The sequence below is a fragment of the Rhodococcus sp. FH8 genome (assembly GCF_019266085.1).
GTDB lineage: Bacteria > Actinomycetota > Actinomycetes > Mycobacteriales > Mycobacteriaceae > Rhodococcus_F > Rhodococcus_F qingshengii.
In genome coordinates this window covers 1537352-1595022 of the sequence record NZ_LPNQ01000057.1, presented here as the reverse complement: position 1 = coordinate 1595022, position 57671 = coordinate 1537352, and the positions used below count along the sequence as shown (strand labels likewise).

At 61.7% G+C, this 57671-nt stretch carries 52 protein-coding genes and 2 pseudogenes (2 of these 54 running past the window's edge); 28 read left to right on the top strand and 26 right to left on the bottom strand.

Annotated elements, in window-relative coordinates; all coding sequences use genetic code 11:
- A protein-coding gene (locus ATN38_RS10405) for an alpha/beta fold hydrolase (RefSeq protein ID WP_007730412.1) crosses the window boundary here: on the top strand, positions 1-257 show its final stretch. It extends 550 nt beyond the left edge of the window; 257 of the gene's 807 nt are visible here — the last part of the coding sequence; its start codon lies beyond the left edge, outside the window; its stop codon occupies positions 255-257.
- Between the two features lie 30 nt (positions 258-287).
- On the opposite strand, the gene ATN38_RS10400 is transcribed toward ATN38_RS10405, so the two are convergent.
- The 4 genes from ATN38_RS10400 to ATN38_RS10385 all read right to left on the bottom strand — a co-directional run bounded on the left by ATN38_RS10400 (position 288) and on the right by ATN38_RS10385 (position 4930).
- The gene (locus ATN38_RS10400; protein WP_030536146.1) at positions 288-1478 is read right to left on the bottom strand and encodes a lipid-transfer protein; all 1191 of its coding nucleotides are present in this window, start codon (positions 1476-1478) and stop codon (positions 288-290) included.
- Positions 1475-1951, bottom strand: a complete 477-nt coding sequence (locus ATN38_RS10395) for a Zn-ribbon domain-containing OB-fold protein (RefSeq protein WP_037126255.1) — start codon at positions 1949-1951, stop codon at positions 1475-1477. Before ATN38_RS10395 ends, ATN38_RS10400 begins: the two co-directional genes overlap by 4 nt.
- 210 nt (positions 1952-2161) lie before the next feature.
- Positions 2162-3889, bottom strand: a complete 1728-nt coding sequence (locus tag ATN38_RS10390) for an FAD-dependent oxidoreductase (protein ID WP_116057719.1) — start codon at positions 3887-3889, stop codon at positions 2162-2164.
- A gap of 33 nt (positions 3890-3922) precedes the next feature.
- Positions 3923-4930 (bottom strand): diiron oxygenase, encoded by a 1008-nt coding sequence (locus tag ATN38_RS10385; protein ID WP_003943163.1) that lies wholly within the window; start codon positions 4928-4930, stop codon positions 3923-3925.
- A gap of 277 nt (positions 4931-5207) precedes the next feature.
- Between ATN38_RS10385 and ATN38_RS10380 the strand changes: the two genes are divergently transcribed.
- A complete protein-coding gene (locus tag ATN38_RS10380) occupies positions 5208-6050 on the top strand; it encodes an SDR family oxidoreductase (RefSeq protein WP_374104615.1) in 843 nt (280 codons plus the stop codon).
- A 96-nt stretch (positions 6051-6146) separates the two neighbouring features.
- On the opposite strand, the gene ATN38_RS10375 is transcribed toward ATN38_RS10380, so the two are convergent.
- Complete coding sequence (locus ATN38_RS10375; RefSeq protein WP_058038477.1) at positions 6147-7385, bottom strand: HNH endonuclease signature motif containing protein; 1239 nt, start codon at positions 7383-7385, stop codon at positions 6147-6149.
- Between the two features lie 1103 nt (positions 7386-8488).
- Here ATN38_RS10375 and ATN38_RS10370 point away from each other — a divergent pair.
- Complete coding sequence (locus tag ATN38_RS10370; RefSeq protein ID WP_054186991.1) at positions 8489-9112, top strand: hypothetical protein; 624 nt, start codon at positions 8489-8491, stop codon at positions 9110-9112.
- 669 nt (positions 9113-9781) lie between these two features.
- Here the strand turns inward: ATN38_RS10370 and lanKC are convergent.
- Positions 9782-12364 carry a class III lanthionine synthetase LanKC gene (gene lanKC / locus ATN38_RS10365; protein ID WP_218747931.1) on the bottom strand — a complete coding sequence of 861 codons (2583 nt, stop codon included), beginning with the start codon at positions 12362-12364 and terminating at the stop codon, positions 9782-9784.
- Positions 12365-12732: 368 nt separating this feature from the next.
- On the opposite strand from lanKC, the gene ATN38_RS10360 reads away from it, so the two are divergent.
- Genes ATN38_RS10360 through ATN38_RS10350 form a run of 3 tightly spaced genes read left to right on the top strand, consistent with a single transcriptional unit; the run spans position 12733 to position 15356 of the window.
- A complete protein-coding gene (locus tag ATN38_RS10360; protein WP_030536138.1) occupies positions 12733-13926 on the top strand; it encodes an acetyl-CoA C-acyltransferase in 1194 nt (397 codons plus the stop codon).
- Positions 13927-13954: 28 nt separating this feature from the next.
- A complete protein-coding gene (locus ATN38_RS10355; RefSeq protein ID WP_218747930.1) occupies positions 13955-14716 on the top strand; it encodes a 3-hydroxyacyl-CoA dehydrogenase in 762 nt (253 codons plus the stop codon).
- A gap of 13 nt (positions 14717-14729) precedes the next feature.
- Positions 14730-15356: a TetR/AcrR family transcriptional regulator gene (locus tag ATN38_RS10350; RefSeq protein WP_218747929.1), complete on the top strand. Its 627-nt coding sequence runs from the start codon at positions 14730-14732 to the stop codon at positions 15354-15356.
- Between the two features lie 86 nt (positions 15357-15442).
- Here the strand turns inward: ATN38_RS10350 and ATN38_RS10345 are convergent, their stop codons facing one another.
- Positions 15443-17065, bottom strand: coding sequence for a long-chain fatty acid--CoA ligase (locus ATN38_RS10345; RefSeq protein ID WP_003943212.1), 1623 nt, complete (start codon positions 17063-17065; stop codon positions 15443-15445).
- Positions 17066-17166: 101 nt separating this feature from the next.
- Positions 17167-18852, bottom strand: coding sequence for a dihydroxyacetone kinase family protein (locus ATN38_RS10340; RefSeq protein WP_218747928.1), 1686 nt, complete (start codon positions 18850-18852; stop codon positions 17167-17169).
- 54 nt (positions 18853-18906) lie between these two features.
- On the opposite strand from ATN38_RS10340, the gene ATN38_RS10335 reads away from it, so the two are divergent.
- Both ATN38_RS10335 and ATN38_RS10330 read left to right on the top strand, forming a co-directional pair.
- Entirely contained in the window at positions 18907-19770 is an 864-nt protein-coding gene (locus ATN38_RS10335) for a patatin-like phospholipase family protein (protein WP_047269365.1), read from the top strand.
- On the top strand, positions 19767-20621 hold the full coding sequence (locus ATN38_RS10330) for an LLM class flavin-dependent oxidoreductase (RefSeq protein ID WP_218747927.1): 855 nt from the start codon (positions 19767-19769) through the stop codon (positions 20619-20621). The genes ATN38_RS10335 and ATN38_RS10330 overlap by 4 nt, the downstream gene beginning before the upstream one ends.
- A gap of 1 nt (position 20622) precedes the next feature.
- Here ATN38_RS10330 and ATN38_RS10325 read toward each other — a convergent pair whose 3' ends face one another.
- Positions 20623-21633, bottom strand: coding sequence for a low specificity L-threonine aldolase (locus ATN38_RS10325; protein ID WP_218747926.1), 1011 nt, complete (start codon positions 21631-21633; stop codon positions 20623-20625).
- A 335-nt stretch (positions 21634-21968) separates the two neighbouring features.
- Here ATN38_RS10325 and ATN38_RS10320 point away from each other — a divergent pair, with 335 nt between their 5' ends.
- Positions 21969-22499: an HNH endonuclease gene (locus ATN38_RS10320; RefSeq protein ID WP_168421998.1), complete on the top strand. Its 531-nt coding sequence runs from the start codon at positions 21969-21971 to the stop codon at positions 22497-22499.
- A 19-nt stretch (positions 22500-22518) separates the two neighbouring features.
- On the top strand, positions 22519-22776 hold the full coding sequence (locus ATN38_RS10315) for a WhiB family transcriptional regulator (protein ID WP_007730463.1): 258 nt from the start codon (positions 22519-22521) through the stop codon (positions 22774-22776).
- A gap of 4 nt (positions 22777-22780) precedes the next feature.
- On the opposite strand, the gene ATN38_RS10310 is transcribed toward ATN38_RS10315, so the two are convergent.
- The 7 genes from ATN38_RS10310 to ATN38_RS10280 form a co-directional block, all read right to left on the bottom strand.
- A complete protein-coding gene (locus tag ATN38_RS10310; RefSeq protein WP_218747925.1) occupies positions 22781-24202 on the bottom strand; it encodes a DUF2252 domain-containing protein in 1422 nt (473 codons plus the stop codon).
- An 80-nt stretch (positions 24203-24282) separates the two neighbouring features.
- Complete coding sequence (locus ATN38_RS10305; protein WP_003942947.1) at positions 24283-24606, bottom strand: DUF6292 family protein; 324 nt, start codon at positions 24604-24606, stop codon at positions 24283-24285.
- 69 nt (positions 24607-24675) lie between these two features.
- Complete coding sequence (locus tag ATN38_RS10300) at positions 24676-25956, bottom strand: NAD(P)/FAD-dependent oxidoreductase (protein WP_308256019.1); 1281 nt, start codon at positions 25954-25956, stop codon at positions 24676-24678.
- 45 nt (positions 25957-26001) lie between these two features.
- A complete protein-coding gene (locus tag ATN38_RS10295; RefSeq protein ID WP_030536130.1) occupies positions 26002-26484 on the bottom strand; it encodes an acyl-CoA thioesterase in 483 nt (160 codons plus the stop codon).
- A 125-nt stretch (positions 26485-26609) separates the two neighbouring features.
- Positions 26610-27413: a class I SAM-dependent methyltransferase gene (locus tag ATN38_RS10290; protein ID WP_218747924.1), complete on the bottom strand. Its 804-nt coding sequence runs from the start codon at positions 27411-27413 to the stop codon at positions 26610-26612.
- Positions 27410-28066 (bottom strand): FadR/GntR family transcriptional regulator, encoded by a 657-nt coding sequence (locus ATN38_RS10285; protein WP_218747922.1) that lies wholly within the window; start codon positions 28064-28066, stop codon positions 27410-27412. The genes ATN38_RS10290 and ATN38_RS10285 overlap by 4 nt, the downstream gene beginning before the upstream one ends.
- A 78-nt stretch (positions 28067-28144) precedes the next feature.
- Positions 28145-29047 carry an Lrp/AsnC family transcriptional regulator gene (locus ATN38_RS10280; protein ID WP_218747920.1) on the bottom strand — a complete coding sequence of 301 codons (903 nt, stop codon included), beginning with the start codon at positions 29045-29047 and terminating at the stop codon, positions 28145-28147.
- Positions 29048-29271: 224 nt separating this feature from the next.
- Between ATN38_RS10280 and ATN38_RS10275 the strand changes: the two genes are divergently transcribed.
- Both ATN38_RS10275 and ATN38_RS10270 read left to right on the top strand, forming a co-directional pair.
- Positions 29272-30987 (top strand): amidohydrolase, encoded by a 1716-nt coding sequence (locus ATN38_RS10275; protein ID WP_003942831.1) that lies wholly within the window; start codon positions 29272-29274, stop codon positions 30985-30987.
- Positions 30987-32321 (top strand): MFS transporter, encoded by a 1335-nt coding sequence (locus ATN38_RS10270; protein ID WP_003942898.1) that lies wholly within the window; start codon positions 30987-30989, stop codon positions 32319-32321. The genes ATN38_RS10275 and ATN38_RS10270 overlap by 1 nt, the downstream gene beginning before the upstream one ends.
- A gap of 112 nt (positions 32322-32433) precedes the next feature.
- Here the strand turns inward: ATN38_RS10270 and ATN38_RS10265 are convergent, their stop codons facing one another.
- The 3 genes from ATN38_RS10265 to ATN38_RS33190 all read right to left on the bottom strand — a co-directional run bounded on the left by ATN38_RS10265 (position 32434) and on the right by ATN38_RS33190 (position 35139).
- Positions 32434-32967: an ANTAR domain-containing protein gene (locus ATN38_RS10265; protein WP_232508961.1), complete on the bottom strand. Its 534-nt coding sequence runs from the start codon at positions 32965-32967 to the stop codon at positions 32434-32436.
- A gap of 168 nt (positions 32968-33135) precedes the next feature.
- Positions 33136-34002 (bottom strand): S9 family peptidase, encoded by an 867-nt coding sequence (locus ATN38_RS10260; protein WP_230359195.1) that lies wholly within the window; start codon positions 34000-34002, stop codon positions 33136-33138.
- A gap of 90 nt (positions 34003-34092) precedes the next feature.
- Positions 34093-35139 carry a LacI family DNA-binding transcriptional regulator gene (locus ATN38_RS33190; RefSeq protein WP_007730477.1) on the bottom strand — a complete coding sequence of 349 codons (1047 nt, stop codon included), beginning with the start codon at positions 35137-35139 and terminating at the stop codon, positions 34093-34095.
- A gap of 248 nt (positions 35140-35387) precedes the next feature.
- Here ATN38_RS33190 and ATN38_RS10250 point away from each other — a divergent pair, with 248 nt between their 5' ends.
- From ATN38_RS10250 to ATN38_RS32660, 6 genes and pseudogenes are all read left to right on the top strand, one after another.
- Positions 35388-36842, top strand: coding sequence for an APC family permease (locus tag ATN38_RS10250; RefSeq protein WP_218747918.1), 1455 nt, complete (start codon positions 35388-35390; stop codon positions 36840-36842).
- Entirely contained in the window at positions 36839-38443 is a 1605-nt protein-coding gene (locus ATN38_RS10245; protein ID WP_007730498.1) for a N,N-dimethylformamidase beta subunit family domain-containing protein, read from the top strand. Before ATN38_RS10250 ends, ATN38_RS10245 begins: the two co-directional genes overlap by 4 nt.
- Before the next feature lies 1 nt (position 38444).
- Positions 38445-38807: a cupin domain-containing protein gene (locus ATN38_RS10240; protein WP_007730501.1), complete on the top strand. Its 363-nt coding sequence runs from the start codon at positions 38445-38447 to the stop codon at positions 38805-38807.
- A pseudogene (locus ATN38_RS32675) lies at positions 38804-39250 on the top strand (aldehyde dehydrogenase family protein); the annotation flags it as partial. The gene ATN38_RS10240 and the pseudogene ATN38_RS32675, both read left to right, overlap by 4 nt.
- Positions 39251-39287: 37 nt before the next feature.
- A pseudogene (locus ATN38_RS33365) lies at positions 39288-40249 on the top strand (aldehyde dehydrogenase family protein).
- A 227-nt stretch (positions 40250-40476) separates the two neighbouring features.
- On the top strand, positions 40477-40611 hold the full coding sequence (locus tag ATN38_RS32660; protein WP_003942853.1) for a hypothetical protein: 135 nt from the start codon (positions 40477-40479) through the stop codon (positions 40609-40611).
- Between the two features lie 14 nt (positions 40612-40625).
- Here the strand turns inward: ATN38_RS32660 and ATN38_RS10230 are convergent, their stop codons facing one another.
- Positions 40626-41279, bottom strand: coding sequence for a nucleoside/nucleotide kinase family protein (locus ATN38_RS10230; RefSeq protein ID WP_007730507.1), 654 nt, complete (start codon positions 41277-41279; stop codon positions 40626-40628).
- A gap of 124 nt (positions 41280-41403) precedes the next feature.
- Between ATN38_RS10230 and ATN38_RS10225 the strand changes: the two genes are divergently transcribed.
- From ATN38_RS10225 to ATN38_RS10205, 5 genes are all read left to right on the top strand, one after another.
- Positions 41404-41997, top strand: coding sequence for a TetR/AcrR family transcriptional regulator (locus ATN38_RS10225; protein WP_204855274.1), 594 nt, complete (start codon positions 41404-41406; stop codon positions 41995-41997).
- 45 nt (positions 41998-42042) lie between these two features.
- Positions 42043-42921, top strand: coding sequence for a crotonase/enoyl-CoA hydratase family protein (locus ATN38_RS10220; RefSeq protein ID WP_223304467.1), 879 nt, complete (start codon positions 42043-42045; stop codon positions 42919-42921).
- Between the two features lie 14 nt (positions 42922-42935).
- Positions 42936-44579, top strand: coding sequence for an AMP-binding protein (locus ATN38_RS10215; RefSeq protein ID WP_042451563.1), 1644 nt, complete (start codon positions 42936-42938; stop codon positions 44577-44579).
- An 82-nt stretch (positions 44580-44661) separates the two neighbouring features.
- Complete coding sequence (locus ATN38_RS10210) at positions 44662-46215, top strand: acetyl-CoA hydrolase/transferase family protein (RefSeq protein WP_218747916.1); 1554 nt, start codon at positions 44662-44664, stop codon at positions 46213-46215.
- 37 nt (positions 46216-46252) lie between these two features.
- Positions 46253-47464 carry a CdaR family transcriptional regulator gene (locus ATN38_RS10205; RefSeq protein ID WP_042921490.1) on the top strand — a complete coding sequence of 404 codons (1212 nt, stop codon included), beginning with the start codon at positions 46253-46255 and terminating at the stop codon, positions 47462-47464.
- On the opposite strand, the gene ATN38_RS10200 is transcribed toward ATN38_RS10205, so the two are convergent.
- On the bottom strand, positions 47465-48292 hold the full coding sequence (locus tag ATN38_RS10200; RefSeq protein ID WP_003942902.1) for an SDR family oxidoreductase: 828 nt from the start codon (positions 48290-48292) through the stop codon (positions 47465-47467).
- A 162-nt stretch (positions 48293-48454) separates the two neighbouring features.
- Here ATN38_RS10200 and ATN38_RS10195 point away from each other — a divergent pair, with 162 nt between their 5' ends.
- A complete protein-coding gene (locus ATN38_RS10195; RefSeq protein WP_042451555.1) occupies positions 48455-49687 on the top strand; it encodes a CdaR family transcriptional regulator in 1233 nt (410 codons plus the stop codon).
- 4 nt (positions 49688-49691) lie between these two features.
- Here the strand turns inward: ATN38_RS10195 and ATN38_RS10190 are convergent, their stop codons facing one another.
- Positions 49692-50039 (bottom strand): hypothetical protein, encoded by a 348-nt coding sequence (locus tag ATN38_RS10190; RefSeq protein ID WP_030536118.1) that lies wholly within the window; start codon positions 50037-50039, stop codon positions 49692-49694.
- A 225-nt stretch (positions 50040-50264) separates the two neighbouring features.
- Between ATN38_RS10190 and ATN38_RS10185 the strand changes: the two genes are divergently transcribed.
- On the top strand, positions 50265-51350 hold the full coding sequence (locus ATN38_RS10185) for a TerC family protein (RefSeq protein WP_003942925.1): 1086 nt from the start codon (positions 50265-50267) through the stop codon (positions 51348-51350).
- A 61-nt stretch (positions 51351-51411) separates the two neighbouring features.
- Here ATN38_RS10185 and ATN38_RS10180 read toward each other — a convergent pair whose 3' ends face one another.
- Positions 51412-52458, bottom strand: coding sequence for an NADP-dependent oxidoreductase (locus ATN38_RS10180; RefSeq protein ID WP_047269440.1), 1047 nt, complete (start codon positions 52456-52458; stop codon positions 51412-51414).
- Positions 52459-52826: 368 nt separating this feature from the next.
- On the opposite strand from ATN38_RS10180, the gene ATN38_RS10175 reads away from it, so the two are divergent.
- Both ATN38_RS10175 and ATN38_RS10170 read left to right on the top strand, forming a co-directional pair.
- Entirely contained in the window at positions 52827-54092 is a 1266-nt protein-coding gene (locus tag ATN38_RS10175; protein ID WP_007730518.1) for a cytochrome P450, read from the top strand.
- Between the two features lie 138 nt (positions 54093-54230).
- On the top strand, positions 54231-54812 hold the full coding sequence (locus ATN38_RS10170) for a PadR family transcriptional regulator (RefSeq protein ID WP_256931737.1): 582 nt from the start codon (positions 54231-54233) through the stop codon (positions 54810-54812).
- 82 nt (positions 54813-54894) lie between these two features.
- Here ATN38_RS10170 and ATN38_RS10165 read toward each other — a convergent pair whose 3' ends face one another.
- The gene (locus ATN38_RS10165; RefSeq protein WP_007730520.1) at positions 54895-55617 is read right to left on the bottom strand and encodes an IclR family transcriptional regulator; all 723 of its coding nucleotides are present in this window, start codon (positions 55615-55617) and stop codon (positions 54895-54897) included.
- Positions 55618-55897: 280 nt separating this feature from the next.
- Between ATN38_RS10165 and ATN38_RS10160 the strand changes: the two genes are divergently transcribed.
- Positions 55898-56824, top strand: a complete 927-nt coding sequence (locus tag ATN38_RS10160) for an alpha/beta hydrolase (RefSeq protein WP_007730522.1) — start codon at positions 55898-55900, stop codon at positions 56822-56824.
- Between the two features lie 5 nt (positions 56825-56829).
- On the opposite strand, the gene ATN38_RS10155 is transcribed toward ATN38_RS10160, so the two are convergent.
- Positions 56830-57480, bottom strand: a complete 651-nt coding sequence (locus ATN38_RS10155) for a Dabb family protein (RefSeq protein ID WP_030536113.1) — start codon at positions 57478-57480, stop codon at positions 56830-56832.
- Positions 57473-57671: the 3' portion of a hypothetical protein gene (locus tag ATN38_RS10150; protein WP_007730530.1), read on the bottom strand. The gene runs 149 nt beyond the window's last position; 199 of the gene's 348 nt are visible here — the last part of the coding sequence; its start codon lies beyond the right edge, outside the window; the stop codon is at positions 57473-57475. The genes ATN38_RS10155 and ATN38_RS10150 overlap by 8 nt, the downstream gene beginning before the upstream one ends.

Genomic DNA, 57671 nt, shown 5'->3' with positions numbered 1-57671 from the left:
CAGCGGCAACGATGTTGGCGCATCAGAAGTCTGCGGCTTTGTGGGCGAACCTCGAGCTCGGCGGGCCACCGTCGTGGGCGAACACACCGAGCTGGTATCTGGTTGCCGGTGAGGATCGCGTGATCCCCGCATCGGCGCAGCGGTTCATGGCAAACCGGATGGGCGCGAACACCAGCGAACTCCCGACCTCCCATGCCTCGCTGGTCTCACAGCCAGGGGCAGTGGCAGACGTGATCGTGGCGGCCGCTCACGGGTGAGTGTGCGACCGCCACGAAAGTAGAACAGGGTCAGGCGGAAACGATTACCGAGGAGCCGTGTCCGAACAGACCTTGGTTGGCGGTGATACCGATGCGGGCGCCTTCGACCTGACGGCCTTCGGCCTGTCCGCGAAGCTGCCAAGTGAGCTCGCACACCTGCGCAAGTGCCTGTGCGGGAACGGCTTCGCCGAAGCACGCGAGACCGCCGGACGGATTGACCGGGATGCGGCCTCCGATACTGGTGTCACCCGCACGCAGGAGGTGCTCGGCCTCGCCCCGCTTGCAGAGGGCAAGGTCTTCGATCCAGTCCAGTTCCACGGAGGTAGCGAGGTCGTAGACTTCGGCGACGTCGACGTCCTCGGGAGAGATCCCGGCTTCTTCGTATGCGGCGTAGCCGATGGATTCCTTGAACGTGCGCTCCGGAGCGGGAACGGCGGAGCTGGAATCGGTGGAGAAGTTCGGCATGTCCATGATCGTCTGGGGGAACGTCGGCGTGACCGTCGAAATAGCCTTGATGCGAACAGGTTCCGCGATGCCCATCTTGCGGGCGTATTCCATCGACGTCAGCAAGATTGCGGCGCCGCCGTCGGACGTCGCGCAGATGTCGAGCAGGTGAAGGGGATTGGACACCACGGGGGAGGCCAACACGTTCTCGACGGTGACTTCCTTGCGGTAGCGCGCATTCGGATTGCTCAGCCCGTGCCTGGCGTTCTTGACCTTCACGTTGGCGAAATCCTCCGCGGTGGCGCCGTAGAGGTCGATGCGACGACGCGCGTTGAGCGCGAAGTACGCCGGGTTGGTCATACCCATGAGGCGGAAGCGCAGCCAGTCCGGGTCGTCCCAACGCTCACCGGCGACGGGAGCGAGGAAGCCCTTCGGCGTGGTGTCGGCGCCGACGACCAGGGCAACTTCGCTGAGGCCGGCCAGGATTCGTGCGCGAGCGGTGTCGAGTGCCTGGGCTCCCGTCGCACACGCGGCGTACGACGTGGCGACGCGAGCGCCGTTCCAGCCGAGTGCCTGCGCGAAGGTGGCTCCGGCGACGTATCCGCCGTACCCGTTGCGGACGGTCTCGCCGCCGACGATGAAGTCGACATCCTGCCAATTCACACCCGAATCGGCGAGCGCGGCGCGAGCGGCCGCAACGCCGTATTTCACGAACGACTGCCCCCACTTGCCCCAGGGGTGCATACCGACACCGAGTACTGCGACGTCCTTGCTCATGACTGCAACTCCTGATCAGCTGCGGCGACAGGCTTCCATCGCCACGTCGTACGTACTCCGGTTTCGTCGGTGTACAGCGGCTCGACAACCAATTCGACGGTATTGCCGACCTTGAGATCGTCGACGCCGAATCCGTCGGCCACCTGGCCGAGGATGACGATGCCCTCGGGCAGTTCGACTGCTGCGAGAGCAAAAGGCTCGTACGGATCCGAGCGCGGGATGTACGGCGGCGGGGGCTGGTACTGCGCGTCGGTGTACGACCAGACAGTGCCGCTACGGGAGAGTTCCACGTCGTCGAACTCCTCGCTGAAGCAGCTCGGGTTCTTGCAGAACGTCGCCTCACGAGGGAAGGAAATGGTGCCGCAGGATTGGCACTTCGTGCCGATCAGAGCAGGTTCGTCGCCGGTGGTGAACCAACCCTCTACTGCAGGTGTCACACTCCCGTTCGGCGCCGGCGTTGCAGTCTCGCTCATGCAATCCTCATCTGGTTGGCGAGCGTGATCCGGGGATCGTGGCTCGCTGTGCCGCTTACTGGAACAGGTTGCAGTATTACACGATTTCGGCCGCTGACGGGCATAAATTTTCGCTGAGTGGGACGTTGCCGGAACGCAGACGGCCCCGCCGGGCAGACGAGTCTGCAGGCGGGGCGGTGTGCGTGAAAGTAGCTGTTTACCTGTAGTGGATCAGCGAACGCGTACGGGTCGACCGAATCGACGCGTCGGTTTCACTCGGGCCGCAGCGTCGAGGATGGAGGTGATCTCGACCTGATCCAGAACCTTTTCGCGGGCACGATCGTGCGCAGCGCCGCGTTCCAGTTCCGCCTTGTCGATGGCGTGCCAGCCCTCGCGGTCGACGACGTCGGACTGTCGCGCCCGGACCAGACGATCGACTGCGGAGTCGTCTGCGACCGGGTTGGTCAGGCGTCCGTCGTTGAAGTCGTCGACGAGCATCCTGATCGTTTCCTGCGCGCAGGACTTGTTGGTGCCGATGAACCCACTCGGTCCGCGCTTGATCCAACCGGTCGCGTAGACCCCGGTGGCGGGATCACCGTTCGGAGCTTCGAGGACTCGGCCGTTCTCGTTCGGAATGACCGACGCACGCTCGTCGAACGGGACGCCGGGGATGGGCACTCCGCGGTAGCCGATCGAGGTGAGGACCAAGCCGGTATCGATGGTCTCGGTATCGCCGGTTGCTTCGATCTGCACGGTTCCGTTGGCGTCGACAAGAGCGTTGCGAGCGAACTCGATTCCGCTGACCTGATCGTCGCCGGTGATCGAGGTCGGTGTGAGCAGGTAGCGCAACGTGATGCGCTTGTTGCCGACGTCGACGTGATCGCGGTTCTTCAGTGCTTCGAGGAGACGCAACTTCTGCTCGACGGCATGCGGAAGCTCGCCGCGTTTTGCCAGTTCTTCGGTGGCCGAGTCGAGAACCATGTCGTCGGGTCCGACAGAGAGTTCGATGTCCGGCAGTGCCATCAGGCCGGTGAACTCGGGGACCGTGAACGCGGACTGCGCGATTCCGCGTCGACCCACGATGACAACTTCTTCGACGCGACTCTTCCGCAGAGCGGCGAGTGCGTGAGCGGAGATGTCGGTACCGGCCAACTTCTCGGGATCGGCCGTCAGAATGCGAGCGACGTCGAGCGCGACATTTCCGTTTCCGATGATGACCGCGCGGCGATGTGAGAGGTCGAAGACGTCGTCGGCGTGATCGGGGTGGCCGTTGTACCAGGCTACGAAGTCGGTGGCCGAGGCCGTGCCAGGCAGATCAGCGCCCGGAATGCCGAGACCACGGTCGGACGAAGCGCCGACTGCGTAGAGCACCGCATGGTGATTTTCGAGCAGTTCGCTGTGCGAGATGTGCTTGCCGATCTCGACGTTGAGGTAGAACTCGAAACCCTTTTGTGCGGCGATCTTGTCGAACAAGCGAGTGACCTGCTTGGTCTTCTGATGGTCCGGAGCAACGCCGGCGCGAACCAAGCCGTAAGGCACAGGAAGGCGATCGAAGACGTTGACCTGCACGTCAGGCTGAGTCAGTAACTCGTCCGCGGCGTACATCGCCGACGGTCCGGAACCGACGATGGCAACGCGCAACGGCGGTCGGCCCTTGTCGACGTGGGCTGCCGGGATGACCTTGGCGAGAAGCGGCCTGGGCCGCTCTTCCTTGTAGAAGTCCGAATTGATGGACAGGAAGACTCGCTGCGGGTCGGTCAGCTTCGACTCGGGGACGATGGCGTCGACCGGGCAGGCCGAGACGCATGCGCCGCAGTCGACGCAGGCCTGCGGATCGATGTGCAGCATCTCGGCGGTGAGGAAGTCCGGCTCGTCCGGCGTCGGATGGATGCAGTTGACCGGGCAGGCGTAGACGCACGAGGCGTCGCTGCAACAGGACTGCGTGACTACGTGTGGCATGGCGCTATGAGTCCGATCTCGACTGTCCGGGAGCTACGCGGCGGCGTTGTGCGAGCTGCGGTGAGGTTCGCTACGGAAGCGTGATGCGCGGCCGTCCATCTTGCAGGCCTTCCACACCAGGCGCGAGGCACGGTTCATCAGGCCGGTGTCGGTGGCCAGCATGCGGACGTCACCGAAGTAGTTGCGCAGGGTCTGGCGCGACTCGGGCAGATCCCAGAACAGGTCCTTCTTCACGGACTTCGGGATGTCGAACTGCTTCCAGAAGGACTTCGGCGGGATGACGATGGCGTCACAGAGAATGCGCATGACGATCGGGAACAGCAGCGAGAGGACGAACCGGTTCGGGCGTGACATCAGCGGGATGCGGCGGCTCAGAAGCTTGTGCGCGAACGAGATATGACGCGCTTCCTCGGCTACGTGGATGGCCATGACCGACTGCATGATCGGGTGGATCTGGCCGCCGGCGCGCAGGATGCTCTTCTGAATGTGGTCGATCGGCTCTTCACCGGCGAGGACACCGACGAAGAACAGTTCGGGGAACGGACCCGCAGCGAGGGGAATGAAGGGCGCAAGCATCTTCATCGGACGGCTCATCCCGGGAGCGTCGGCACCGATGCGGTTGACCATCTCCTGGAACATCATCGTGTGGTTGCACTCTTCGACCGACTCGTGCGTGCAGTAGCGCGCCTCGGCCGAATCGTTGGGCAGTGAGAAGACGTACTGCATCATGCCGCGGATCAGAATGTTCTCGAACTGGAGACCGACCTTCGCGACATTGGCCTGGCGCCACATGCCGATTTCGATCTGCCTGGCCTCGGACTGCGACTGGTACCACGGGTGTGCACCCAGCGGGTCAGTCTCGGCCGGGAGGATCCAGCGGCGATCGTTCGGGACGACGGCAAACTCGGGGGAGTCCCAGTCGATGTCGAGGTACGGGTCGAAGTGCTTGTGCACCGAGCCCTCGGACAGGAGTCGAAGCGTCTCGTTGTACGAGTCGTCGGATGCTTCTCCGCGCTTGTCGAGCGGCGATGTGAGCGTCATGGCGTCTCCTCTTCGTTTCGGTCACCGCTGGTATTTCTCGCGGTGTTCGGTGGAATCGAGGGCCGGTTGTGTGATCGCTGGCACTCGGTCTGGATTTAATGTAACCCGAGGTATCAGGAAAAGCTAGTGGCAGATACTCCTGAATCCCGACGAATTCTTGACACGGCCGAAACGGCGCCATAACTTACTTTTGAGTAATTTCCGCGGTGCGTCCGAAGTGGGCTGTTCAGGGACGGGTTCGCACCGAATCGCACGCGAAGATCGAACCGAGGCCGACGTGATCAGATCGATTCTCAGCAATCTTGCATTGAGTCCGCCGACGCGTCTGCGCTCCCTTGTTCCGTCACGCGGCGTCACGCTCTCCGACAAGACGATCGTTCTGACAGGAGCTTCCTCGGGGATAGGTGAGGCGACAGCTCATCTCTTGGCTCGTCGGGGAGCCGAGATGATCCTGGTCGCGCGCGGTGAGGAAAACCTCGAACACGTACGGGACGAGATTCACCGCAGGGGAGGATGGGCACACATCGTGCCTGCGGACCTCTCCCGCGGTGAAGCCGTCGACGAACTCGCGGAGACGATCGCGGATCGATTCGGGTCGGTCGATATCCTCGTCAACAATGCGGGTCGCTCGATCCGGCGTACCGCGTTGGATTCGGTCGACCGATTCCACGACTACGAGCGCACCATGGCGCTGAACTACTTCGGGCCGACAAGACTGACGTTGCGGCTACTGCCCGCGATGCTCGAGGCGAAGTCCGGACACATCATCAACGTCGGAACCTGGGGAGTCACTGCGGGCGTGATGCCCAGGTTCAGCGCCTATCACGCGTCGAAGTCTGCTCTCAGTGCATTCGGCCGAAGCCTCGGCGCGGAATGTCACGGCACCGGTGTCGATGTCACCACAGTGCAATTCCCACTCATACGAACACCGATGATCGCGCCGACGGCGGATTACGTGAGCCAGCCGGCGCTGACGGCCGATCAAGCTGCATCGTGGATCTTGAGGGCGATCAGTACGCGTCCCGTCGAGCTGTATCCGCGGTACGCGGGGCTGTTACGAGCGATTGACGTTGTATCCCCTTCTGCCACTGACGCTCTCGTGCGAAGGGCCGGGATCTGAGGGGCTGGGATTTGAGGGGTTGGGATCTGACCAGAAACGTGCACCAGCACCGGGGCATGGTTCGTCCCCGGTGCTGATGTATTCGATTGTCGCGGTTCAGGCTGCTGTGGGTGGGCTGTTCCCGCCGATCGGCTGTTGATACGGATCGATCGACATGGGTGGGTAGAACACCGTCTTCCGATCCGGGCCGATCTCGACACGCCACTCGGTGTGGTGCATCGTCCGGTGGTGATGACCGCACAACAGAACCAGGTTGTCGAGATCTGTTGGGCCACCATCGTTCCAGTGAACAATATGATGGGCATCGCACCACCCCGACGAAGTCCCGCACCCCGGAAACGCGCACCCGCCATCCCGGACGGCCAGTGCTCGCCTTTGCGGAACCGTCGCTGTTCTCGCTTCCTTGCCGCAGTCGAGCGGAACACCGTTCTCATCCAACAAAATTCGCGTCACGGTGCAGTCGCACGCCAACATCCGCGCGGTATCGATACTGATGGGGCCCACCCAATCCGTCCACGCGAAACCCAGTTCCTGAGTCGACGGCAAGAGGTCTTTCAACGCTTGCAGGTCCGTCATGTCTTTTGCCGACGCGGTCACCGTGATGTGCGGTTTCACTCCGCCTTCGATCGGACCCAACCCCGCCCGCTCGTACCGGCGCAACAATTCGCAGAACCCGTCCGCCCGTCGTAATGCAGGCGTGCGTGTGTCCTTCACGCCGTCTTTTTCCGGTGTCGGCGCAGACAGGCTCGACAACAACGTGATCAACCGGGCCCCGTTCACCGCATCCAGATCACCCTTCACCGACACCCGCCCGTACAAGCCTTTCGAGGCGTAGAACTCGTTACGCTCCGAATCCTCACCCACCGGAACGCCGTCCTCGCGTTTGCCGTACTGCTTCTCGATCCGCCGGATCGCCGCCCGCACCGCATCACAATCAGCAATGTTCTTCGACGCCAGGCCAAGCAGGATCCCGCGGGCCTTGTCCACATCCGCCGGCGTCATGTTCTTCGGTGGATGCTGACAGAACGACGCCACCTGCCGCGCTTTCAACGCATCCACGTCACCGCGGTGAAACGCATCGCCCACAACGGGTTCGAGCATCAACAACCGCGCCAACCCGACCAGCAGACTGCACTCACCGATCTCCAGATTCGTCGAACCGTGCAACCACTGCGCGATCGCCCGAAAACCCTTTCCACCGAGAACGTCCCGGGAAAACATCTCCACGATCAGCAACACCATCCGCGACTGCAACTCGTGTCGGGCGCGCACCAGATCCAGAACCTCCCCCTTGAGGTCCTCGCCATCCAGCTGCCACGCATCCCGACTGTCCATGCCGAAAGCATAATCGAACAAAGTTTCGAACACAAGAGAATGTGGATCGAAAATTGCTGCTATCAAATCGATTTCGACATTTCGGACAGTCGGTTATAGGCGGGTCGCCGACGTAGTCCACGTGCGCCGACGAGTGCGAGCGCCACCATCAACCCGGAGCGCAACAGCATCACGTCGGAATTGTCTGAGCCCCAGCACATTTTGCAATCGGCGTCGATCATGTTGCCGCCTGTCCCCGGCAAGCGCATGGGTCCAGCCGAGCACCAGGCCCAGGAGTGTCATCGCCAGCGTGATGGGAACGAAGACCACCAGGACCCGCAAGAAATGCCCTCGAACAAGGCTGGTGGATTCGCGAAGATCGACGAGTGGTGGAAGCGCCGGACACGACGGACACCGATTTATTACTCATCGGTCTGGTGTCGAGTGCGCATCTGCAGTCCCGAGCCAAAACCAATCTTCAGCGCTTCCGGCGGCCGAACAATACGCCGACAGTCGAGATCATGATCAGCGCCACAAGAACGACGACGATGTACGACCTGTCCGCGGCCGGTGCCACCGTTTCGCTTTCTTTGGTCACTGCATCAGTGAATGTACAGCTTATGCCTGGAGGGAACCATCCCCAGAAGTCTGTAATTCCTGCCGCTACCCTCTCCGCCCGGCCGGGAAGGAGATAATTGAATCGTGATGGGATTCCATAGTGATCAATGCACCAGCTGGGCTGATGTTGGAGGCGCAAAGAAAATGCGTCCAACAAATAGACCAAGGTTAGTGCGATCAGCGATGTTGCTAAAGACGCTTGGCTTGCTCGTAATAATCGAATCTTCACGACTCGCCCGCAACAGTCACGTCATCATGGGGTGACGATGGTATTGGTTGCTGCGATCCACCGAATCCAGCCGTGCTCAAAATTGACCTGTCGACTTTGGGAGTCGCCGAGCTCTCCTGACATCGGTAGTTCAAATCGACCATCCTCGCAGCCCTGCCTCCCATAGCCAGCAAAGATAGCACCGTGGACACTTTCTCCGTGCCGAGAAACAATCGATCGTGAGATCGGGGAAGTGGTTACTGCTAGTCCGCGACAAACAGCTCGCTATTCTCATCGAATGGATCAGGCAGTGTCGAACTCGCAGGCAACGAGAAGGTCCGGTGCTCTTCGTTGGGTTGTTTTGGTAAACGCACTTATCGCAGCGTCGGCGTCGGCGATGTATGTCGCAGCGAAATGCCATCTCACCTGGCCCGAACCTGCGGATAGTGCACTCTCGATCGCCGGTGCGGTCGTTCTCTGGGTCCTCACGGCGAGTGTTGCAATCGTGCTGCTCGGAGTGTGCTGGTGGCAGCGACGCCGATGGTTGTGGTCCGATGTCGCTGTTCCGGTTCTCGTGGTGATCGCACTCGGGATCGCGGCCGCGGGGCAGCCACATTTCGATCAGTATCGGGCAGACTTCGAAACCGTTGCACAGCAACTACTTCAAGAACCTGACGATCCCTATTCCGATGGGTATCATCGTGATCTACGAATCGGCAGATTCGATATCTCCTATGCCAACGTCAGCAGTGAAGGCCACGTCTATTTCTATGACGCACGAGATGGATTGGACATCTTGGACAATCCCGGCTGGGTGTACGCACCCGATGGTGTGTCCGACAAGACCTTCAATCAGCTCCGGCTGGAAGACATCGGGGGCGGATGGTACCGATTCCCTCATCTTGTCGTTGACAGCTATTGAAACTCAAACCACCAGACCCTCCGCTCGAAGTCTCGGGCGAATGTGGTGACGCCGACCAGCATTCCTGAGGCGAACGGTAGTAGGAGTACGAGAAGCGTCGTCAAGGTGAGAGCGGTGTTGGCACGGCAACCGCCACCCCCGTCGTACCAGCGTGAGCAGATGTCGCCGAAGTCCCAACTCTCGCCCCAACGCTGAACGAACCAACCCGAAAGTGCGGCTGTCAGGATCAGTAGGAATATCGTCGCCAGTGACCATGCGATCTACCCTCGGCATTGCCGCCAGGTCGCACACATCATCGGCGAATACAGCTCGGTGAAGTGCGGATGCGTCTCATGATGAAACAATATTGTTCGTCTGATGATCCGCACGGATTCCGAAAGCCGATACCCCGGACCTGCTCCGAGGTATCGGCCTGAGGTCAGAGGCAGAAGAAACTGAGCGAACTGATTGCCGCGTTCTGCTCGAGCTGGCCTGCATCTCCGACGTTGCCGGCGGCGACTGACAGATCTTGAAGGGAGAGAATAGCGTCCATTGTCATTTCCTTTGTTGATCGGCATGTTTACCGATGGATTTGATCGATCGAATTGTCTTGCGGTGCTGATTCCATTTCAGGTTTTTGGCCTGATGCTTCTGTGCTCCAATCTTCCGGGGTGATAACTTTCCGAACAACTAGGAGATGTGGCAGTTCGACGCGCACATCAGTGGAAACGACTGTCGGGCAGTTGCCGATCCGGTATATCGGAGCAACGCCAGTATTCCTGCAGATCCGGTTGCCCAGTCTGTCGAGAGTCTCAGGTTCTGTTCACCTGGAAAGTGCAGTCCTCCTGCGTGATTGAGGCTGTGCAAGCCCAGAAGCTGGAACTGCTGGGCAAGCGTCTGCTCACAATCGGCGCCGGCATATGGACTCTTGGAGAGTTCGCCGAGAAAGAGAATCAGCCCGGCTCGCCCGTTGAGTAGTCCGGCTTGGGCAGTGAATTCGACTGTGGCGGCGCGGGATATCGCACGCACCGCAGCTGCGTAACGCGGTTCGTCGATATGGCGCAGAAGTTGTAGAAGTACCAGGCCCACACCGACAGACCCGGATCCGAGATACGGCATCGTCCGGCGCTCCTCTCTCAGCTGCATCGACCCGTCAGGGCACATCGACATCACAGACAGATCGATGTCGACGAGCTCGCGTGCGTGTTCCAGCGATCGAGGATCACCACTCAGTTCGTAGTGGCGAGTCCAGAACAGTGCTTGTCCGCTCGGTCCCCGCATCAGCCCACCTCGGCCGGCCACTGCCCAAGGTGTTCCGCCGGCGTCGCGGACATGCAAGCGAGCAGCTGAAATTCGTTCGCGCAGAGTCTCGGTCACGACAGCGAGAGTGGGTGACACAGTCGGTCGTGAAACCGATTCCTCGAGTAGGAGGCAACCGATTCCGGAAAGGCCGCTGAAAAGGCTGGAGTCGATGTCGTCGAGTGGGGCTCGACGCAAAATCTCGACCCACCTGTCGGCTGTCGAATGTCGCCCGTGATGCCGAAAGGTATGCACCGCACCCGCGAGCCCGTCGAAGAAGCCGAACTTTGGTTGAGTATCCGAATCAACTTGATGTTCAGTCCATTCCAGAACTGACTCCAAGGTGTCTGCGGGAAGTACATCGGCGAGCAGGTTTCCGCACGAGCCGTGAGCAATGCAGTAGCCGTTCACTTCGAACTGGGCGATGTCACCGGGAAAGAGTCGATCAGGGCGGGAGAGATCAAGCGAGGCGAGGATGCCGCAGCGCAATAGAGCGGCCGCCCGTTGCAGGTTTTCCCCGGGCGACGTGTCCCAACGATGCGGGCGATTCTCCGGTTCCGGCGCCTGTACGTCGAGCATCGAATAGAGCGAGGCACCGAAGGCACGAGGAAGATCGAAGCGAGACACCGCATAGTCGATGAGTTCGGGAATCTTGTTGCAATCGAGAGGGAACAATGTAGTAAGTGGGACAAAGAGTCCCAGCTCGATGCATCCCAACGAGTATCGATCCGCCGCGATTCCTGTCAACTGTCGAGGTGCTGTGTATCCGGGGGCTCCGGTGGACCGGGGCGGATGCTCGTCGATGTTGTGGGCCATCTCGAAGTCGATGATCCGAATACCGGACGGTGAGCACATGACGTTGCCAGGGTGAAGATCGGCATGAACGATTCCGGCGTTGTGGAAGCTCTCGACTGCGGTAGTCAACTGTTGTGCAATGTCGAGTGCCCAGGTTCTGTATTCCGTTCGGGAACTGAGTGTCTGGTCGGCGCGTATCAGTGGGTGGCGGAGCGCAACTTCCTGATTCAGTGGAGTGCCGGCAGCGCGCTCGGTGACAAGGAAGTGGTGTCCCTCGCGCTCGAACAAGCTGATGGCAGAAGGTGTGTACGGGTTGTCGGCAAGGTGAGTCAACTTGTCGTACTCGTTACGGATGCGGTCGATTGCGTACCGGCCGTTTGCGTCCGGGGCGGTAAAGGGACGGCCTTCTTTGATGACCAGATCGATGCCGGCGTCGTCGAACGCGGAGTAGATCCCCCCGCTGTTGCTGAAGTGCAGGGCTTCATTGATCGAATAGGGGAATTCGTCGTGTGATTTCAGCTTGTCTTGCTGCGCGCGAACGAAGTCCGGGATTTGTACCCAGTCCGGAGTTCTGAAGGAAGTGCCGCGCACATCGGGTTCGAGCGATCCGTCAGGACGCCGAATTGCGGGGACGCGATCGCCGAATGAATCGTAGGTCTGCATGGGCAGATACGCGCCGTACCGTAAGTAGAGCGGTCCCCGGTTCCATCGCACATCGCTGAGGATGTACGGCCCGTCGGCACCGGTGACAAGCTTGTCCAGTTCGGTGATGACACGTTGTGTGGCAACACCATCCGCCGGATAGATCGTGATGAATTTTCCGCTGGAAGTTCGATTGGCCTGCTTGCTGTTGGACAACATGAGGTCTGCTGCCGTCCGAAGAAATTTGAACGGCACATGATTGTGACCGCAATACACGGAAACGGTATCGAGCAGCTCCTGCGCGTTGGCTCGGGTAGCGGAGCAGTGAATCTTCCATCCTTGTTCTGGCAGCAGACCGTCGGGCGGTTGGAAGTAGTTCCACGGTCCACTTTGGGGACCGCGCCGCCAGAGCGACCAATCCACCGACTCCGCGGGGATAAAGTGCTGGTCAGTTGATGTATCTGGTCGGGTGACCGTTCTGATTCGGTCGTAGAAATGCGGGTCGGCACGCGTGAAGGCAACGTATCGCAGGTCCACGCCAAACCTCCCGGTCAGTCCCCCTGCGGTTGTCATCGATTGGTGCCACGCCCCGAATCCCCTGTGGCTTGGATTGCTTGTGGCGGAAGGTTATCCGATTCCGGACATTTCGGGCGAAGATTGAAAACCTATCATTCGAAAGTACTAATGAAGGGTGTGGGCCAGGCGAGGTCACTGATCGCTTAGCTTTTAGTCGGCCGCATTTGTTTCGAGTTCGGAGGCCCCCTGTTGACGAGAGGATCAAGTCGGTGGTAGTTCTTTAGCGAGCGCTAAGTCAGGGTGCTCCCTCGATCTCGGTCCGGTACCCGGCGCCACGAAACACGGGTGCCGGACCGCCCCAGCAATGCACGTCCTCGAAGGGAACGAAGATGACCAAGGCAGTGATCGTCGATGTAGTCCGGATCGCGTCCGGCAAGGGAAAGCCGGGCGGAGCACTGTCCGGGACGCACCCTGTCGAACTGATGGCCCACGTTCTGCGTTCCATCACCTCGCGAAACGGCCTCGACCCCGCCCTGGTGGACGACGTGATCGGCGGTTGCGTCGGACAGGCCGGTGAGCAGGCACTCAACATCACCCGCAGCGCGGTCCTCTCGGCCGGATTCCCCGAGTCGGTACCCGCCACCACGATCGATCGCCAGTGCGGATCAAGTCAGCAAGCTGCGCACTTTGCGGCGCAGGGCGTGATCGCCGGGGCCTACGACATCGTGATCGCGGCAGGCGTCGAATCCATGAGTCGTGTCCCGATGGGTACCACGACGATGGGGAAGGACGCTTCCGGTCCGGGCGTCGCTGCTCGCTACCCCGAAGGCCTGGTCAACCAGGGCATCTCCGCAGAATTGATCGCCGCCAAGTGGAAGCTTGACCGCGACGCTCTCGACGCATTCTCCGCGCAGTCCCACCAGCGGGCAGCAGAGGCAGCGGCGAAGGGGCTCTTCGACAAGGAGATTCTGCCGATCTCGGTGACCAACGCCGCCGGTGAGACCGTCTCGCATATCGTCGACGAGACGGTTCGCGCGTCTACTACCGCCGAGGGACTCGCCGGTTTGAAGCCGTCGTTCTACTCGGAGAAGTACGCGCAGCGCTTCCCCGAGGCGCAGTGGTCGATCACTCCCGGTAACTCGTCGCCGCTCACCGACGGCGCGTCCGCAGCACTGATCATGAGCGAAGAAATGGCGTCGAAGCTGGGGCTGACGCCGCGAGCTCGTTTCCATTCCTTCTCCGTTGCGGGCGATGACCCGATCTTCATGCTCACCGCACCCATCCCAGCCACCCACAAGGTGCTCGCTCGCGCGGGTCTGAGCATCGACGACATCGACACCTACGAGGTCAACGAAGCCTTCGCTCCCGTACCGCTCGCCTGGGCTCACGAGTTCGGCGCCGACCCGGCAAAGCTCAACCCGTGGGGCGGCGCGATTGCACTCGGCCATGCCCTGGGGTCCTCGGGTACTCGCCTGCTGACCACGATGGTCAACCACCTCGAGGCCACCGGCGGACGCTACGGATTGCAGACCATGTGCGAGGGCGCCGGCATGGCCAACGCCACAATCATCGAACGCATCTGAAACACATAACCTTTCGAAAGGAACTCTCATGATCGTCAACGACAGCGTCGCCGTCGTCACCGGTGGAGCATCCGGCCTCGGCCTGGCCACCACCAAAGCCCTTCTTGCCGACGGCGCCAGCGTCGTCATCATCGACCTTCCGTCGTCCAACGGTGAAGCCATCGCCAAGGAACTTGGCGACCGGGTCCGCTTCGCGGCTGCAGACGTCACCGACGAGGCTGCGGTCACCGCGGCACTCGACGTGGCCGAATCCCTCGGACCCCTGCGCGTGGCAGTCAACTGCGCCGGAATCGGCAACGCAGTCAAGACGGTCAGCAAGAACGGCGCTTTCCCGCTCGACGCGTTCAAGAAGGTCATCGACGTCAATCTGATCGGCACCTTCAACGTCCTTCGTCTTGCTGCGGAACGTATTTCGAAGACCGAGCCGATCGACGGTGAACGCGGCGTCATCATCAACACCGCTTCGGTCGCCGCGTATGACGGCCAGATCGGGCAGGCTGCGTACTCCGCGTCGAAGGGCGGTGTCGTCGGTATGACGCTTCCCATCGCCCGTGACCTCGCGTCGCTGCTGATCCGCGTCAACACCATTGCACCAGGCTTGTTCAAGACCCCGTTGCTGGCCGGACTGCCCGAAGCAGCCCAGGCGTCGTTGGGTCAGCAGGTGCCTCACCCCTCTCGCCTGGGTGATCCCAGCGAGTACGGCGCGCTTGCTGCGCACATCGTTTCCAACCCCATGCTCAATGGTGAGACGATCCGCCTCGACGGTGCAATCCGTATGGCACCGCGGTAATTTCGGCTATCACATGACTGGCGAGGTGGAGTCGGTGAGCTCGGTGGCAGTGGACTGGAGGTCCTTCCCGCCGCTGGTGATGACCGACATCCTGACGGCTTCGCTCGAACTGTTCGACGAGAACGGTTACCACGGCACGACGGTGCGCCAGATTGCCAATCGTGTCGGGGTAACCGTTCCCGCGCTCTACTATCACCACGCGAACAAAGAGGCAGTTCTCGTCGCTTTGTTCGAGGTCTCGATGAGTGAGCTGAATACCAGAACCGAAGCGGCAGAAGCGGAGGCCGGCGAAAATCCGGTACGACGCTTCGCCTTGGTGGTGGAGGCGATTGTTCTCTATATGACCCACCGGTCGCGGCATGCTGCGTTGGACACCGAGATCCGGCATGTCTCACCGGAAAGTCGAAGTCGGTACGCCGCCAGTCGTAAGCGGCTCGAGTTGCTGATGCGCAGGATCGTCGACGACGGTGTGGCATCGGGAGATTTCGCGGTCACCGATACCGAAGAGACCGTCCGGGCAATACTCGGTATGGCGCAGTCACTGCCGCGTTGGTTCCAGACCGGCGGTCCGATGTCACCGTCGCAATTGGCGGAGAAGTACGTCGATATCGCTTTTCACACGGTCGGCTATCGGCCGTAAAGTGCATCGCTCGTGAACGAAGGTGGGCAACAGGTCGAAAACCTGTTGCCCACCTTCAGTATTCATACTTCGGCATTCACTCGGTGTCAGAGTCGCGTAACTTCGAGTCCGCCCTCGTGGTAGTCGGCGCGAAGGCGTTTCTTGTCGAACTTGCCGACGCTCGTCTTCGGGACTTCCTGGACCACGGCCCAGTTCTCGGGCAGCTGCCACTTGGCAACCTTGTCCGAAAGGTACTGTTGCAGTTCGGACATGGTGGTTTCGGAACCAGCGCGAAGAACAACCGCAACCAACGGGCGCTCGTCCCACTTCTCGTCCGGCACGCCGATGACGGCAGCTTCGGTGACGTCAGGGTGACCCATGACGGCGTTCTCGAGGTCGACCGAGGAGATCCATTCGCCGCCGGACTTGATGATGTCCTTGGAGCGGTCGGACAGGCTCAGGAAGCCGTCGGCCGTGATGGATCCGACGTCGCCGGTCTTGAGCCAGCCGTCGTTGAACTTGTCTTCCGCATCGACGCCGTAGTACGACCCGGTGATCCAGGGGCCGCGCACTTCGAGCTCGCCGACGGAAACGCCGTCGTGTGCAACAACTTTGCCGTCGTCGTCGATGAGACGTGCCTCGACGGATGCCGGGAATCGCCCCTGGGAGTAGCGGTACTTCCACATTGCGTCGCCGGTGACGCCGGCCGGCGGGCGGGCAACGGATCCGAGCGGGGAGGTTTCGGTCATGCCCCAGGCATGCAGGACCGAGACGTTGTGATCGGCTTCGAATGCGTGCATGAGGGCCGGCGGTACCGCGGACCCACCGATCAGAACCTCGCGCATCGAGGAGATGTCCTGCGGGTTCTGCTCGAGGTAGAGGTGCAGGCCCTGCCAGATGGTGGGGACGGCTGCGGCGAACGTCGGCTTCTCGCTGGCGATGATCGCAGCCAACGGGGCAGGCTGGAGGAAGCGGTCGGGCATGATCAGCGAAGCACCGATCATGAATGCGGCGTAGGGAAGTCCCCACGACATGGCGTGGAACTGAGGCACCACGGCGAGTGCACGATCGCCCTGCGCGAGGTTGGGGCCGTCGCTCATGCAGACCTGCATGGAGTGCAGGTAGATCGAACGGTGGGAGTAGACGACGCCCTTGGGGTCACCCGTGGTGCCGGACGTGTAACACATTGCGGCAGCGCTCAGTTCGTCGACCTCGGGCCAGTCGAACTCGGTGGGCTGATCGGCGATCAAGCCCTCGTAGGTGTGAACCTGCACTCCCTCGGGAGCTTCGAGTCCTGCAGTGGAGGAGCCGGTGACGACGATGTGTTTGACGGTGGTCAGCGACGGAAGCTGCGGAGAGAGAAGCGGAATCAGGGACGGGTCGACGATGATCACGCGGTCCTCGGCGTGATTGGCGACATGGATCAACTGCTCGGGGAACAGACGAATGTTCAGGGTGTGGAGCACAGCGCCCATCGAGGGGATCGCCAGGTACGCCTCGAGGTGCTCGGAGTTGTTCCACATGAACGTGGCGACTCGCTCGTCGCCCTCGACGCCGAGCCCGCGCAGGGCGTGCGCAAGCTGAGCACAGCGCTTGCCGACGTCAGCGTAGGACACACGGCGCGGGCCGGACTCGGTCCACGTGACAACCTCGGAGGCGCCGTGAACGGAGGCACCGTGGCGGAGAAGTTGAGCAATGGAGAGGGGGGCGTCTTGCATGGTGCTCAGCATGGGCTGCTCCTGTGTGGTGTGTGAGACCGGTGCTTTTGCCCACGGGTCGTCACAAACGATGTGCTGTGGCTGCCAGATTAGTCACAGCCCCGAAGTGCTCGCTAGTGACCCACTGCACTGGCGAAGAACCACGCTATGAGTAGCGCTCCCGGATCGACTACTCCGCGAGCGGCTTCGCCCACATAACTTGCACGTCCGCGGTTCGCGAGCATGGTTTCGGTCGACTCCGCCCCGGCCTCTGCGGCTTCCGCTGCGCTCGCCAGCGCAGCATCTCGATCGGCTTCCGAGCTCACGGATCGCTCCAACGACTCGACCGCCGGAACTATCGCGTCGACCATCGTCTTGTCGCCGACGCGTGCGCCGCCGAGCGAGGTGATGTTGTCGAGTCCCGCTCGCGCTGCAGCCGCGATCGCGCCGAGGTCGAGTTCGGAGTCCGCCGAGTCTGCGGCAACGCGGAAGAAATGCCGGAACCAGATGCCGAACAATGCGCCGGAGGTGCCACCGGCGTGGCCGAGGTACGCCTGTGAGACTGCATCGAATATCGTTGCGGTGGAGTACGTGTCACGGATCGCCGAGATGTCGAGTTGATCCAGTGCGGCCACCATGTTGGTCCCGAAATCGCCGTCGCCCGCTCGTCGGTCGAGATCGGTCAGTGCCGGTTCCTGATCCAGTACCTTCTCGGCCCAGTCCGCAATCCAGCTTCCGACGAAGCTGCTTTCGGCGGTGCGTGAGGTGTCGGGTGTGAATGTGGGACCGAAAGATTCGCGCGTGCCCATGCCGGTGTACTCACGCGCTATAGCATTCGGCCAGGCGGGCGCTTTTGTTGGTGCGTCCCATAATTCGAGGATTTCTTTGTCTGTGCGAACAAGGGTGATGGACGCGCCTGCCATGTTCAATGCAGTGACGAAGGTTCCGATCAGTGTCCGCTCGATGTGAATTCCCTGTTCGTCCAGATAATCTCCGAGTTCGGCGAACAGAAGTTGCAACTCCAGCGGGTGGGTGGCGCCGAGACCGTTGACGACGGCGATGACGCGGTCGCCTTCGGCGAGACTCAGGGACTTGATGATCGGGTCCGTCAGCCGCCGCACCAATTCCGGTGCGGGCAGGGCGTCCACGCGTTCTGTGCCGCGTTCGCCGTGGATGCCGATACCGAGTTCCATCTGACCCGCCGGCAAGTCGAACGACGGCTCGTCAGCCCCCGGCAAAGTGCATGGGCGAAGGGCGACGGCCATGCTCCGAGCGGAGTGCGCGACGTGTTGTCCGATCCGGGTCACCTCGGCCAGGTCGTCGCCGCGGGCGGCGGATGCGCCGCAGACCTTCTCCACCACGATGGTTGCCGCAGTACCGCGTCGCCCCGGGCCACTGCCGTCTGCGCGTTCGGTCGCGACGTCGTCGTCGACCAGGACGACGTCCGTATCGATCTTGTCCTCGCGTAGCAACTCTCGGGCGATACCGAAGTTCATCACGTCGCCGGTGTAGTTCTTCACGATGTGAAGGACGCCGCCGCCGGCGTCGGCAGCCTTGGATCCCTCGTGGATCTGAAGTGCATTGGGTGAGCTGAAGACCAATCCGGGGCAGACGGCTGTGAGCATTCCTTCGCCGATGAATCCGGCGTGCATGGGTTCGTGGCCTGAACCGCCGCCGGAGACGAGCGCGACCCGTCCGCGGGGAAGTGGCCTTGCGCGTGTGAGGTACCCAGGGTCGGGATTCCACGCGATGTCGTCGGTGGATGCGATCAAACCACGGAGTGCGTCGGGAACAAATGTCTTTGCGCTGCGCATGAACATCACTTCAGAGTAGGTCTAACGTCGACTTCGGGCACGGATCACGATCGACGAGAGGTGGACGGCGTGAAATTGGGGTTGGTACTTGCCGGTGGCGGCGTTGCGGGAATCGCCTGGGAAACAGGTTTTCTGTTGGGCCTTCAGGACAAATCACCGGACACTGCCGCTGCGCTGCTGACGGCGGACGTGTTGATCGGCACTTCCGCAGGTTCCACGGTGAGCGCTCAGATAGCGAGCGGCGTGACACTGCAAGAGCTTTTCGACGCACAAACAGCGGAGGCGACCGGCGAAATCGACCCGAAGGTCGATGTCGAGGTACTCGGTCAGATGTTCGTCGACGCGATCGCAGGATCGCAGGACCGGGCCGAGCAGCTCCGTTTGCTCGGCGAAGCAGCGATGAGAGCCGATACCGTCGAACCTGCCGTGCGTCGCGCGGTCATCGAGGCGAGGCTGCCCAATCGGTTGTGGCCCGACCGGGAGTTGCGCATCCCGGCGATCAACGCACAGACCGGTGAGTTGAGGGTGTTCGGCAACGCTGACGGCGTAGAACTGATCGACGCAGTCGGAGCAAGTTGCGCCGTACCAGGGGTGTGGCCGGTAGTCGTGATCGAGGGCGAGCGGTACATGGACGGCGGAATGGCGAGTGGCTCGAATGTTCATCTGGCTGCCGACTGCGATGTGGTCGTGGTTCTTTCACCCGCAGCCGACCCCGCCCCGAATCTTCTGGGCGGCAGTCTACGAGAGGAAATCGACGTGATGACGCCCTTGCCCGTGCTGCCTGTCTTCGCCGACGACGCCGTCGTCGAAGCGATCGGAACGAACTCGCTTTCACCGACAACCAGGCGCCCCGCAGCCGAACTCGGCCGCGAACAGGGCCGTCGAACCGCCGACGAGATCGCCGCGTTTCTGGTGACGGCATGAGCGCCGCACGGATTGCCGTCGTCGTGCGCCCGGAGCAATCTCCGGACGATCTGGTTCGACATGCCAGGTATGCAGACGAAGTCGGTATCGACGAGGTCTGGTTGTGGGAAGACTGCTTCTTCGGCGGAGGAATAGCCACTGCTGCAACTGTATTGGCTGAGACCGATCGCGTGGGTGTGGCGATCGGTGTGCTGCCGACCCCGATGCGCAACACCGCGATCACGGCGATGGAGATTTCAGCGCTGGCCAGAGTTCATCCGGATCGACTACGGGTTGGCTTCGGTCACGGCGTTCAGAGTTGGATGCGGCAGATCGGGGCCAAAGCCGAATCGCCGTTGACCCTCCTGCGGGAGCAGTTCGGAGCAGTCGAGCGGCTACTGGGCGGTGAGTCGGTGACGGTGTCCGGTCGATACGTGAATCTCACGGACGTCACGCTGGCGTGGCCACCGGAGACGGTGCCGCAGTTGCTCGTCGGCGCCACGGGGCCAAAGACTTTGGCGCTCAGTGGCGAGTTGGCGCAGGGCACCGTGCTCTCGGGTGGGACGACCCCGGACGGCGTGCGTCGGGCGATCGCTCACATCGGGGCGTCGGATCACGAGGTCGTCGTCTACGTCATCTGTGCTTTCGGTTCCGGCGGTCGTGAGCGCGCCCTTGCCGAGGCCGCAGCGTCCGGTAGCGAGTCGCCGGAGGATGCGATTGCCGTGGGCAACGCGGCCGAAGTCGCGGCAGCAGCACGGCGATGGGTTGCAGCAGGTGCAACCACCGTGGTACTCCAACCGACTGTTGACGAGCCGGATGTCCGCGAGTTCATTCGCTTTGTCGCGCAGGAGGTTCAACCCCTGGTGGCGTAGTTCAGAAGGTTACTCTGGACAGAACCGCGTCGATGTCGGCAGTGCTCACGTCGCGATGTGTCACGAACCGAACCTTCCCGGCAACGGTGACCGCGCCGACATCGACAGCGGCGAGCTGAGCAACGGTGACCGACGGATCGGCTGTCGCGGCCAGAACGATGTTGGTGGCAGGTTCGTCGACGGCCCAACCGCGTTCACGAAGCCCCGACGCGAGGCGCTGCGCGTTGTCGTGATCGTCGGAGAGGCGAGCTTGTGAGCGCAACGCGACGATGCCGGCTGCGGCCAGCACTCCGCCCTGACGAACGCCGCCGCCGAGCATCTTGCGGATCCTTCGGGCTTCGGTGATCAATTCGGGTGATGCGGCGAGTATCGAGCCGACCGGCGCACCGAGTCCCTTACTCAGGCACACCTGAACGGTATCGGCGCCGGAAGTCAATTCGGTGGGCGAAACATCGAGTGCAACAGCGGCATTCCAGAGACGGGCGCCGTCGAGGTGAATCTTCAAGCCGCGTGATCGCGCTGCGTCGACCAACGTCGTCCATTCGGTCGGATTCATGACGGCACCGCCGGCGAAGTTATGAGTGTTCTCGAGACAGAGCAGCGTGGTGTTCAACGCGAAGTACGGGCCGGGGGAGCCCGCCGCCTTCACAAAAGTCTCGGGGGTGGGACGTCCGGGTCCGCTGTCGTGCGGCAACGCCATCGGCATTCCCTGGGCGAGCCAGGCAGCGGTGCCCAATTCGGAGCCCAAGACGTGAGAGTGTTCCGGTGCCAGGAACTGATCGCCGCGGTGAAGGTGCAGCATCAGCGCAATCAGGTTGCCCATCGATCCGCTCGGCACCCACAGTGCCGCCGGTAAACCCAGAGTGTGCGCCACCTCTTCCTCGAGCGCCGCCATGGTCGGGTCGTGATCGAGGACGTCGTCACCGACTTCGGCGTCGGCCATCGCCTTCCGCATCTCCGCATCAGGCTTGGTGACGGTGTCCGAGCGTAGGTCGATGTACGACGAAGTCATGGCTCATTCGATCAAGCCGGGTGTTCTGGCGTCAAACCGCGGTATTTCCAGGACGGCTCTTCCGGCCTGATAAATCGATATCGCTGAGGATGCCTTCCGTGTGATGATGAGCGCCGGCAATCGCCGGTGACGAGAACAAGAAGTGGAAGGGGACAGGCATGCGCGACTGGAAGCAAGCGTTGCACCTGCGCGGGCACTCACCCCGCGGTATTTCCCATCCCGCATTCGGGGAACAGAGTGGCGCTGGATATATGCCGTTCCCCATTTCTTGCATTTGCTCCTGACCCGTCTTCGTGTCCAGGAGTTTCACTCCTCGACACGAACTGAGAACTCTCATGCGGAACCCGAACCGCGCACTTGCTCACAGTTGGATGAACCGCCCCGTCCGGGTACTCAACGCCACGTACGAGTACCTCGGTGAAGTGAGCGCCGATCGTGCGGTCGTCCTGATCGCCACCGGCTCCGCGCAGTCCACCGAAGACGTGACCCCGATATTTCCGGTGCGCTCCAAGCACGTCGAAATCCCACTGCCGAGGACGATCCTGCTCGCCGAGTACGTGTACGTTGCTCACCGGGTGACGGTCACCGATTCCAGTCGGGCCACTTTTGCCGGTGTCTTCGACCGGGACGGTCGTCGATGTGCGTACTGCGCCGCCCGGGCAACGACCATCGACCATGTCCAGCCGCGGAGCCGTAACGGGCCCAACACGTGGGGAAATCTGGTGGCGTGCTGCAGTTCCTGCAATCAACGCAAGGCGGATCGCACACCGGCCGAGGCCGGTATGCGGCTGCTGTGGGAGCCGAAGGCACCTCGGCGCATCGAGAAAGTGCAGCAGAAGATCTGGCGCGAATTGAGTCGGACGTGACAGTCGAAGGGAGCCAGTGATGTGCGCTGACGAAATCTCCAATTTGGCTGAGCTTTTGCCGATCTCGGACGACCGGACGTGGTGGCAGGCGGAATGCCGAGGAGACCCCGAGCCGGACCGGTGGTTTCCCTTTCCGTCCGAGGGATACGACTACGCGACCGACGTGTGCAACAGGTGCCCGATTGTGGCTTCGTGTCGTGAATTCGCCTCTGCCACTGGTCAGACCGGAATCTGGGGTGGAGTGAAGTTCGAGCAGGGCAGGATTGTCGCGGCGTGAGGGATCAGATTCCCGGCTCCGCGGCGATCGTGCCGGCCGACACCGCCCGGCACAGAGCGTCGTGGTCACGTTCGGTCTGATCGGCGTAGAGCCGAGCAAACCGGGTGAGGGCGGTGTCGACCGTGTCCGAGGTTCCCAGGTAACCGGAAATCAGTGACGCGCCACTGGTTCGTGCGTGTCCCTTGGCCAGTAGGCGACCGCAGATCGCGACATAGTCGGTCAAGGCTGCTGCATCGATATTGTTCAGGTCCACAGAACCTTTCATGTTCCGGAACTGACGGACGTAGTACTGGCGGTCGTCCACGGTGCACCACCCGAGCAGTGGATCGCTGACTGTCTGGAGAGCCTGCTGGTATTCCGCGACGCGTCGTCCTTGATGGTCGTGCCAGGCCGAGTCACCGTGCACGAAGGGTGCAACGACGGATCGGCGAGCCTGCTTGAGCTGCAAGAAGATGACGTCGTCCGGGATGCTCCCTTCGCACAGGGCCACATAGGCGCGCAGAGCGACACTCCCGACTCCGACAACCCGGTGCGCGACGTCGATGACGTTGTATCCCGAGACGACTCGGCGCCAGTGTGGTGCAAGGGTTTCGAGATACTCGTCCAGACCCTCCAGGAGGAAGTCGGTGTCCTGCTGCGTGAGTCGTGTTGTGAGCGGCGGGTTCTCGACCAACTGGCGCCGTCCGTGATCCTCGACGGTGAACCGCGGCACCGCATGGTCACTCGTACGCCGCCGGGCGCGCTCCGCGGCGCGCCTGATCTCGGCCAGCAACCCAGGATCGGTGACGTGGTCGGTGAGTCCGTCGAGATCGACCCGGTCGAAGGAGCGATCGAACAGTGGACGCTCGGAGAGCTTCGCCAAGTGGAGGCGATACGCGGACACACACGAGGTTGTTGCTGTTTCGCATTGAGCTTCGGTGAGACCGTTCTGCCGACCGGCCACCCAGATGCTCGCAGCCAGCCTTCGTAGATCCCATTCCCAGGGGCCGGGATGTGCTTCGTCGAAATCGTTGAGGTCTATGACAAGTTCGCGTTCCGGAGATCCGTAGAACCCGAAGTTTCCGACGTGCGAATCTCCACAGATGACGGGAGTGATGCCGGTGGACGGCAGCTGCGCCATGTCCTCTGCCATCAATCCGGCGGTACCGCGCAGGAATCCGTATGGCGAAGCGACCATTCGCCCCACACGGATCGGAACCAACCAGTCGAGTCTTCCCTCGTGTGCCGTGTTGACCTGATCGACCGGGTCACGTCGATCGGATGGGGGCGTCCAGTCGCCGAGCGACGATCGCGCCACTCGCTTGCGCAGGCCTTTCCCGATCTTGCGACGCTCACTGCGGGGCGTCTGACGCGCCCGCAAAGTCGCCCTGCCGTCCGGTTCGTTCTCGAGAGCCAGCTGACCGGCAGGCCTGTTCAGCGGGTCCATGTCGGGCTCTCTTTCGTCGGGCGTGCGAAACTCGCGCTCGATCTTATGCCCGCCGGATTGTGCGCCGCGCGACGAGTTCCTTAACTACCCGCCTGGGCAATCAACTCGACAGCGCGGTCGGCGCACAGTTCAGGATCCGGCATTCTCCCGATACCGAGGCATTCGACAACGGCGAACGACGCATCCGGTGTGGTTTCCACGCCGAGCGCCCACCCGAAGTAGTGATTCCAGGCGAGTACGGCTCGGTGGCCACTGTGCTGCGGAATCTCGCTGCCCAGAACGAGTACTGCGTCGAACGCGGGGCCGTCGCACCAGATGACCGATTCGGCGAAGGTGGAGCTGGCGACGGCGACTACGTACCTGTGACAAGTCGATTCACTCGGAATGGCGATGTGTGCACGCATGGTCGCTCCTCCGGCTCGGTTGCGATCGGAGGGTTCCCCGTTGCCGGCGCCGAAAAAACGCTTGTCAGATTACGTCCCGGCCACAGATCTACGACGCAGACGGTGCCTGAGATGTTTTTGTGCTGCCCGCGCGACCGAGCGAGTCGAGAGATACTGTTCGGCCGGTATCAACCGGGAACCGGACAAGTAGAACCTTCGGGCTTCGTCGTGGTCGTGGGTGGCCGCGGAGATGAGCAGACGTTCGATCGCGGTGAACTTTCGCCCACCGGCGTAACCGCTCATGTAGTCGATGTGATTCGTCATACTTGCTCTGGCGCTACGGTATTCGGTCAATGCAGCGGTCACTTTCCGATGTGAGTCGAGTGTGTCTGCCGGCGTCTCCGTCAGCATGTGCGCGGTCGCATCGACCAGCATCTGAGCGGTCTCGAGTGCCCACGAGCATCCGATACCCCACAACGGGTCGTTGGTTGCCGCAGCGTCGCCGATGAGTGCGAACCCGTTACCTACGGGTTCGGTGAGGGTTGTGGAGAAGTGTTTGGTACCAACGATCTTCCCGACGATGTGCTCTCGCCGAACAAGCGGAGCGCCGGGTAATGCGTTGGCGTACTCGAGGAAAGCAGTAGACAGGTCGTCAGCGAACGAGCCGAGCTTGTCGAGGGCAGGGAAGACGACCAGCACGCTGATTCCGCCGTCGTTGGGGAGCAGATAGGCGACGTCGGGATCCATGAACCACGACAATGACGTTTCTCCGCCGGGTCGTTCGAGTCCGGAGAGTTGGGCGAAATAGCTGAAACGCCCGTTGGATGCAGTCACGGAGTCGCAACGAGCGGATCGTGCGACGGTCGAATCCTTGCCGTCCGCTCCGACGGTCAATCGTGCTCCGACAGTGAAGGCCGAACCCTGTTCGGTGCCGTAGACGCCTGCAGTAGTGCCGTTCTCGGTCAGTAGTCCGGAAACGCGATGCCCGAGAAGAAGGTCGACGTTCGGGTAGTCGTTCGCGAGTTGGCGCAGTAGGGGGTCGAGAGTTTCCCTTCGGACGTTGAACCCAGGTGGCGGTGAGTTCTCTGCGGCATCAGGGGTGATCATTCCCCACGGGGTCCAGAATGTCGGAACGGTTTCCACCATTCCCAGGGCGAGCAGTTTTTCCGTGGCGCCGAGTCGTTGCAAGATCGGGGCACCGCACGGTTGCAGGTGGTGAGTGCACAGGACTTTGTGCGCCCGGATGTCGGAGCGAGCGTCGAGAAGCGCTATCCGCAGACCTTGCTGGGCGTACATGATTGCGGCCGCGCATCCCGCGATGCTCGCGCCGACAATCACAACGTCATACTTTTCCCGTGCCTTCGAAGTCACTCGATCAGCTTAATGCATAAGGTTATAACTTAAATATGACTGGATTCAGTCATCGTGTTCGGGCGTTAAGTCCCGAACTGCGGCCCGGATGGACTGTTCACGAAGCTCGTTCTCTCTGCGCAGTTCACGACGCCGACGCCCGGCCTCGAATCGCTGCCTCGCGATTGTTCCGGTCGGCCGGAGTTGGGGTACCTCAGCCGGTTTCCCGTCGCTTCCCATCGCCACCATCGTGAAATAGCAACTATTGGTGTGTCGAGATTTTCCGAGAAGAATGTCTTCGGTTTCGACTCGAATTCCGATTTCCATCGAGGTGCGCCCGGTGTAATTGACGGAAGCGCTGAACGTGACGAGTTCGCCGACATGCACCGGTTCGCGGAACACCACACGATCCACCGACAGAGTCACGACGTAGGTCTGGGCATATCGACTCGCGCACGCATAGGCAACCTGGTCGAGAAACTTCAGAATCGTTCCGCCGTGCACGTTGCCCGAGAAGTTTGACATGTCCGGCGTCATGAGGACGGACATGGACAAGGTTTGTTTCGATGCTTGCTGCGATGCTTGCTTCAATTCAGGTAGGGAGTTCGATTCAGACATCAAGCGGGCCTCTTCGGTTCGGTGGACGGTGAAGAGACCGTATCCGGCAAAGAGGGTTACCCGCGCGTTCGGAAGAGCGCGGTGTCAGAGTTCGGGACAGTGCCCGTGTGGAGGACGTATTCGCTGGTGGCGACGGGGCCGGCCGCGCTCGACCTGAGACAGGGTGCGAGCGTCGAGCGGAGGTGCGCTGACATCGAAGCCCAATTCCCTGCGCCTCGAACCGCCTCGCGAAAGTTCTTCAACGCCGGCGCCTGGTCGCACAGTTCCTCGACGGGATCCGAACCGGCTGGTAGTTGCCACTCGAGCAGGTGCGAGGCCGAGCTCACCGACTCCAATCCAGCTGCTGCCTTCTCGAATTCGCTCGGGCTCGACCATGTCGTCGGTAGTGGTGTGATGCCATTCCACGCAGAGGCGGCCTCCCTTCGGAGTGCTGCTGCCCACCCGTTCTCCGACCACGTTGCGACACAAATGCTTCCACCCGGGCGGGTCACCCGCATCATCTCTGCGAGGGCGATCGCAGGGTTGGGACAGAAGATGATCCCGAAGATGCTGACACAGGCGTCGGCACTCGAATTCGGCCACGGCAGAGACTGTGCATCGCCGATCGTGAAAGTGGGTTCGGTAGTTCCGGGGCGAGGAATCCAGCGTTCGCGCGCGACCTCCAGCTGGCTGGCGGAGAGGTCGAGTGCGTGGACCGCGATCCCGGACTGGGCCGCCGGGAGCGTAAAGTTCCCCGTTCCGGCGCAGACGTCGTACGCCGTGCTCACGTGCCCGATCGAGCGCAGCGCCTCTGTCGATGCAGGTGAGAGTTGTTCGGCAAGAGGGGAATATGCCGCACCGTTCCAGTTTCCCCGATTCACGACAAGCTCCTTTCGACTGCGTCGATGACCGTATCGAGCGCTGCGACTGCCGCACGCGCTGCTTCGCCGGGGTTGCGTTCCTCGATGGCAGCGATCAAGGGTCGGTGCTCGTCGACGTGGAAACCTGGACCGACACTGACGGCGGACAGCGAATCCGTCACGGCGGCAAGGACTCCCCGGTAGACGTCGATCAGTGCGGAATTGTGGGACGCCTCGACGATCGAAAGGTGCAAGGCCATGCCGGCTTCGACAGTGAAGCCGCCGACGTGACCGGGGTGGGCATTCCAGGCTGCATGTATCCGCGCGAGATCTTCGGGGGTGTGGCGCTGCGCTGCAAGTCGCGCGGCTTCGACCTCGAGTCCGCGTCGCAGGCTCAGTACGTCGAGAACGTCACCTCTGGCGAGCCGGCGCCCGAGTAATCCTTCGACCGGCGACGCCGCCATGACGTACACGCCGCCACCGTGGCGTACGGACAGAACTCCGGCGTGTGCAAGCGCCCGTACCGCTTCGCGCATGGTATTTCGGGCGACTCCCAATTCCTCGACCAATGCGGTCTCCGGCGGGAGTTTCGATCCGACGGGCCATCGGCCGGTCGATATCGCCTCCTCGATCGCCGCAGCGACGATGTCTACCTTGCGTCCGGAATCGGCCATGTATGTCACCTCGGATAAGTGGGTCAATGACTTGATCGAGGTTAGCGTGCCCGACCAAGTGGGTCAATGACTTGGGAATTATCCGTGTACGTCCAGGCTGCGGGCGTAGTGCTCCTTGAAGACCTCGAGATGCGCCCACGATTCCAAGCCGCTGACACCGTCGATGCCCCGGATTCGCTCGGACAGGGCATGGAGGTCGTTGGACGAGTTGGCGGCGACCGTCGCGATCACGTCGTATCGTCCGAGGGTCCGGGCGAGGAATTCGATTCCGGGCAGCGACTCGATCTCCGATACCGCGTTGTCGTCCCGTGAGCCCAGATTGACGCCGATGCCCATCGCCAGCGTTCGGCCACCACCTCGCCGCTTGACGACAGCGCCGACGCGCAGTGCCGTGCTCGCGATCAGATGATTGACCCGGTTGCGCACGGCGCTCGGCGACAGTCCGGTGTGTTCGGCCAGCTCGAGAAAGGGCATTCGCCCGTTGCGCTCGAGCAGTTCGATCAACGCGACATCTGTCGAGTCGAGTCGGATATCGGCTTGTAAAGCGGTCTCGGGCATGAAGATTCCCTTGATGACGTCGACGTAGACCAGCGTGCTCACGGATCGAACGCCACGTTGTGAGCGGAGTTCGGCGATGGCACGGTACAGATCGTCGTGACTGGGCACCCGAAGTTCCGCAATCACGTTGTACTGCCCGCTGACTGCCGAGATGTAGACGGCGGCCTCGGATGCGATCAACGCGTCCAGTACCGGGGTCATCGGTCCGGACACTGCGATCGAGACGTGTGCAAGCGCCTTCAACCCGAGAAGTTCGGGGTGCGCGACGGCCACTACGGACACCGTTCCCGAGTCGAGTAGCGCCTGCACTCTGGTGGACACCGCCGCTCGTGGGGCGTCGACCGCCACGGACAGTTCGCGGTACGTCGCTCGCCCGTTGCGCTGAAGTGCGGCAATGAGCTTGGAATCGAGATCGAGCGTCATGGTTGCCCCAACTTTTCCAGAGATTTTTCTGTATGAGCTTCTTATTAGAACAGTCGCATGTGGCCATGGATGATGTGGATAAGTGCAGAAATGCTCGAAAACTCATACAAAAAAGTTGTGTACCGCCTGGTCTGAAACTTTGATGCATTGCATAGCTCCAGGTCAGGGCGTAGTTTTCGCTCAACACGCAGTGACCTGCACCACCATCTCGACGAAGGACCACCATGCGCAAGTTGCACACGCACGAAGCCTCGCCTCTCGACGCCACCGGCACGATCTTCACCGGTGCCAAGATCCACACCGTTGACGACAACACGGCAGGCGCTGAAGCGTTCCTGGTGTTCGGAAACCGCTTTGCCGCGGTGGGAACACTCGAGGAATGCCGCACCGAGGCGCGTCGGCTGAGCACTCGCACGACCGCGGTGGTCGAACTCGACGGCGCCACCGTCGTCCCCGGCTTCGTCGATCCGCACGCACACCCGTTGATGTACGGGCAGATGCTCAGCTGGGTGGACTGTGGGCCGGAGAAGGCACATTCCATCCCCGGAATCATTGCGCTACTTCAGGAAGCGGCGCTCACAGCTCCTGCGGGTGTCCCGATTCGTGGCTACGGCTACGAGCACCGCAACCTGATCGAAGGGCGCCATCCACTCAAGGAAGAGCTCGATCAGGTGGCCACCGATCGCGAGGTCTACCTCATGAACGCGAGCGGTCACGGCGGCGTCGTCAACTCCTTCACTTTCGACAAGCACGGCATTGACGCGAGCACCGAGAATCCTGCCGGTGGCGAGTTCTTCCGAGATGCAGACGGTGAACTCACCGGTGAGCTCTCCGATGCCGCGTGCAACATCCTCACCGGCGTCAACGGAGTGAAGGTAGGTCATCACGGACCCAACTTCCATCTCGAGGACGAGCCGGAAGAACACCTTCGTCAGCTGTCGGTCGCTCAGGACAAGTTCCTGGCCGGCGGCGTCACCACCATCGGCGACTGCCAGGTGACCCGTCGTGAATTCGACATGTACCTGCGTCTGGCCGAGCAGGATCAACTCAAGACCCGCGTCAGCATGTACATGCTCAGCCACCTCCTCGATCACGTCATCGACACGGGAATGCACGGCGCCTTCGGCAATTCGCGGCTCGCGTTCGGCGGCATCAAGTTCTACGCCGACGGCACTCTCGGCGGCTGGACCGCATACTTCCCCGACGGTTACGTCGGGGACCCGTGCCGCACCGGGCAGCTCTATCACGAGCCTGCGGACTACTCGGATCTGATTGCCAAGGCGCATTCGGTGGGTCTGCAGACCGCCACGCACGCTCAGTCTCCGACCGCCATCGACATGGTGCTCGATGCCATCGAAGCTGCGCAGAAGGCTCACCCCGACGCCGACGCTCGTCACCGCATCGAGCACTGCGGTCTCCCGACTGCCGAGCAGATCGCCCGGATGAACCTGGCCGGCGTCTACCCGGTGAACCAGCCGCAGCACTACTACAACTGGGGCGAGGGCGTCACTGCTGCGATCGGTACGCCGGGTGAGCGGTTCAACCCCCTCGGCGAGTTCATCGCTGCCGAGGTTCCGGTGACCATCAGCTCCGACGCCCCCGTCGCCGAGCCCAAGCCGCTCGAAGCAATTCAGGCAGCCGTGACTCGTGTGACGCGTCAGGGCCATCAGCTCGGCTCCGATGCACTCCGCATCACCGCCGACCAGGCATTGCAGGCTCACACGCTCAACGGTGCGCGTGCGCTGGGCCGTGAAGCAGAGCTGGGCAGCATCTCGGTCGGCAAGCGGGCCGACTTCGTCATTCTGGGCGCGGATCCCCTCGAGGTTCCGGCCGACGCGATTGCGCAGATCGAGGTCCGAGAGACCTGGATCGACGGCGAACTCGCACATTCAGGTCATAACCACCTATTGTCGAGCACTTCGACCACCGAGGAAAAGTAATGAACCGAGAGCAACAGATCGTGAAGGCCCGCAAGGCGGGATTTGCAGCCTTCGTCGGTACAACTATCGAGTGGTACGACTTCTACGTGTATGCCACGGCAGCCGCCCTGGTGTTCGGTGACATCTTCTTCCCACCCGGAACCGACCGCCTGACCGGCGTTGCGGCGGCGTTCGCGACATACGCCGTCGGTTTCTTCGCTCGCCCGCTCGGCGGAATCGTGTTCGGCCATGTCGGTGACAAGATGGGCCGACGCACCGCATTGGTGGTGACTTTGACGCTGATGGGTGCAGGCACGTTCCTCATCGGCATGTTGCCCACTTACGCGTCGATCGGGTTCTGGGCGCCGTTACTGCTGGTACTGCTCCGCTTCGTCCAAGGCTTTGCCGTCGGCGGCGAATGGGGCGGCGCGGTCCTGATGGCCGTCGAGCATGCACCCGAGGACAAGAAGACCTTCTACGGCGGTTTCGCTCAGCTGGGCAACCCGGCCGGCGCGCTCCTGGCCACAGGTTTCTTCAGCATTCTCTCCACCTTCGGCGACGACGCTCTGCGCGAGTGGGCTTGGCGACTGCCGTTCCTCTGCTCGGCGCTGCTGATTCTCGTCGGCTTGGTCGTTCGCCTGAAGGTCGAAGAGTCCCCGGTTTTCGAATCCGAGGTGAAGTCCGCGGACGTACCGGAAATGCTCCCGCTCAAGTACGCGCTGGTGACCAACTGGCGCCCGATCATCCTGGGCATCGGCATTCTGCCCGTCGCAGTCGGCGGCTACTACCTCGTGACGACCTTCATCACGGCATACGCAACCGACCCCGATGTCGGATTGTCGGAGACGTTGATTCTCAACGCGCTGAGTGTCGCTGCAGTGGTCGAATTGATCGCGACTCTCGGCGTGGCGTGGCTCGGCGACAAGGTGGGACGCGTCCGCGTCGTCATCTGGGGCCTTGCGGCAGTCGCGATTCTCGCAGCGCCGCAGTTCCTGGTGCTGAAGTCCGGATCCGTGTTCCTGATCTTCCTGACCTTCGCTGTCATGCGACTGGTGCTGGCGGCCACGTACGGCCCGATCGCCGCCGTCCTGTCGCAGATGTTCAAGCCGCAGGCCCGCTACACAAGCATTTCGTTGGCGTACCAGGGTGCAGGCGCGATCTTCGGTGGGTTGTCTCCGCTGGTGTCGACGCTGATGTACAAGGCAACCGGCAGCATCTGGCCGGTCATCGCACTGCTGATCGGCATGTGCGTCCTGAGCATCGTCTGCCTGCTCTTCGCTCCGCAGCATGTGGACGAGGCGACAGATACCGACGGTGCTCCGCAGGGCCTGAACAAGGAATCGGCTTCCGCTTGATTGCCGAGAGTCGGCTTCCGCCTGACAACTGAAAACACGACAGCTGGGGCAGTACACGATTTCCGTGTACTGCCCCAGCTGTCGTTTCAGGTCAGTTGTCGTTCAGCGCCGGTTACGCGCCGACGAGATGGCGATGAAAATGATCGCTGCGGCGGTGCGCCTGGCTGAGATTTCTGATCTCACGCAGCCAGAAGTGAGACGCCAGCGCGTTGTTGCTTCCATAGCCGGTGCCGGACGTGTCCTCGTCGATCAGGGCGACAAGCGCTTTGATCAGGCTGGTGACCTTGAGGTTGTTGGTCTGAGAATGTCGGACTAACAGCTCGGCGGCTTCGTCGGTGCTGCAACGGTAGAGGGTGCAGACGATTTCGATGGCGCGCTCGCGGATCCGGCCCGAAGTAGTCGGGATCCGTAGACCGTTCGTCGAGTTGCCGTTCGCCTGGTTGTTCGTGTCGTTGGGGTGAATCATGGTGTTGATCAAGGTATTCCTTTGAACCGCATGGGTTTTGGGCCCGTGCGGTGTGTAGCGCATGTTGATACTGGTGCAGTCGGTACGCGATTGGCGGCGGACTCCGTCGGAGTCTTCGGCCTGGTCAACAATCTGCGGGACTGATGAAAGTGCGTAGTGATCAAAGGCGCGGGTTTGCACCGAACTGGAAGTCTGCCCCTGGAACGAATACTGGAACTGTTGTCCCGGGCGAAGCGACCGGCTGCCTGACTGACGGCTGCCCTCTGATAACCCCACCGTACGTCATGGAGTTGGTTTCAGCTAATCCTTTTGCGGGCGATCGTGCTCATAGTAGGCGGTTTCACCTGCTCAGGGAGTGTTTACGTGGTCGATTATTGCTTGCTTGGTGATAGCCCAGGCGTCGCTTGTCGGGTTGCCGAAGTCGCCGTGGCCGACGCCGGGTAGTTCGATCAGGTCGACCACGTCGCCTGCTGCTCGGGCTGCACGGGCGTAGCGCCGACTCTGTTCGATCGACACGACCTTGTCTCCGAGCCCGTGGATCGCTGTGACAGGGAGGCCGGTGGGGAGGTGTTCGATCGGTGATGCGATGCGGTAGCGATCAGGATGATCGGTAGGCATGCCGCCCAGAAGATTTCGAACAAAACGATCTTTGCCCGCGGTTGCGGCGAGCGTCATGTCGAAGACGCCGGCCATGATCGTCGTCGAGCGAACCGGCACCGAGAGGTTTGGTTCCGGGGCGTCTGCACCCTGTTGGGATCGCGATGCGACCCAGGCGGCAAGTTGTCCACCCGCGGAGTAGCCGGCGATGTGTACACGGCTCAAATCCAGTCGCCCGGAGGCCTTTTCCTGAACGATGCCGGCCAGGGCGTTGGTGGCCGTAACGGTATCGGAGAGCGTGGTCGGCCAACCACCCTGACCGCCGACGCGTCTGTATTCGATGTTCCAGACCGCAATTCCGTACGGGGTCAGGGTTTTTGCCCACGCGCCCGCGTATTCGAGATTGCTCTTCTGGGCCCATCCACCGCCGTGAATGAGTACGACGACCGGCAGGTCACCGTCCGATCCTTCTGGAAGATACAGATCGCCGAAAGTGTCTGCGGCCGCGGCGTAGGCGATGCGGACCGGAGCGACGTCGCGGTCGAGGCCGGTCGCACTGCTGACAGATGCGAGGAGGGCGAGTGCACAGACCAGCACTACGGCGAGATACCCGGCCAAGCGGTCGCGGGAGCGGTGCGCGATGACCTGATTCCTCTCGGCAGGCGACGGACGATAATTCGGAAATCAGTCTATCGGTGCCAGGTGAATTTATGGTGTGAGCGAATGGGCCGTGCTCGCTCGCACGCGGAGTTCGCTACGCGTATAGCTCTGAACTGGGGGTTCGTCACCGTTGACCAGAGCCAACAGTGCATCTACGGCCGCTGCCGCCTGTTCTTGGGGGAAGAAGTCGAAGGCAGTGATCGGGGGCTGGGAAACCAGCAGGGCGGGTTCGTCACTGTCCTGTGCAATCAAGACGTCACCCGGAATCGACAGCCCGAGATCGAGGGCCGCTCGCGCCGCTGCCGGGGCGCAACCGAGAATCAACGACAGGATCGCGTCAGGCGGAGTCGAGGAGTCGAGGGCCTCGCGGGTGGCCGCATACGCGGCCCCGATGAGGCCTCCGACGGTGCTGGCGCCCGGAAACGACGTCAATTCCTCGCTGGTGCGTGGTGCCACGCCTCGGGCGCGGCACCACTCGAAGTAAGCGAAAGTCGTTGCGCGGGTCCACTCCGAATGCATTCCGGGAGTGAGGACGAAAATGTCCCTTGCGCCACGTTCGGCGAGGTGGTTCAGAAGAGTCTCCGTGGTGGAGACGAGGTCCGGTGAGGTGGAGTATCCGAACTGCCCGGATTGTCCAGGACCCACTGCGACAGAGGGGATTCCGATCTTCTGCAGAACTTCGACGCGCGGGTCGTCGACCATCGGGTCGACGACCAGTACGCCGTCCATCTCGATGCGCCGCAGTCCGTTCGGATCTTTCATCGACGGCAGTAGGAGGAGTGAGTGATCGGCGTGGAATGCAGCCTGGGTCGCGGCGGTCGCCACGCGCCCGTACCAGTCGAAATTGAGGTACTCGGCCGATGACAGTTGGTCGGGAGCGGGGAGCATCAACCCGAGGGTGGCAGTCCGGCCTGACCTGAGATTCTGGGCCGACCGATTGGCACGGTATCCAAGGCGGTCGGCAACCTCTTGAACCCGAGCGCGAGTGGCCGCGTCGACCCGGCCCTTGCCGTTGAGTGCATAGGAGACCGTGGACACCGCGACGCCGGCGGCGTTGGCGACATCACGAAGCGTCGGCGAAACAGGGGTAGCCACTGCGGATCGTTTCTACTCGTTGGTCGGTTTGTCTCCAGCCTATCGATCAATCGTTTCGGCATGTTGCGTGCACCGGTGAGGGGCACCTCAAAGCAAAACGTCGAATCGTTTCAGCGCAGGTATTGACACTGATGAAACGATTCGGCACTCTCTTAGGAACACCGGGCGAACGTCGAGAGAAATTCGGGCGAACCTCGGGAAACCTGACCAGGCAGGCGCATACTTGCCTTAACTCGCGGAGCCTCCCCATGACCGAAAAAACCGACCCTCCCGGTGCAGGAACGCATTCTGAATCCGGTTCTCCCACGTCATCCTCGGGCCTGCGCGCCGGAACTATCAACAGCCGTCATCTGGTCTTCTTCGTCATCGCCGCAGCGGCGCCACTGACGATCCTGGTGGGATTCGCGCCACTGGGCCTGATGGTTTCCGGCGCTGCGCTTCCGGTGGGGTACGTCGTTCCCGGGATCGTCTATCTACTGTTCGCCGTCGGCTTCACAGCGATGAGCAGGCATATCCGCGGCGCGGGCGCGTTCTACGCCTACATCACCGAAGGGCTCGGAAAATCAGTCGGCGCAGGCGCCTCTGTGCTGGCTTACATCGGCTATCTCGGTGGCCAGATCGGATTCGTCGTCGCTTGCGGCATCTTTCTCTCGTCGACGATCGAGTTGTTCTTGGGAGTAACCGTTTCCGTCTACACCTGCGCATTGGCGGTCGCAGTTCTGGTCGTGGTGGTGGGATATCGCAGGGTCGATATCGGCGCGAAGGTGCTGGCCGTTTTGATGGCGCTCGAGCTCGGCGTCCTCGCAGTCTTCTGTGTGGCGGTTCTGTTGAAAGGCGGCCACGAAGGACTGTCGCTCGACAGTTTTTCGCCGTCGACCTTCATGACAGCCGGACTGGCGAGCGTCTTCGTGTTGACCTTCACCTCCTTCGTCGGTTTCGAGCAAACGGCGATCTACAGCGAGGAAGTTGTCGATTCCAAACGCACAGTGTCGCGTGCGACCTACACAGCAGTCACTGTTCTGGCTGTGGTCTACGCATTCTGTGCTTGGGTGATCGTGCAGGCCGTCGGCCCGAGTCGGATGGGCGACCTACTCGGCGGTGACCCGTCCGAGCTGATCTTCGATCTCAACAATGAATTTGCCGGCTCCATGATGACCGACGTGATGCATCTGTTGATCGTCACGAGCTTCTTCGCGGGTTGCCTTGCCCTCCACAATGCTTGCAGTCGCTATCTGCTCACCATGGGGCGCGCGAAAGTCTTTCCTGCCGCGCTTGCACGGGTTTCGCCGACCACTGGAACGCCGAGCGTCGCCGGAATCACACAAGGCGCACTGGTATTCGCGGCAATCGCCGGCTTTGCGCTGACGCCCGCAGACCCGTACACCCAAGTAGTCGTGTGGACGAATACACCAACGATCATCGGTGTGCTGGTGTTGCAGGTTCTCACTTCCGTCGCCGTGCTCAGGTTCTTCTCGCAGGATTCTCGCGGTGAAGGTCTGTGGCAGAGGTTGATTGCACCCTCGCTCGCTGCAGTGGCGTTGATCGTCGCGCTCGGATACCTCTTGATGAACATGAGTGACCTGACCGGGTTGACCACCGCGCAAAACTTCTTGTTGGCAGTGCCATTGCTGTTGGCTTTCGCATTCGGCGTGGGACGCGGGATGCGCGTACGTGAACACTCGGTCGAGGAGTTGTCGGCATGAGCGAATACGCATGGTCGGTCCCCGGAGGGTTGGTCGAACGTCCCGGAATTGTTCCGGGCGCTCCCGAGATATGGGTCTATGCGGACAGGTTCTCGTACTTCGGTGGTGACACCGTCTCGATCCGAGTGCATACCACCGCAGAAGAATACGACCTCGAAATTGTTCGAGACGGCGCCCGGCCGCAACAGGTCGCGCAATACGTCGGTCTGCCGGGCAAGCAGCAGCAGACGCCTGCCGACGCGTACGCAGTGGGCTGCGACTGGTCGGAATCCCTTGCCGTCGAGATAGATCCGAAATGGACGTCCGGCATGTACTTGGTTCTGGTCCGGATGCTCCACGAAGGGGTGACTATTGAGCGGGAGGGCTTCTTCGTCGTCAAGGCGCGCGAACCCGAGCATGCCGACTTCGTACTCATTCACACCACCAGCACGATGTTGGCCTACAACGACTGGGGTGGGGCAAACCACTACCGAGGTGTTCCGGACGGCTCCGGCGATGTGCCGACACCGATTTCCTCGACGCAGCGTCCCGTCGCGCGGGGGATGTTGCGCAAACCCGAGGGCGCAGCACGCAACATCCACACCGACACACCGGGAATCGGATGGATACCCCGTCACCCGCCGTACGAATGGGCGTGGGTGAACGGCTACTCGCGTCACCATGCGGACGCCTTCTGGGCCACTTACGAGAGGCCGTTCACGGTCTGGGCGGAAGAGCAGGGGTTCCGCGTCCACCACGTGACACAACACGATCTGCATAACGATCCGTCAGCGCTGCATGGATATTCATGCGCAGTTGTCGTCGGTCACGACGAGTACTGGTCCTGGGAGATGCGTGACCGCATAGATGATTTCGTCGAAGAGGGTGGTGGTCTGGCGCGATTCGGCGGGAACTTCCTGTGGCAGGTACGCCTCGAAAACGACGCACAAGTCTGTTACAAGAATCCGTTCGACGATCCGATGCGAGAAGTCGACCCGACCCGGGTGACGACGGCGTGGGATTCGCCCGAGGTTGCCCGACCGGGGGCGTGGACGATGGGATTGACCGGCATGGCCGGTGTCTACAATCGTTACGGTGCAACAACTCCCAGGTCTTCGGGCGGTTTCACGGTATACCGGCCGGATCATTGGGCGTTGAACGGAACCGACCTGTACTACGGAGACAACTTCGGGATCGCCCCGATCTGTGTTGCCGGATTCGAGATGGACGGCGTGGATTTCACGTTCCGGAAGGGCCAGCCGTATGCGACCGGCGTCGACGGCGCTCCCGAGGATCTGGAGATCATCGCGATGGCGCCGGCAGTTTCGGGTTCGCGGGACAAATGGAACGGGAAAGTTCCGATCGGTGCGCCTTTCGCCGAAGTGCAGGGAATCATCGAATGCTTCTATGGCAGTGAGCCTCCAGATCACCTTCGTGATCTCGAATACGGATCGGGAATGGTCGCCTGTCACAAGCGAGGTCTCGGCTCCGTGTTCAACGCAGGTTCCACCGAATGGGTGAACGGGCTGATCCATCACGATCCGTTCACCGAACGAATAACTGCAAACGTACTGAATCTGTTTGCTGCACGAATTTCCAGCTCCAACACGAAGGAAAAATGACATGAGTGTCAACGACATTCGAATGTTCGGGCCAGGGCAGGGGACGCGGTTCATCCCGGAGTGGGGTGACGACGCGAGCCCGAACTGGTCGGAATCCGAATGGAGGTCGTTCGGAGATCCGAACGGGGAATACTTCGGCGGTGGTTGGGAAGGCGAGCCCGGCACGCTCTTGTGCGACCCGTATCCGTACGACGAGGTCTGCATCATGATCAGCGGCCGGGTGGCGCTGATCGACCTCGATGGAAACCGTCGCGAATTCTCCGCTGGGGAAGCATTTTTCGTGCCGCAGTCGTTTCGCGGTACCTGGGAGACGGTTGAGCCGTCGAAGAAGTTCTTCGTCGCGCTCCCCGGATCGCGCTCATGACGGTGGAAACTTCGATGACTGTCGCAGCGTTTGGTCACGTGATCAACGGAACGTGCGAGAGCCCGCCAGGTAGACTTTCCGTGCTGGTCGATCCGGTGACCGACAATGTATACGCCCGTGCTGCCGTCGGTTCCGCCGATGACGTCGACCGAGCCTGCCGTTCGTCCGAGAAGGCTGCGCGGTCCTGGCGCCGGTCCACCCCTGCGCGCCGTCAGGAGTTGCTGCTGGCCCTCGCGGACGCGCTGGAAGCAAACGCGAAATATTTCCTCGAGGTCGAATGCCGCAGTACCGGCAAGCCTCTCAGGCAGGTGCGAGACGACGAGATCCCGCAGTGTGTTGACTTTCTGCGGTACTTCGCGGGTATTGCCCGCTCTCTGCCGGGCGTTGCCGCAATGGAGTACACGGAGGGTGCTACGTCTTATGTCAGACGTGAACCCATTGGCGTGATCGGTGTCGATCGCTCCTTGGAACTACCCGTTGATGATGGCGGTCTGGAAGATCGCGCCGGCACTCGCGACGGGAAACACCCTCGTGCTCAAGCCGGCCGAGGAGACGCCGGAAACCGCGGTGATGCTGGGAGTGCTTGCAGCGCAGATCTATCCGCCCGGGGTGTTGAACGTAGTGTGCGGCGATCGCGATACCGGAGCCGCGCTCGTCGCTCATCCGGTTCCTCGGATGATTGCGCTGACGGGATCGACGAGAGCGGGTATTTCGGTCGCAAAGGCCGCGTCGGAAGACGTCAAGCTGTTGCATCTCGAACTCGGAGGCAAGGCACCCGCCGTTGTTTTCGCCGACGCGGACCTCGACGGCGCAGTCGCGGGGATTGTTGCCGGGGCCTTTTACAACAGCGGTCAAGATTGCACCGCTGCGACGAGGATTCTCGTTCAAGAGGAGGTTGCGGAGGAGTTCACCGAGAAGTTGACGGCTGCGGCCGCGGACTTGAGGTTGGGCGGACCGGAATCGGGCGATTGTCTCGGCCCCCTGGTCAGCCGCGCTCACCGTGATCGAGTGGCGGAGTTGGTAGAGAGACGCTCAGCAAATACGAACGTATGTATTGGCGGGGGAAAGCCAGCTGGACCAGGGTTTTCTATCTGCCGACTGTTATTTCCGGGGTGCAGCAGGAAGATGAACTGGTCCAGGAAGAGATATTCGGGCCGGTTGTCACCGTACAGTCGTTCTCCACCGAGGCTGAAGCGATCGAACTTGCGAACGGGACCAAGTACGCTCTCGCGTCGAGCGTGTGGACGTCCGACCACGGCACCGCGATGAGGATGACGGCCGAACTGGACTTCGGCTGCGTCTGGGTGGGAGCCCACGGAATGCTCGCCGCTGAGATGCCTCACGGTGGCTTCGCCGGGTCGGGTTACGGCAAGGATCTGTCGGAGCTCGCACTGGCGGAGTACACGAGGGCCAAGCACGTCATGCATGTGACGAGCGTCTGACTCCTCGGCAATATCCAACGACGGCCACCTGCCCGCGCTGCGGGACGGTGGCCGTCGTCGTGCCTCGGTGGACCTGCAAGCTGCTGTTTGAATATGTTGCAGTGCAACATGTTTAGAGAGAATTTTCGTTGATTCGGGTCGCGAATGCCGGTAAAGTGACGTGTGCAACATTGCGCACTTCGGCGCACATTCAACCCCACTTTCAATTCTGACTCCAGGAGACTGCCATGGGTTCATCCGACACCGATCTCAAAGCGCTCGACAGCGTTATCACCGTCGCCGGTGCATTGGCGGCGATATTCGGCGGAATCGCCGGAGTTGCCGGGCTGGCCACTTTTCTCGGAACCGGCGGCGGTTCTTAGGTTTTCAGCTGACATCAGTGAGGCTCGGACCGTTCGATTCTGACGATCAGATCCGCGCGTGGCCTGACTGCGCTGATCAACTCGGCGTTCGGCTGATCTACCCGTTTCACCCACTCTGCAGCCGCTTCGGAACTCTTTCCGAAGCGGCTGTGGCGTTTCACCAAGCGCTTCGTCCGAGTTTCCTCCGGAACGTCGAGATACCAGACCTCGTCGAGTGCTGCTCGCACTTCCTGCCATCCACCACTGGGTAGGAGGAGATAGTTCCCCTCGGTGACTATCAGCGGTGTACATGGATCGACAGCCGTTGTGCTGCCTATTGATTCGTCGAACTCGCGATCGAAGACCGGAGCATAGACCGTCGAGTTCGAGGCTCGGAGTCGGCGTAGTAGAGCCGCGTAGCCGTCGACGTCGAAGGTGTCCGGTGCGCCTTTGCGTTCATGTCTGCCGAGTCGGTCGAGTTCCCGATTGGCAAGATGAAAACCGTCCATCTCGACGATGGAGCAACGAGAACCTAATTTCCGCACAATTGCCTGTGACACCGTCGACTTTCCGGCTCCCGGTGCGCCCGTGATGCCGAGGATTCTCCGACCGTCGTCGGTGATCAGGGAAGCAGCGCGTGAAGCAAGTTGGTCGAGCGTCAGCGAGACGGTCGGCGGTGAGGTCGTCACGTGTTGCTCCGATCAGTCCGAAGGGCCGGTGCATCGAGAGTACGCCGGAGGCTTTCGGCCATTGACAGTCTGAATGGACTGTGAAACTGTGATCCATGCCACTCGAAAAGTTGGAGGTGAGACCGTGACCCTGCGCGATGTGCAGCGCGAAGCGACGCGCCACCGGATTCTCGATGCGGCAACGGATTTACTGATAGCGGACGGTTATTCATCTCTGACGGCGCAGTCGGTGCAAACCGCTGCCGGAGTCAGTCGGGGCGCTCTGCTGCACCACTTTCCGAACATGCAGGAGCTCACTGCGGCGTTGGTGTCGAACATCGTCGTACGGAACGAGGTGGCGGTAAGAGCTGCCATGTCTCGGCAGGATTCGTCGGTTGACACGATCGAGAACTCGATCTCCGCTCTGTATTCGGCGTTGACTCAGCCGCCATTTCAAGCGGAACTCGAACTGTGGTCCGCAGCGCGGACGGATCCGGTGTTGGCCGAGGTGCTCCGGGAATCGGAGCGAATCGCCGGACGGGATCTGCGGCGAGTTGTCCACGACGCTTTCGGTCCCGAAATTGTTGCTTCCGAGAACTATTCGCAGATTGCAGATCTGACGGTGCTGATGCTCCGTGGTTTGGCGCTGTCCCGGGCAGTGCAGAAGAGCGACGCGTCTGCGCGTCGTTCGATCAGTCAATGGGCAGGCGTCGTTCGCCTGCTCCTCACCCAGAACTAGCGCAACTCGTTCCGAGCGAGGCGCGCTCTGTCGACAGGACCGATGATGACGGATTTTGCGACCCTGAAGTACGAGACGTCCGGTGGTAAAGCGTATATCACGCTCAACCGTCCCGATCGGCTCAACGCGATCGACGACCGGATGCCGTCGGACATTCGAAACGCGGTGGCAGCAGCCAATGACGACGACGAGGTCCGTGTGATCGTCTTGCAAGGTGCGGGCAAGGCGTTTTGTGCCGGGTACGACCTCAAGAAGTTTGCCGAAGGCGACCTTGACGGAAAGTGGAACCAGGGCCCGGTCTGGGACCCCATCAAGGACTTTCGCGGGATGAAGCAGAACACCGACGACTTCTTCACGCTCTGGCGATCGCTCAAGCCGACGATCTGCAAGGTTCAGGGATATGCGATTGCCGGTGGGAGTGACATCGCGCTGTCCTGCGACATGCTGATCATGGCCGACGACGCTCGCATCGGATACCCGCCTGCGCGTGTGTGGGGTTGCCCGACGACGGCGATGTGGGTGTACCGGCTCGGAGCCCAGCGTGCCAAGCGAATGCTGTTGACGGGAGACACCATTGACGGTGTCACTGCGGCTGACTGGGGATTGGCGCTCGAAGCGGTGCCGGCCGACGAATTGGACTCGGCGGTGGAAGCGTTGGCGGATCGCATCGCCGGTGTTCCGCTCAATCAGTTGGCCATGCAGAAGATGATGATCAACCAGGCGTACGACAACATGGGATTGCAAGGCACCCAGGTACTGGCAACCCTGTTCGACGGAATTACGCGTCACTCCCCGGAGGGGCGCTGGTTCAAGGATTTTGCCGAGCGCGACGGATTCCATGCCGCGGTTCAGTACCGCGATTCCGGACGCAAGATTCCAGACGGAGGCGGGCCGCTCCCCGCGTCCGACACCCCTCCTCGATAGAAAGTGGATGTGAGATGAGCAGTGTTCTCGAAACGTCGTACTTCCCCGCTGACGTGTCTGACCCGATAGAGGAGCAAACGGTGGGTGGGCTGCTGCGAGAGTGCGCCGCGGACTCGCCGAATCTGATTGCAATCAGAGAAGTGGTTCCGACGCAATCGCATTCGCTTTCCGGGGCGGCTGAAACCGATCGCACGTGGACCTTCGCGGAGCTTCTCGACGAAGCAGAGGGGTGTGCGCACTACCTCTTGTCTCGGTTCGACTGTGGAGATCGGATCACTGTCTGGGCTCCGAACGTTCCGGAATGGATGATTCTGCAATACGGCGCCGCGCTCGCCGGGATGGTTCTGGTGACCGCCAATCCGGCGTTGGGTGCGGAGGAACTCGCGTACGTCCTGTCGCAGTCCCAGTCTCGGGGGCTCTTCCACACCGGAAAGTTCCGCGGTGGCGATATGGCAGCGGTTGCATCCGAGGCGATTTCGATTTCGGGAGAAGAAGTTCTCGCAGTCAACTTCGAGGAGTGGGATCGCCAGGTTCGAGGTTGGGCGGGCGAGCGGGGCGCTCTGCCCGAAGTCTCGCCTGACGACAATGCGCAGATCCAGTACACGTCGGGAACCACCGGAGTTCCCAAAGGTGCTCTGTTGCATCACCGCGGATTGGTCAACAATGCCGATTTCGTGAGTCGGAGAGGCCGATTCCCTGAGCGGGGTTCGGTTGTGTCGGCCATGCCGCTGTTCCACACCGCCGGGTGCGGCATCCTGGTTCTCGGCGCCGCGCAGCGAAGAATGTCCATCGGCCTGATCCAGTACTTCGATCCGACTGCGGTTCTCGATGCGGCGGAACGCTTTCACGCTGACGTGGTCAGTGGAGTGCCGACGATGCTGATCGCGATGATCAACGACGCCAGCTTCGCGAGTCGCGACTTTTCGGCCTGTTCGGTGGTCGTATCCGGCGGGTCGTCGGTCCCGCCCGAACTCGTCAGCACGGTGGAGTCGGCCTTCGGGGCGGGGTTCAGCATCGTCTACGGACAGACCGAGGCCAGCCCCGTCATCACACAGACCAGCCCGGCCGACACCCCCGAGGACAAGTCGGAGACGGTCGGACTCGCGTTGCCGCAGGTCGAAGTGAAGATCTCCGACGTCGTGACCGGGGACAGCGTGCCGCTCGGCGAACAAGGCGAGATCTGCGCGCGCGGGTACCTCGTCATGACCGAGTACTTCCGTAATCCGGAGGCTTCGGCCGACACCGTGGACAAGGATGGTTGGTTGCATACCGGCGATTTGGGGACGATGGACGAACGTGGATACGTCCGGGTTACCGGCCGCCTCAAGGACATGATCATCCGCGGCGGTGAGAACATCTATCCGCGTGAGGTCGAGTCCGTGATCTTCACACATCCGAAGATTCTCGACGTGGCGGTCGTGGGTGTGCCCGACGAGGTGTGGGGTGAGCGAGTTGTCGCCGTTATCCGCTGGAAGGACGAGTCCGACCAACCGACCGCCGCCGAGCTGGTCGAGTTCTGCACCGAGCGACTGGCGCGCCACAAGGCGCCCAAGGAGTGGTTCAGCGCGGAGGCGTTCCCACTGACAGGGTCGGGCAAGATCCAGAAATATCGAATTGCGAGCCTGGTCGGCGAAGGCGTGTACGGCGTCGTCAACTGATCGGTGCACATAGCACGTCGGAGCGATTCTGTCTGGGTTATCCCCGTAAATCGCTTCGACGTGCCCTGTTTATCCTGGTGCCGTGAGTTCAACCTTCGGTGAGACCGGACACAACGCCACCTCCAACCGCATTCGCGCCACAGCGTTTGCGTCGAAGGTGATGTCTGCGTCCGACGCCGTGAAGTTCATCAACCCGGGCGACACCGTCGCGATCAGCGGTTTCGCGAGCGCCGGTACACCCAAGGTTGTCATTCCGGCCCTGGCCGAGCGTATTCACCGGACCCGCGGCAACGGATCGAACTTCACGATCAATCTCCTGACCGGCGCTTCTGTGTCCACCGAGACCGAAAGGCTGCTCGCGGAGGTCGACGGAATCGCGCTGCGCATGCCGTATCAGTCCGAGGCCACCGCACGTCGCCGGATCAACGAGGGTCGTATGGACTACGTGGACATCCATCTCTCCCACGTGGCTCAGCAGGTGTGGGAGGGCTACTACGGCAACGTAGACGTCGCGGTGGTCGAGGTCGCCGGTATCACCGAATCAGGGGAACTGATTCCCTCCGCGTCGATTGGCAACAACAAGACCTGGCTGGACGTCGCCGACAGGGTCATCCTCGAAGTCAACTCGTGGGTGCCCGAGGCGATGGAAGGTATTCACGACGTCTATTACGGCACCGCGCTGCCGCCGCATCGCAAGCCGCTCGAGATCATTCGTGTCGAGGACCGGATCGGCCAGACCACGTTCCGAGTGGATCCCACGAAGGTTGTGGCCGTTGTCGAGACCAACTGCCGTGACAGCGCGAGCCCTCTCACTGCACCCGACGCCGTCAGTGAGGCGATCGCCGGCCACGTCCTGGAATTCTTCGACTTCGAGGTGCGCGCCGAACGGATGCCGGCCGATACGTTGCTTCCGCTGCAGGCGGGCATCGGCAATGTCGCCAACGCGGTGCTCGGAGGGCTCGATCGGGGGCCGTATCGCGGCCTGACCTGCTACTCCGAGGTCATCCAGGACGGGATGCTGAAGCTGATCAAGGACGGAACGGTCGCGCATGCGTCGTCGACGGCTTTGGCGCTCACCGAAGAGGGCATCGAAGAACTGACCGCGAACATCGACTTCTACCGCCACCACATCACGCTCCGTCCGCAGGAGATCAGCAACCACCCGGAGGTGGTGCGCAGACTCGGAATCATCGCCATGAACGGCATGCTCGAGGCCGACATCTACGGCAACGTGAACTCGACGCACGTCATGGGGACGAAGATCATGAACGGAATCGGCGGCTCGGGGGACTTCGCCCGCAACGGCTACGTGTCCATGTTCCTGAGCCCGTCGACGGCCCGCGGCGGTGAGATCTCGGCGATCGTGCCGATGGTTCCGCACGTCGACCACACCGAGCACGACACTCAGGTGTTGGTGACCGAGCAGGGGTTGGCGGATCTGCGCGGTCTGTCGCCGCGGCGACGCGCGCGCCTGATCGTCGACAAGTGTGCTCACCCGGAGTTCCGGCCACTGCTCCACGATTACATCGCTCGCGCCGACGCTCAACCGGGTGCGGGGCAGACGCCGCACATCCTGGGCGAGGCATTCTCGTTCCATCAGCGGTACATCGACACGGGTTCGATGCGCCTTTCGTGACGCCAGGCAATGCTGCCGGCAGTGAGAGAATGCGAGGGTGAGCCGAACCGGGGTACCTGACGACGCCATACGCCGGGTTGCCGCGGCGGGGGCCGATGACGCCGGTGGCCTACCCGTCGAACTGCTGGGTGATTTCCTGGACGTGCTCAGTGTCGCCGTATGCGAGGGGAAGCCGCTGCAGCGTCGTCAGCTGCACCGCTTCCGCGCTCGCGGGGAAGAAGCAGCGCAGCAGGGTGTCGCCCTGCGAGCCCTGCTCGATCTGTATCTCTCCTCGGCCTGGCGTCTGTGGCGTGAACTGCCTGCTGTTATTGCGGCACAATCGGATCCGAACGCCGTCGTCGCGGCCGGCGAAGTGATGCTGCGTGCCGTCGACGATGCCGTCGCCGAACTGGCCGAAGGGTTTCAGTTGGCCAGACGTTCTCTGGTCCGCTCGCAGGTATCGGCACGCCGCGAGTTCGTCGACGACTTGTTGACCGGCGGCGCTGACGTCGTCGGATTGTTGGATCGCGCTTCAGGATTCGGTCTCCACCTCAGTGGTCCGCATGCCGTGGCGGTAGTGACCGCCGCCCGTGAGTTCACCGACGACAACCCTTTGGTGCGCGCCGTCGAACGTGCCGTTCTGGGTAGCAAGGGTGACGCCGATGCGTTGGTCGCCAGCAAGAGCGGCAAACTGGTGGTCGTTTTCGCGGCGCCGGATCGCGATGCCGTCGACCACGTGCTGGCAGGGATTCGGTCGGCTCTCGGGCCGGGGACCGATGACGACGGGCGAGTGCAGTTGCAGCGGCGTCCTTTGGACGGCACGTGGCAGATCGCTGTCGGGCGCCCTCGAACCACCGCTTCGGGCGTGGTGGCGTCGTACCGGGAGGCGCTGGACGCACTGGACCTGGCGCAGCGCCTGTCGTTGACCGCACCGATCATCGATGCTCGTGACCTGCTGGTCTACCGGGTTCTGGTCAACGACAGACCGGCGGTCACCGACCTGATCCACACCCTTCTCACACCGCTGCTCGAGGCGCGTGGTGGCGCTGGACCGATGATCGACACACTGCTCGCGTACTTTTCCGCCGGCGGCAATACGGCTAAGACCGCCCGAGACCTGCATTTGTCCGTCCGCGCCGTGACGTACCGGTTGGACCGCATCCGTGAACTCACCGGTCAGAACGTCAACGATCCCAACGACAGCTTCGCGCTCCACGCTGCCGTACTGGGTGCGAAGCTGCTCGACTGGCCGGCCACCGAGCTGACCTGATCAGCTTGCGCGGGCGCGTTCTTCGTAGGCAGCACGTGCCGCGGTGTCGACGTCGCCGAGAAACTGCGTCTCGACGCCGAACAGTCGGCTCAATGCCTCGTACGGCCGCCGGGGGAAGAAGCCCTGTGCCTGCACGAGCAGCCCGGACACCCGCGTAATGCGTACGCGTGGGCGCGGTTTGGTGATCAAGCCGACGACGGCTTCGGCGATTTCCTCCGGCTGAACCTCTCGGAATCCCTTCATTCCCGAAGTGCCCGAGGTGAGTTGGGTGTTGGTGAGCGTCGGCAGCACGGACGAGATGTGAACTCCGGTGCCACGAACTTCCTTGCGGACAGAATCGGTGAAGCCCAACACCGCATGCTTGGCGCCGCAGTACGTCGACAAACCGGGGCACGGGAGTTCGCCTGCAAGCGAAGCGATGTTGATGACGTGTCCACGTCCGCGCGGAAGCATCCGTCGCAATGCGAGCTTGGTTCCCGTGATCACGCCGAGGACGTCGATCTCGATGATGCGTCTGGTCACGGAGTCGTCCTCGTCGACGATCCGTCCGACCGGCATGATGCCCGCATTGTTGACCAGCACGTCGATCGGGCCGAGTTCACCTTCGACGGTGTCGAGGAAGTCGAAGAACGAGGCGGGGTCGGTGACGTCGAGGCGCCCGAACGTGCGGATGCCCAAATCCTTGGCTGCTCGCGCGAGAGTGGCTTCGTCGATGTCGCCGATCGCGACCGTCGCACCCAGGCTGATCAGCCGCTTCGCGGTGGCGTATCCGATGCCCCGGGCGCCGCCGGTGATGACCACTACCTGACCGTCGAAAGGTTTGTTCATTTACTCCAGCGTCTCCAAAGATAGGGGTTGGTTGCAGTGAGATGAATCTGCAGGGATGTGATTGTGGACCAGTCGAAACCGGGTTGCTAGGGCTTCTTGGCCGAAGTGAGACGATAGATTTGTGACTAAGTCACAATCAGGGTGACAAGTCGGGGAGGCGCCATGGACACATCGGAGTTGGACGGCTGGATTGCAAATCTCGCGCCCATCTATCTCCAGCCGGAGGTGATCGACGGTTTCGTTCAACGCATCGACGACGCCATTGCGGTGGCCAATCCTGAAGTGGCGGGTGATCGGGAGCTACGACGCGATGTGGATGCGAGCACTGCGGCGCAGCTTCGCGTCATCGTGGCCGCGATCGCGGGCGGTTCCCAGGAGGTCACGCCGCCGCCGGAGTCGGTTGCGCTTGCACTCACCGTTGCCAGGCGCGGTATGGATCTTCGAGTCCTGCTCAAGATCTACGGTGCCGGACGCCTCGCGATGCTGGGCTTCGTCGACGAGTCGATAGAAGCACTCCCGATCGGTCCGGAACTCAAGCGCGCACTTCTGGTCCGAGTGTGGGGTTCGGCGATGAGATGGCTGGAAGTGACCACCGAATTGTTGGTGGCAACGTATGCGAAGGAGCGTGAGAGCTTGGCGCGCGGCGCTTTTGCGCGTCGGTCCGAGACGGTGCACGCGATTGTCGCAGGCGAAGCACTTCACTCCGATGAGGTGTCGCAGATTCTCGACTACCCGATGCGGCGCCACCACACTGCGTTTGTTCTCTGGACGGACGACACCGATCCGGCCGCCGACGTATTGGCCCGATTGGACTCGTATGCGCGTTCCTTTGTGGACGAGTCGAATGCCGAGCGCGTGCTGACGCTGCCTTCGGGGGCGCGCGAGGTGTGGTCGTGGGTCGCGCATTTCGACGACCATGAGTGGGCGGCGCTCGATCGTGCTCGGAATTCGGATCTTCGTGTCGCGGTGGGGGCCAGCGGTTACGGAATGGAAGGATTCGCGCGCAGTCACCGCGAGGCTCTCGCCGCGCAGCGCATCGCGGTCCGTTCCACGGGTTCGCCGGGGGTCACCGTCTACGAAGATGTTCAGGTTCCCTGTCTGCTCACCGAAGATCTGGACGAACTGCGTGCGTTGGTGGCTCGGGAATTGAAAGGCCTCGCCGGCGCGGACGGCGTCACGACGCGTATCCGAGACACCGTTCGGGTCTATTACGAGAACAATTGCACTGCAGCCGCTACCGCCGTGGCGCTCGGTCTGCACAAGAACACCGTGCGGTATCGACTCGATCAGGCCGAAAAGCTGTTAGACCGCAGCGTGGACCAGCGTCGGCTGCCAACAGAGTTGGCGCTCATCGCGCTGGAGAGCTACGGAGCCGCCCTCCTGGCGAACCCGTGACTCGCTACTGCATGTCGTCGAGCCCGGGGAGCGAATAGCCGGAGCTGTCATCCCAATCGGCGGGGGTGTCGTCGAGTGAAACGTCCCAGTCTGCGTCGGGCACCGCTCGCCGGAGTTCGGTCAGAGCGTTGAACCAGTAGACGAGCGAAGGGATTACCTCGGTCGGGTCGCTCGAGATCTTTGTCGAACCGTTGAGCAGAGTGTCGGGGATATCCGACGGATAGAGGTCCAGGACCTCGTAGTCGAACGGAAATTCGTCGTTGTGGACGGCGATGAGTCGGTCGACTTCGGCCTTCTCGTCGTCGGTCAGCGGTGTGGTGCGAACGGCGGAGTAGTACAACGAGGTGCTCATGCTTGCCAGGCTAGAACAAGATGCCGTCCAGCGGCGGTTTCGGACGCAACACCCTCAGATTGCATGGTTTCGGCAACTTCAGGTGTGAAAGTCGTCGATATTTCGACCGGGATGGATAGAAGTCGGCAAGGAACACTGGAGAAGACGGCGAGACGGCCGTCCGAACCCAGTGAAGGAGCTCCCCGTGACCGCAGTCATCAGTGCCATTCGGGTAGGTGGTCAGCGATGAACGTTCCCATGTGGGCGTGGGCCGCGTTCGCCGCAGTCATCGTCGTCATGTTGCTCATCGACCTGCTCGCCCACCGCGGCGCGCACGTCATCGGCTTCAAGGAAGCGGCCTGGTGGAGTGCACTCTGGGTCGGTTTGTCTCTCGTATTCGCGGTGGTCGTCACCCTGACCTTGGGGGTGAACTCGGGCGTCGAATTCACCACGGCCTGGCTGTTGGAGAAGAGCCTCTCCGTCGACAACCTCTTCGTGTTCGCCCTGATCTTCGGTTACTTCAAGGTGCCCCGTGAATACCAGCACCGCGTGTTGTTCTTCGGTGTCATCGGCGCCCTGATCTTCCGCGGTATCTTCCTCGCCGCCGGCGTTGCCGTGGTCAGCAAGTTCACGGCCGTGCTGTTCGTCTTCGCCGCCATCCTGCTCTACAGCGCCTACAAGCTGCTCAAGGACGACGACGAGAACTTCGATCCGGGAACCTCGCTGGCGGTTCGCTTGCTGCGCAAGATCATGCCGGTCCGTGAGGAATACGCAGGAACCAAGTTCTTCGTCAAGGAAGCCGGAAAGCGCGTCGCAACACCACTGTTCGCCGTCGTCGTCGCCATCGAAGCTGCCGACCTCGTGTTCGCAGTCGACAGTGTCCCGGCAGTGCTGGCAGTGAGTGACGATCCATTCATCGTCTACTCCAGCAACGCGTTTGCGATCTTGGGTCTGCGTGCCCTGTACTTCCTGCTCTCGGGCCTGCTCGAGAAGTTCCACTACCTGTCCAAGGGTCTGTCGATCATCCTCGCCTTCATCGGCGTGAAGCTGATCATGCAGGCCAGCCACAAGGTGATCAGCACGTCGATCCCCGAGATTCCCTCACTGGTCAGCCTCGCGGTGATCATCGTGGTGTTGGCAGGCTCGATCATCCTGAGTCTCAAGAAGCCGCTACCGGAAGAGCCTGAGGCCGAAGAGGTTGCGACCGGTGATGCACCGATCGACCTCGAGAAGTCAGGTGCTGACGGCAGCATCGAGAAATCCGGCGTCCAGCTCGCAACCGGCGAGCGCGACGACGATGACGACAAGGTAGATGCTCGGCCCAGAGGCTGACGCCTGATCGGCTGAACGAATCGAAAAGGGAGACCACACAACGACGTGTGGTCTCCCTTTGTCAAATCCTCACCAACTGCTTCCCCCGGTTGTGCCCCGAAAGCTGCCCGATCAAGGCCGCTGGGGCATTTTCGATGCCCTCGGTGACATCGTTGCGGTAGCGCAGTCCACCTTCGGCGATTCGAGCGGACGCCCACGCCCGGTACTCCGGGTACCGGTCGTAGTGGTCGTAGCAGATGAACCCTTCGATGCGTAGACGTTTGCGTAGTACAGGGCGTAGGGGAGGCCCGACTTCGCTTTCATCCTGGTTGTATTCGCTGATCATTCCGCACACGACGACCCTTCCGAAATCGGCCATGCGATCGAAAACCGCTCGCGTGATCGAGCCTCCGACGTTGTCGAAATAGACGTCGACGCCCTTCGGACACAATTCGTCCAACTGCTCGCCGATGTTCGCCGTCTTCCTATCTATGCAGGCGTCGAACCCCAATTCCTCCACAACGTATTCGGTCTTCTCACCCCCGGCGATTCCGATCACCCGGGCGCCCGCCAGCTTCGCGATTTGGCCTGCAACCATGCCGACTGCTCCGCCGGCCGCCGAAACCACGACTGTGTCTCGCTCTCGGACGTCGGCGACCAACCGCATTCCGCAGTGTGCGACAAATCCTGGCTGTCCTAGAATTCCGAGTTCATCTCCTAGGGAAGCTCGATTCTCCCTCGGTATGCGGTCCAGGGCAGCGCCTTTGATTGTGTGATAAACCTGCCAGTGCGTGCCGCCTCGAACCAAATCACCTGCCGCAAAGTCAGGATGCCGCGAAGAAATCACTTCGCCGACTGCGATGCCGTCCAAACCGGAGTGCGCAGGCACTACTCCAGCCAAGACGACGTCGCCGATACCGGCAACAGCTCCCAACGGCCCGGGGGCAGAGCTGGTGGACGGTAGGCGTCTTCGTATCGCCGGATCGATCGAAAGATAGTGGGCGCGGAACAGAACTTCGCCGTCCGCGGGCGGCCGGATCGGGACCTCGTCGATCCGAAAATCTTCTACGACAGGCAAGCCGCGGGGAGCTCGAACGACTCGCACAGCGCGGTTCACATATTCGGTCATGCGCAATTTCCAATCTGCTTCGACACCGGTTCGCATCACTTCTCGGGACGATTGCCCGGAATTGATCTCGCCGCCTTACTGATTCACGGCGAAGACGTCTGGGAATTCTGTCCTCGAGCAGCAAGGAGCGCACCTTCCCGCCCGCTCAGTGAGAATGTGGCAACCCGACGTCCGGAGCGCGACTTCATTTCCCATACAGCGGGCGGTTTGTTGGTTGCCTCGTAGTCCGACTGTGAAGCTCTGCGCAGTTCAGTTCAGCGCAGCGCTGACGCTCGTCACCAGTGGTATTCGGCTGTGGATTTTTACGAGGGCGTCAATGATCTGCCAGATCTTGTGTGAGTGATTTTGTCGAGGACGAGAGGTTGACTATGACTTCGCCGGTGGGTTCGGAGCGTGCGGTTCATGACACAACGGATTGGCTCAGAACGGGATTGGTCGATCCAACGGAGCCAGGCTTCCTGTCCGATCCGTACGCGCGGTACGCGATTGCGCGAGAAGTTGCTCCGGTACAACAGCATTCGAATGGCGTATACATGCTTTTCGCCTACGACGACGTGAAACGCGCACTGGCGGACAAGTCGCTGAGTTCGTCGGAACAGTATGCACTCGAGGCACCGCGCAATATGCGGATCAAGGCGGCCGGTGGCAGCGACGCCTACTTGTTGCGCCCATCGTTGTCGAAGCTGGATCCACCGGACCATCTGGCATTGCGCAAGCTACTGGCGCGCCCGTTCACGCCCAGGGCAATCAAGCGTTACGACGCGCGGGCGAAGGAAATCGTCGACGAGTTGCTTGCCGATCATGGACGGGGCTCCGAGATCGAGCTGGTGACGGAAGTTGCTCATCCGCTACCGATTCGCCTGGTCTGCGAAATTTTCGGTATCCCCGTACCTGCCGACACCGATACGATGTTCGAGTGGACCCGTAAGGGACTCAACCTACTCGATCCGTTTCTGACTGCCGAGCAGACCAGCGACTACATTTCCGCTCAGCGTGATTTCTCGGCACACCTTCAGGACGTTATCGCTTGGAAGCGCAACAATCTTGGCGACGACATCCTGTCGGACTTCATCTCCGCCGGCGACGAAGGCGAGATAATCGGGCCGGATCAAGTTGCCGCTACCGTGCAGACTTTGGTCATCGCCGGACTGGACACCACAGTCAATCAGGTCGGTCTCACCATGAATGCACTTATGGGCCATCGTGATCAGTGGGAACGACTCGTCGACGACAGGGCACTGCTCGATCACGCGGTAGAAGAAGTCCTGCGCTATGAGCCGACGGCGCAGTTGATGATTCGCATTGCTCCCGAGGATTACGCGGTGGGAGATGCGGTGATTCCGGCCGGAAATCACATTGTGACGTGGCTGGCGTCGGCAAACCGCGATGAAACTCGATTCGGTCCGAACGCGGACAGATTGGACTGGTCGAGGTCAAATGTCCGGGACCACATCACGTTCGGTCACGGTGCGCACGCTTGCCTCGGTGCGTGGTTGGCCCGGCTGGAGATCAAGACCATCCTGAATGCGTTGATCGACAAAGCGCCGAAGACCGAGCTCGTCGACGGTGGAGTGACGTGGGGTGGCACGGCCTTTATCCGCGGTGTCTCCGAACTGCGATTGAACCTCTTCTGATTGCACGAATTCGTGAACAGCCCACTCGGTGGGCAGGTCGGTGTCAGATGGTCGACGTCTTGTTAGTCTGGGCCGGTGCCTGATCCCGCAACTGCGTGTTACCCGGCATTGCCCGCGACAAGTTGGGCAGTGCTGGGAATGCTCACATTCGGAGAAGAACTCAGTGGCAGCGATCTGAAAAGCTGGGCCGACTGGAGCATCGGGTTCTATTACTGGAGCCCGTCGGTGAGCCAGGTCTATACCGAGCTCAAAAAGCTGGAAACGCTGGGATTCGTCAGTTCGCGGGAGGTTTCGGAATCGGGTGGGCGTCGTCGACGAGTGTTCACGATAACCAAATCCGGTATCGAGGCTCTCAGATCATGGTCACGCCGATCGGAGATCGAAACCCCCGTTCTCAAACATGGAGTGATGTTGAGACTGTGGGTCGGCCACCTCAACGACCCCGATCAGCTCAAGTCGATAGTGCTCGATCACATCGACAACCTCGAGGCAAAGAAGCTCAAGGCAATCGAACACGCCGATAACTCGGAGAATGAACCCGCCTGGGCATTTACCGAGATGAGTCTGCGATGGATAGGCCGCCATTTTCAGATGGAGATCGACCTCGCCGCTCAGTTGCTCGATGACATCGATGAGGCCGCCGCTCGATTCGCGCAAGGCGACGCCAACGCTCTCGGCTTGCCGCAGCCCGTCAATGCCGGTAGTTGGAAGTTGATCTGAGCGTGCGGAGGTACAACTCTCCAGATTCTGCCCCACGCCAATAGAATTGTGCTGTCGAGGTTTTCGTGCCCAGTCTTCGTGCCTACTGAGCTCGCATGCTTTCGGTGGTCCGGACGCCCGCATTTCGCCACAGGGAAGCGGCTGTTTCCCGAAGAAGCCCGGTGAGAGGCGAGTTCCGCTCGTCGAGCGGCATTTGTCGGAGCGGTCCGCAGATCGACAGCGCGGAGGTCGCGACGCCGATCGGGCCGATCGGAGTGGCGATCGTGCCGAATCCGTCGATCGGCGTGTCACGGCCGTATCCCACGCCGGTTTTTCGGACCTCGTCGGCCGCCTCTCCTCGCTCGTTGTTGAAGGTGTGGAGGACCCTGCCGACGAGAGTTCCGTCTGCGCGCGTGCTGAAACCGATCCGATTCGGAATCATGCTGGCGAAACGACCTGCCATGTGGGCGCGGCACACCACATTTGAGCCGTCGAGAATCGTCATCTCGACGATCAGTCCGGTACGCCGGTGCAATTCGTACAGGTGCGGATGCGCAGCTGAGTGAAGTCTGTCCTGGTACACGGCCAACGAGCCGAGTTCCACGAGCCGCAACCCGAGCGTGTAATCGCGGCCGCTGCGGTGCAGCCACCGAAGTTGGACCAGATGGTCGAGTATGCGGTGGGCTGAAGACCTTGGAAGCCCGGTTCGTCGGACAATCTCGGCGAGGGTGAGACGATCTCGACCGCCGAACGCATCCAGTAGCAGAGAGACTCGGTCGAGGAAGGCGTTCGGCGTTGCGGGATCGACCTCGAGCTGGAGCGACATGTGTTCCCTCTGCTATCCCGTAGTCAAGTTGGACAACTGCCCTGGACAAGGCTATTTCGATTAGGAATGATGACATGTTTTTTCTGCTTTGTGAAGAAGGCAACCCTGTGGATCGGACGCCTCCGGTGCTCGTCGGCGGAAACGGACCACTGATCGGGAGAGCGGGTTCCTTGCTTGGTGGTGGGCGATCTACGTTGACGTGATCACACGCCAAGTGGACAAACGCGGATGCCGGCGCAGACGTAGCGCCACCCGCCGGGCTGAGAGACCAGGAGACGATATGACGATTCAAGCGGAAGTCACCACGATGCTTGCAACCCTCAACGCTGGATTCCCGGATGTCACCAGTGTCCCGCCGTCGGAGCTACGAACTCTGATTCGGAACCGACGTGCGCCGCTGACGGGTCTTCCCGACATGCTTTCAGTCGAGAATCACGTAATCGACGGTCCCGGTGGAGATCTGGCAATTCGCGTCTTTCGTCCGCATGGAACCTCGAACGACGTTCCTCTCGTGGTCTTCGCTCACGGGGGCGGTTTCGTGTTCTGCGATCTGGACAGTCACGACGAATTCTGTCGATCGATGGCGCAGGGAGTCGGCGCAGTAGTGGTTGCCGTCGACTATCGGTTGGCGCCGGAGCATCCGGCACCGGCAGCCCACGACGACGTCTACGCCGCGGTGGCGTGGGCCAGCGAGCATGCTGCCGAATACGGTTCCGACGCAGGTAAAATCGCACTTGTGGGCGACAGTGCGGGAGGGAACCTCGCGGCGACCGTGGCTATTGCCGCTCGGGATCGGGGTGGTCCGGAAATCGCCCTTCAGGTTCTCATCTACCCCGTGATCGACGACGACTTCGAAACCGAGTCGTATCGGCTCTACGGCACGGGTCACTACAACACCACCGCAGCGATGGAATGGTACTGGCAGCAGTACGCGCCTGAAGGTCGCGACGACGCCCGTGTGATTCCTACGCGTGCGGAGACGCTCGCCGGTCTTCCGTCTGCTGTCGTCGTGACAGCCGAACTCGATCCGCCGTGTTCGTCAGGTGACGCGTATGCGCAGATGCTCGCGACGGCTGGCGTTTCGGTGCGCCATCATCGCTTCGAAGGATTGTTCCACGGCTTCCTCACTATCCCGTCTTTGTCACTGACCGAGCCTGCGCGACAGAAGCTTTGGGCGATGACGCGCGAGGCGCTCGGTAGCGAGTAGGCAGATCACTTCACTGTCAGGAGTCTCTCGGTGAGATTGCCGAACGTGTGACAGATTCTGTCGTGGACCACGGCCTCGGGACATTCGGGGTCGAACCACCGGTCCACCACTGCCCAGTGAATCGGATGATCGAGGTACTGGGTCTGCAGTGAGCCGAGGTCGGTGAACTCCTGCTCCCAGACATGAGTCCATGGTGTGTGCCCGATCGCTGCGTCGACTCGGCTGAGACGCCAGGCGCAGATCGACGAGATATGGGTAGGCATCCTGAGCAGATCCCGTTCGAATTCCTCGAGTACGTCCTGGGGTGTGCTGGGGGATACCCGGATGAACAGCGCTCGGTACACCTGACCGGCGGCTTCGGCGCCGGAACGTCCCGTGGTCCCGGACGAGTACTCGGCACCGTGGAAGTGGTCGACGGCGGCGCAGCGCAGGCTGTCGTCGACCGCATCTCGGGCTGTCTGCCAAGCCATCTCGTCTTCGAACTGAAGATGGACGATCAGATCTCCGCCGTTGATGACGCCGGGAAGTGTCGTACAGACGAGACGACGCAGCGCGTTCGACGATTCGGCAACTGCGGCAATGTTCTTCACTGCAGCGGTCCACTCGTCGGCGCCCGCCCCGTTGGCGGCGTGCACGACTCTTGTCACGTTATACATTGCTCAGTCCTTCGATGTCCTTTGCTGCGGCGGCCATGGAGCGACTCCGTTCGATTATGAGCGGAGCCATTGCATCCCACCACTGCCTGAGGGTGGAGTCTCTGCGGCCCTGGCGCGTCATCGACCACCAGCCGGCCGTGCCGTCGACCGTCCAGGTGACGGTCAAGGTGTTCGGGTCTTGATCGCACCAC

Excerpts from the sequence above, each read along its gene's own strand:
- ATN38_RS10200 (WP_003942902.1), bottom strand. The coding sequence starts at position 48,292 with ATGAACAAACCTTTCGACGGTCAGGTAGTGGTCATCACCGGCGGCGCC.
- ATN38_RS10280 (WP_218747920.1), bottom strand. The coding sequence starts at position 29,047 with ATGACGCTCGATCTCGATTCCAAGCTCATTGCCGCACTTCAGCGCAAC.
- ATN38_RS10295 (WP_030536130.1), bottom strand. The coding sequence starts at position 26,484 with ATGTCCGTCCTCATGACGCCGGACATGTCAAACTTCTCGGGCAACGTG.
- ATN38_RS10310 (WP_218747925.1), bottom strand. The coding sequence starts at position 24,202 with ATGGACCCGCTGAACAGGCCTGCCGGTCAGCTGGCTCTCGAGAACGAA.
- ATN38_RS10340 (WP_218747928.1), bottom strand. The coding sequence starts at position 18,852 with ATGTTCATGCGCAGCGCAAAGACATTTGTTCCCGACGCACTCCGTGGT.
- ATN38_RS10215 (WP_042451563.1), top strand. The coding sequence starts at position 42,936 with ATGAGCAGTGTTCTCGAAACGTCGTACTTCCCCGCTGACGTGTCTGAC.
- ATN38_RS10195 (WP_042451555.1), top strand. The coding sequence starts at position 48,455 with ATGGACACATCGGAGTTGGACGGCTGGATTGCAAATCTCGCGCCCATC.
- ATN38_RS10325 (WP_218747926.1), bottom strand. The coding sequence starts at position 21,633 with ATGACTTCGTCGTACATCGACCTACGCTCGGACACCGTCACCAAGCCT.
- ATN38_RS10190 (WP_030536118.1), bottom strand. The coding sequence starts at position 50,039 with ATGAGCACCTCGTTGTACTACTCCGCCGTTCGCACCACACCGCTGACC.
- ATN38_RS10240 (WP_007730501.1), top strand. The coding sequence starts at position 38,445 with ATGAGTGTCAACGACATTCGAATGTTCGGGCCAGGGCAGGGGACGCGG.
- ATN38_RS10175 (WP_007730518.1), top strand. The coding sequence starts at position 52,827 with ATGACTTCGCCGGTGGGTTCGGAGCGTGCGGTTCATGACACAACGGAT.
- ATN38_RS10390 (WP_116057719.1), bottom strand. The coding sequence starts at position 3,889 with ATGCCACACGTAGTCACGCAGTCCTGTTGCAGCGACGCCTCGTGCGTC.
- ATN38_RS10285 (WP_218747922.1), bottom strand. The coding sequence starts at position 28,066 with ATGGCCGATTCCGGACGCAAGGTAGACATCGTCGCTGCGGCGATCGAG.
- ATN38_RS10220 (WP_223304467.1), top strand. The coding sequence starts at position 42,043 with ATGACGGATTTTGCGACCCTGAAGTACGAGACGTCCGGTGGTAAAGCG.
- ATN38_RS10330 (WP_218747927.1), top strand. The coding sequence starts at position 19,767 with ATGAGCGCCGCACGGATTGCCGTCGTCGTGCGCCCGGAGCAATCTCCG.
- ATN38_RS10320 (WP_168421998.1), top strand. The coding sequence starts at position 21,969 with ATGCGGAACCCGAACCGCGCACTTGCTCACAGTTGGATGAACCGCCCC.
- ATN38_RS10185 (WP_003942925.1), top strand. The coding sequence starts at position 50,265 with ATGAACGTTCCCATGTGGGCGTGGGCCGCGTTCGCCGCAGTCATCGTC.
- ATN38_RS10385 (WP_003943163.1), bottom strand. The coding sequence starts at position 4,930 with ATGACGCTCACATCGCCGCTCGACAAGCGCGGAGAAGCATCCGACGAC.
- ATN38_RS10370 (WP_054186991.1), top strand. The coding sequence starts at position 8,489 with ATGGATCAGGCAGTGTCGAACTCGCAGGCAACGAGAAGGTCCGGTGCT.
- ATN38_RS10270 (WP_003942898.1), top strand. The coding sequence starts at position 30,987 with ATGAACCGAGAGCAACAGATCGTGAAGGCCCGCAAGGCGGGATTTGCA.
- ATN38_RS10305 (WP_003942947.1), bottom strand. The coding sequence starts at position 24,606 with ATGCGTGCACACATCGCCATTCCGAGTGAATCGACTTGTCACAGGTAC.
- ATN38_RS10165 (WP_007730520.1), bottom strand. The coding sequence starts at position 55,617 with ATGTCGCTCCAGCTCGAGGTCGATCCCGCAACGCCGAACGCCTTCCTC.
- ATN38_RS10400 (WP_030536146.1), bottom strand. The coding sequence starts at position 1,478 with ATGAGCAAGGACGTCGCAGTACTCGGTGTCGGTATGCACCCCTGGGGC.
- ATN38_RS10315 (WP_007730463.1), top strand. The coding sequence starts at position 22,519 with ATGTGCGCTGACGAAATCTCCAATTTGGCTGAGCTTTTGCCGATCTCG.
- ATN38_RS10245 (WP_007730498.1), top strand. The coding sequence starts at position 36,839 with ATGAGCGAATACGCATGGTCGGTCCCCGGAGGGTTGGTCGAACGTCCC.
- ATN38_RS10155 (WP_030536113.1), bottom strand. The coding sequence starts at position 57,480 with ATGTATAACGTGACAAGAGTCGTGCACGCCGCCAACGGGGCGGGCGCC.
- ATN38_RS10375 (WP_058038477.1), bottom strand. The coding sequence starts at position 7,385 with ATGGACAGTCGGGATGCGTGGCAGCTGGATGGCGAGGACCTCAAGGGG.
- ATN38_RS10170 (WP_256931737.1), top strand. The coding sequence starts at position 54,231 with ATGCTCACATTCGGAGAAGAACTCAGTGGCAGCGATCTGAAAAGCTGG.
- ATN38_RS10355 (WP_218747930.1), top strand. The coding sequence starts at position 13,955 with ATGATCGTCAACGACAGCGTCGCCGTCGTCACCGGTGGAGCATCCGGC.
- ATN38_RS10250 (WP_218747918.1), top strand. The coding sequence starts at position 35,388 with ATGACCGAAAAAACCGACCCTCCCGGTGCAGGAACGCATTCTGAATCC.
- ATN38_RS10345 (WP_003943212.1), bottom strand. The coding sequence starts at position 17,065 with ATGCTGAGCACCATGCAAGACGCCCCCCTCTCCATTGCTCAACTTCTC.
- ATN38_RS10180 (WP_047269440.1), bottom strand. The coding sequence starts at position 52,458 with ATGACCGAATATGTGAACCGCGCTGTGCGAGTCGTTCGAGCTCCCCGC.
- ATN38_RS10395 (WP_037126255.1), bottom strand. The coding sequence starts at position 1,951 with ATGAGCGAGACTGCAACGCCGGCGCCGAACGGGAGTGTGACACCTGCA.
- ATN38_RS10350 (WP_218747929.1), top strand. The coding sequence starts at position 14,730 with ATGACTGGCGAGGTGGAGTCGGTGAGCTCGGTGGCAGTGGACTGGAGG.
- ATN38_RS10360 (WP_030536138.1), top strand. The coding sequence starts at position 12,733 with ATGACCAAGGCAGTGATCGTCGATGTAGTCCGGATCGCGTCCGGCAAG.
- ATN38_RS10160 (WP_007730522.1), top strand. The coding sequence starts at position 55,898 with ATGACGATTCAAGCGGAAGTCACCACGATGCTTGCAACCCTCAACGCT.
- ATN38_RS32660 (WP_003942853.1), top strand. The coding sequence starts at position 40,477 with ATGGGTTCATCCGACACCGATCTCAAAGCGCTCGACAGCGTTATCACC.
- ATN38_RS10275 (WP_003942831.1), top strand. The coding sequence starts at position 29,272 with ATGCGCAAGTTGCACACGCACGAAGCCTCGCCTCTCGACGCCACCGGC.